37 protein-coding genes are annotated in these 48,082 nt (G+C 59.3%); 27 read left to right on the forward strand and 10 right to left on the reverse strand.

Annotated elements, in window-relative coordinates; genetic code table 11:
- Positions 1-494: 494 nt before the first annotated feature.
- The 18 genes from mraZ (at position 495) to mutT (ending at position 21,673) form a co-directional block, all read left to right on the forward strand.
- Positions 495-953: a division/cell wall cluster transcriptional repressor MraZ gene (gene mraZ, locus ACW5W8_RS15405; RefSeq protein ID WP_013723406.1), complete on the forward strand. Its 459-nt coding sequence runs from the start codon at positions 495-497 to the stop codon at positions 951-953.
- Positions 954-1,892, forward strand: coding sequence for a 16S rRNA (cytosine(1402)-N(4))-methyltransferase RsmH (gene rsmH, locus ACW5W8_RS15410; protein ID WP_005336168.1), 939 nt, complete (start codon positions 954-956; stop codon positions 1,890-1,892).
- 3 nt (positions 1,893-1,895) lie between these two features.
- Entirely contained in the window at positions 1,896-2,210 is a 315-nt protein-coding gene (ftsL, locus tag ACW5W8_RS15415) for a cell division protein FtsL (RefSeq protein ID WP_005336166.1), read from the forward strand.
- Positions 2,207-3,961 (forward strand): penicillin-binding transpeptidase domain-containing protein, encoded by a 1,755-nt coding sequence (locus tag ACW5W8_RS15420; RefSeq protein WP_498628549.1) that lies wholly within the window; start codon positions 2,207-2,209, stop codon positions 3,959-3,961. The genes ftsL and ACW5W8_RS15420 overlap by 4 nt, the downstream gene beginning before the upstream one ends.
- Entirely contained in the window at positions 3,894-5,426 is a 1,533-nt protein-coding gene (gene murE / locus ACW5W8_RS15425) for a UDP-N-acetylmuramoyl-L-alanyl-D-glutamate--2,6-diaminopimelate ligase (RefSeq protein ID WP_498628550.1), read from the forward strand. Before ACW5W8_RS15420 ends, murE begins: the two co-directional genes overlap by 68 nt.
- Positions 5,423-6,778 carry a UDP-N-acetylmuramoyl-tripeptide--D-alanyl-D-alanine ligase gene (locus ACW5W8_RS15430; RefSeq protein ID WP_498628551.1) on the forward strand — a complete coding sequence of 452 codons (1,356 nt, stop codon included), beginning with the start codon at positions 5,423-5,425 and terminating at the stop codon, positions 6,776-6,778. The genes murE and ACW5W8_RS15430 overlap by 4 nt, the downstream gene beginning before the upstream one ends.
- Positions 6,772-7,854 (forward strand): phospho-N-acetylmuramoyl-pentapeptide-transferase, encoded by a 1,083-nt coding sequence (mraY, locus tag ACW5W8_RS15435; RefSeq protein WP_498628552.1) that lies wholly within the window; start codon positions 6,772-6,774, stop codon positions 7,852-7,854. Before ACW5W8_RS15430 ends, mraY begins: the two co-directional genes overlap by 7 nt.
- A gap of 4 nt (positions 7,855-7,858) precedes the next feature.
- Positions 7,859-9,142 (forward strand): UDP-N-acetylmuramoyl-L-alanine--D-glutamate ligase, encoded by a 1,284-nt coding sequence (murD, locus tag ACW5W8_RS15440; RefSeq protein ID WP_498628553.1) that lies wholly within the window; start codon positions 7,859-7,861, stop codon positions 9,140-9,142.
- Positions 9,143-9,233: 91 nt separating this feature from the next.
- Positions 9,234-10,415: a cell division protein FtsW gene (gene ftsW, locus ACW5W8_RS15445; protein WP_005336154.1), complete on the forward strand. Its 1,182-nt coding sequence runs from the start codon at positions 9,234-9,236 to the stop codon at positions 10,413-10,415.
- Complete coding sequence (murG, locus tag ACW5W8_RS15450) at positions 10,415-11,497, forward strand: undecaprenyldiphospho-muramoylpentapeptide beta-N-acetylglucosaminyltransferase (RefSeq protein ID WP_498628554.1); 1,083 nt, start codon at positions 10,415-10,417, stop codon at positions 11,495-11,497. Before ftsW ends, murG begins: the two co-directional genes overlap by 1 nt.
- Before the next feature lie 111 nt (positions 11,498-11,608).
- A complete protein-coding gene (gene murC / locus ACW5W8_RS15455) occupies positions 11,609-13,063 on the forward strand; it encodes a UDP-N-acetylmuramate--L-alanine ligase (protein WP_498628555.1) in 1,455 nt (484 codons plus the stop codon).
- A 98-nt stretch (positions 13,064-13,161) separates the two neighbouring features.
- On the forward strand, positions 13,162-13,914 hold the full coding sequence (locus tag ACW5W8_RS15460; protein ID WP_498628556.1) for a cell division protein FtsQ/DivIB: 753 nt from the start codon (positions 13,162-13,164) through the stop codon (positions 13,912-13,914).
- A complete protein-coding gene (gene ftsA, locus ACW5W8_RS15465) occupies positions 13,895-15,154 on the forward strand; it encodes a cell division protein FtsA (RefSeq protein WP_005336148.1) in 1,260 nt (419 codons plus the stop codon). Before ACW5W8_RS15460 ends, ftsA begins: the two co-directional genes overlap by 20 nt.
- Before the next feature lie 39 nt (positions 15,155-15,193).
- Positions 15,194-16,345 (forward strand): cell division protein FtsZ, encoded by a 1,152-nt coding sequence (gene ftsZ / locus ACW5W8_RS15470; protein WP_005336147.1) that lies wholly within the window; start codon positions 15,194-15,196, stop codon positions 16,343-16,345.
- A gap of 99 nt (positions 16,346-16,444) precedes the next feature.
- Complete coding sequence (gene lpxC / locus ACW5W8_RS15475) at positions 16,445-17,368, forward strand: UDP-3-O-acyl-N-acetylglucosamine deacetylase (RefSeq protein WP_201908666.1); 924 nt, start codon at positions 16,445-16,447, stop codon at positions 17,366-17,368.
- Between the two features lie 140 nt (positions 17,369-17,508).
- On the forward strand, positions 17,509-18,414 hold the full coding sequence (locus ACW5W8_RS15480) for a M23 family metallopeptidase (RefSeq protein ID WP_307896089.1): 906 nt from the start codon (positions 17,509-17,511) through the stop codon (positions 18,412-18,414).
- Between the two features lie 59 nt (positions 18,415-18,473).
- Positions 18,474-21,194 (forward strand): preprotein translocase subunit SecA, encoded by a 2,721-nt coding sequence (gene secA, locus ACW5W8_RS15485; RefSeq protein WP_498628557.1) that lies wholly within the window; start codon positions 18,474-18,476, stop codon positions 21,192-21,194.
- Positions 21,195-21,268: 74 nt separating this feature from the next.
- The gene (gene mutT, locus ACW5W8_RS15490; RefSeq protein ID WP_042655679.1) at positions 21,269-21,673 is read left to right on the forward strand and encodes an 8-oxo-dGTP diphosphatase MutT; all 405 of its coding nucleotides are present in this window, start codon (positions 21,269-21,271) and stop codon (positions 21,671-21,673) included.
- Between the two features lie 77 nt (positions 21,674-21,750).
- Here the strand turns inward: mutT and yacG are convergent, their stop codons facing one another.
- From yacG to ACW5W8_RS15535, 9 genes are all read right to left on the reverse strand, one after another.
- Positions 21,751-21,945, reverse strand: a complete 195-nt coding sequence (yacG, locus tag ACW5W8_RS15495) for a DNA gyrase inhibitor YacG (protein WP_498628558.1) — start codon at positions 21,943-21,945, stop codon at positions 21,751-21,753.
- 9 nt (positions 21,946-21,954) lie between these two features.
- Positions 21,955-22,677 carry a cell division protein ZapD gene (zapD, locus tag ACW5W8_RS15500; protein ID WP_498628559.1) on the reverse strand — a complete coding sequence of 241 codons (723 nt, stop codon included), beginning with the start codon at positions 22,675-22,677 and terminating at the stop codon, positions 21,955-21,957.
- 37 nt (positions 22,678-22,714) lie between these two features.
- Positions 22,715-23,329: a dephospho-CoA kinase gene (gene coaE / locus ACW5W8_RS15505; protein ID WP_498628560.1), complete on the reverse strand. Its 615-nt coding sequence runs from the start codon at positions 23,327-23,329 to the stop codon at positions 22,715-22,717.
- 13 nt (positions 23,330-23,342) lie between these two features.
- Positions 23,343-24,215 (reverse strand): prepilin peptidase, encoded by an 873-nt coding sequence (locus tag ACW5W8_RS15510; protein WP_498628561.1) that lies wholly within the window; start codon positions 24,213-24,215, stop codon positions 23,343-23,345.
- A gap of 61 nt (positions 24,216-24,276) precedes the next feature.
- A complete protein-coding gene (locus ACW5W8_RS15515; RefSeq protein WP_498628562.1) occupies positions 24,277-25,518 on the reverse strand; it encodes a type II secretion system F family protein in 1,242 nt (413 codons plus the stop codon).
- Between the two features lie 232 nt (positions 25,519-25,750).
- Positions 25,751-27,457, reverse strand: coding sequence for a PilB family type IVa pilus assembly ATPase TapB (gene tapB, locus ACW5W8_RS15520; protein ID WP_005336134.1), 1,707 nt, complete (start codon positions 27,455-27,457; stop codon positions 25,751-25,753).
- Between the two features lie 6 nt (positions 27,458-27,463).
- The gene (locus ACW5W8_RS15525) at positions 27,464-27,895 is read right to left on the reverse strand and encodes a pilin (RefSeq protein ID WP_498628575.1); all 432 of its coding nucleotides are present in this window, start codon (positions 27,893-27,895) and stop codon (positions 27,464-27,466) included.
- 327 nt (positions 27,896-28,222) lie between these two features.
- Positions 28,223-29,086, reverse strand: a complete 864-nt coding sequence (gene nadC / locus ACW5W8_RS15530; RefSeq protein ID WP_498628563.1) for a carboxylating nicotinate-nucleotide diphosphorylase — start codon at positions 29,084-29,086, stop codon at positions 28,223-28,225.
- A gap of 3 nt (positions 29,087-29,089) precedes the next feature.
- On the reverse strand, positions 29,090-29,560 hold the full coding sequence (locus ACW5W8_RS15535; protein WP_498628564.1) for a retropepsin-like aspartic protease family protein: 471 nt from the start codon (positions 29,558-29,560) through the stop codon (positions 29,090-29,092).
- Between the two features lie 130 nt (positions 29,561-29,690).
- Here ACW5W8_RS15535 and ampD point away from each other — a divergent pair, with 130 nt between their 5' ends.
- The 6 genes from ampD to ACW5W8_RS15565 all read left to right on the forward strand — a co-directional run bounded on the left by ampD (position 29,691) and on the right by ACW5W8_RS15565 (position 38,721).
- Positions 29,691-30,266 (forward strand): 1,6-anhydro-N-acetylmuramyl-L-alanine amidase AmpD, encoded by a 576-nt coding sequence (ampD, locus tag ACW5W8_RS15540; RefSeq protein ID WP_498628565.1) that lies wholly within the window; start codon positions 29,691-29,693, stop codon positions 30,264-30,266.
- A 278-nt stretch (positions 30,267-30,544) separates the two neighbouring features.
- Positions 30,545-31,309, forward strand: coding sequence for a pyruvate dehydrogenase complex transcriptional repressor PdhR (gene pdhR / locus ACW5W8_RS15545; RefSeq protein WP_043821981.1), 765 nt, complete (start codon positions 30,545-30,547; stop codon positions 31,307-31,309).
- 79 nt (positions 31,310-31,388) lie between these two features.
- A complete protein-coding gene (gene aceE, locus ACW5W8_RS15550; protein WP_498628566.1) occupies positions 31,389-34,049 on the forward strand; it encodes a pyruvate dehydrogenase (acetyl-transferring), homodimeric type in 2,661 nt (886 codons plus the stop codon).
- Between the two features lie 119 nt (positions 34,050-34,168).
- Positions 34,169-36,058 (forward strand): pyruvate dehydrogenase complex dihydrolipoyllysine-residue acetyltransferase, encoded by a 1,890-nt coding sequence (aceF, locus tag ACW5W8_RS15555; protein WP_498628568.1) that lies wholly within the window; start codon positions 34,169-34,171, stop codon positions 36,056-36,058.
- Positions 36,059-36,206: 148 nt separating this feature from the next.
- The gene (gene lpdA, locus ACW5W8_RS15560; RefSeq protein ID WP_005336123.1) at positions 36,207-37,634 is read left to right on the forward strand and encodes a dihydrolipoyl dehydrogenase; all 1,428 of its coding nucleotides are present in this window, start codon (positions 36,207-36,209) and stop codon (positions 37,632-37,634) included.
- A 124-nt stretch (positions 37,635-37,758) separates the two neighbouring features.
- On the forward strand, positions 37,759-38,721 hold the full coding sequence (locus tag ACW5W8_RS15565) for a sensor domain-containing diguanylate cyclase (protein WP_498628570.1): 963 nt from the start codon (positions 37,759-37,761) through the stop codon (positions 38,719-38,721).
- A gap of 84 nt (positions 38,722-38,805) precedes the next feature.
- Here ACW5W8_RS15565 and ACW5W8_RS15570 read toward each other — a convergent pair whose 3' ends face one another.
- Entirely contained in the window at positions 38,806-40,716 is a 1,911-nt protein-coding gene (locus ACW5W8_RS15570; RefSeq protein WP_498628578.1) for a methyl-accepting chemotaxis protein, read from the reverse strand.
- 235 nt (positions 40,717-40,951) lie between these two features.
- Here ACW5W8_RS15570 and ACW5W8_RS15575 point away from each other — a divergent pair, with 235 nt between their 5' ends.
- The 3 genes from ACW5W8_RS15575 to ACW5W8_RS15585 all read left to right on the forward strand — a co-directional run bounded on the left by ACW5W8_RS15575 (position 40,952) and on the right by ACW5W8_RS15585 (position 47,907).
- Complete coding sequence (locus tag ACW5W8_RS15575; RefSeq protein ID WP_498628580.1) at positions 40,952-43,213, forward strand: patatin-like phospholipase family protein; 2,262 nt, start codon at positions 40,952-40,954, stop codon at positions 43,211-43,213.
- Positions 43,214-43,442: 229 nt separating this feature from the next.
- The gene (gene acnB / locus ACW5W8_RS15580) at positions 43,443-46,040 is read left to right on the forward strand and encodes a bifunctional aconitate hydratase 2/2-methylisocitrate dehydratase (RefSeq protein WP_498628571.1); all 2,598 of its coding nucleotides are present in this window, start codon (positions 43,443-43,445) and stop codon (positions 46,038-46,040) included.
- A 280-nt stretch (positions 46,041-46,320) separates the two neighbouring features.
- Positions 46,321-47,907 (forward strand): EAL domain-containing protein, encoded by a 1,587-nt coding sequence (locus tag ACW5W8_RS15585; RefSeq protein ID WP_498628573.1) that lies wholly within the window; start codon positions 46,321-46,323, stop codon positions 47,905-47,907.
- Positions 47,908-48,082 lie beyond the last annotated feature (175 nt).

Below are 48,082 nucleotides of genomic sequence, written 5' to 3' on the forward strand. Positions count from 1 at the left end.
GGAGCGTTACGGGAAGGAGGTGAATATCAAAGCGTGTATGCATGAGGCGCTGGGACACCCCATGCAACACGTAATTGGGACATAGCCTTTTTTTATGCATGAGAAAATATGGCTGCGTTGTTCTGATATTTTTGGTCTCGCCATGTTGAATGTGATTATATGTTTTAAATCAATCGAATAGTCTCGTATTTAGCGCAATGGCAGCGATAGATGGTGATAGGACACCGGATGGCTGTTCGCATCCGCATATTGTGTCTGTTCTCAGTTAATTCACTTATTTCAATTAATCACCAGAGTTTAACGCCAAATAACTTGTGGAAAATCAACCCACTCAATCCGCGGTATGCAAATGCTGCGTCAATATGTTCCCCCTGTCCCATCTCCTTGCTTGAAAAGCCCCCTGCACGTCCTTAAACTTCAATGTGGGGAAAAGTGGATCAAAGTGGTTTTTAGAGGGGCAATCTGCCTGCTCACTCACCTTCAGGGACTGCAATTTGTTGCGTGGCGCTCATGCCATCAGCCTGGACAGTAAAGGGCGGTTGGCGATTCCGACCAAATTCCGTGATTGGCTGCGCGACGAAAGCGACGGCCAGCTGGTCTGCACCATCGATATTGCCCATCCCTGTTTGCTGCTTTATCCCCTGAATGAATGGGAAGAGGTCGAGCGCAAGCTCAAGACTCTCTCCAGCATGAATCCGCAAGAGCGCCGTTTGCAGCGTCTGCTGCTGGGACATGCAACCGAATGCGAGCTGGATGGCAATGGCCGTCTGCTGCTCAGTCAGCCACTGCGCAACCATGCCGGGCTGGACAAGAAAATCATGCTGGTGGGCCAGCTCAACAAGTTTGAGTTGTGGGATGAAGCCCGCTGGCAACAACAGGTCAATGACGACATCTTGGGTCTGCCCGGGGACGATTGGGCAAGCTCACCACGACTACAGGATTTCTCTTTATAAATGACCCAAGCCGCTGAACACATCACAGTGCTGCTGCACGAAGCCGTTGAAGGTCTGGCCATCAAGCCGGACGGTGTCTACGTCGACGGTACTTTTGGCCGTGGTGGTCATTCTCGTCTGATCCTGCAGCACCTTGGCCCCAATGGCCGCCTGATCGCCATCGACCGCGATCCCCAGGCGATCGCCGAAGCGGCCAAGATCCAGGATCCCCGTTTTGAAATCGTGCATGGCCCCTTCTCCGGCATCGCCTCCTATCTGGATGAGCGTGGTTTGCTGGGCAAGGTGGATGGCTTCCTGCTGGATCTGGGGGTCTCTTCACCCCAGCTGGATGATGCCGAGCGTGGCTTCAGTTTTATGAAAGATGGTCCGCTCGATATGCGGATGGACCCCACCTCCGGCCAAAGTGCCGCCGAGTGGCTGGCAAAGGCCGATGTGGATGACATCGCCTGGGTGCTGAAGACCTTCGGTGAGGAGCGTTTTGCCAAGAAGATCGCCCGCGCTATCGTCCACGACCGGGTGACCGAGCCTTACGTACGTACCCGTCAGCTGGCGGAGATGATTGCCCGGGTCAATCCGAGCAAGGAGAAGGGCAAGCACGCGGCAACCCGCAGCTTCCAGGCCATCCGCATCTATATCAACAGCGAGCTGGACGAGATCGAAACCGCGCTCAACGGTGCGCTGGAAGTGCTGGCACCACACGGCCGTCTGTCGGTGATCAGCTTCCATTCGCTGGAAGACAGATTGGTGAAGCATTTTATCCGCAAGCACGAGAAGGGGCCGGAAGTGCCTTACGGCATTCCGCTGACCGAGGCCCAGCTGGCAGGCGGTCGCAAATTGAAGTCGGTCGGCAAGGCGCTCAAGCCTTCTGATCATGAAGTATCTGAAAACAGCCGGTCACGCAGCTCGGTGCTGCGGGTTGCCGAGCGGCTGGCGGAGTAAGCGATGAGCGAAGTGCGTGTTCATCTGGCCAAGGAGATCGTTGCCGATCTCTGGCGGCACAAGCTGCAGATTTTTCTGTCGGTCGCCGTGCTGGTGACCGCATTTGCCGTCATTCTGGTGACCAACATGACCCGTGGTCTGACGGCCAAGCAGAACGATCTGATGGCAGAAGAGGATCGCCTCAATATCGAATGGCGCCATCTACTGCTGGAGCAGGGCACCCTGGCTGAACACTCCCGGGTGGCGAGTCTGGCGATGGACAAGTTGCAGATGGGTCGTCCGCTGGTGACAACCGAGAAGGTAATTACCCAACCATGAAACGCAAGGCTACAGCCAAGGCTGCCAAAGCGACTGTCAAAGCGCCATCGATCTATCCGTGGCGCTTTCGCACGCTTGCGGTGTTTATCGGCATCGCGTTTGTGGGTCTGATCCTGCGTCTGGCCTGGATTCAGGTGATCAATCCGGATCGTCTGCGTCAGGAAGGGGACATGCGCTCCCTGCGTACCACCTCTACCCAGGCGGTGCGCGGCATGATCACCGATCGCAACGGTGAGCAGCTGGCGGTTTCGGTACCGGTCGAGGCGGTCTGGGCCGATCCCAAGACAGTACATGAATCTGGCGCCATCAATAATGAGCGAGCCTGGCTGGCGCTCTCCGCCGTGCTCAAGCTTGACATCAATACCCTCAAACACCGCATCGCCAACCCCAGCAAGCGTTTCGTCTATTTGCAGCGTCAGGTGACTCCTGCTGTGGCGGAATATATCAAGGGCCTCAAGCTGGGTGGCATCTACCTGCGTCCCGAAGCGCGCCGCTTCTACCCGACCGGCGAGATAAGTGCCCATCTGGTGGGGGTGACCAACATCGATGGCAGCGGCATTGAAGGGATTGAGCGCAGTTACAACGAGTGGCTGACGGCCACACCCGGCGAGATGCGGGTGCGCAAGGATCGTCAGGGCCGGGTCATCGAGCGGCTTGGCATCGTCAAAGAGGGCAAGAACGCCAACGATCTGCAGCTCAGTATCGATCAGCGGGTTCAGGCACTGGCCTATCGTGCCCTAAAACGCGCAACCGACGAGAACAAGGCGACCTCCGGCTCCATGGTGATGCTGGATATCAAGACCGGTGAAGTGCTCGCCATGGTCAACACCCCCTCCTACAACCCGAATAACCGCGGCCAGTACCAGAGCTTCCGGGTGCGCAACCGGGTGGTGACCGATACCTACGAGCCGGGTTCGACCGTCAAGCCATTGATTTTGCTCAGTGCCTTGCAGGCAGGTGTCACCAGCTGGAAAGATTTCATTCCCGGTGGTCCGCTCTTTATCGGTGCCAAGCAGATCAAGGACGTCAGTATCCACAAGGCGACCAACCTCTACGATATCCTGCGCTACTCCTCCAACATCGGTATGTCGCGCATCGCGCTGCGAATGCCGGCGCAGGAGATGATCAACACCCTCAGCATGTTCGGGTTCGGCATGGATACGGGCAGCGGGCTGATGGGCGAGAGCAGCGGCATGCTGCCCCAGCGTCGTCGCTGGTCTGATATCGAACGGGCGACCCTCTCGTTCGGTTATGGTCTGCGGGTTACCCCGCTGCAACTGGCTTCCGCCTACGCCACCCTGGCCAACAAGGGCAAGCGGGTGCCGCTCTCCATCGTCAAGGTGACTACGCCGCCCAAGGGTGAGCAAGTGATCGACCACAACAACGCCTCTGCCATGTTGCAGGCGCTGGAGTACGTGGTCGACAACGCCATTCCAAAAGCCAAGATCCCGGGCTATCGGGTCGGCGGCAAGAGTGGTACCGCCAAGGTCGCCGTCGCCGGTGGCTACGGCAAGGATTACATGGCCTGGTTTGCCGGTTTCGCGCCAGCCAGTGACCCCCGTTTCGTCATGGTGGTGGTGATCAACGAGCCAAAAGGCAGTGCCTATTATGGCGGCGCCGTTGCGACCCCGCCGTTTGCAGAGGCCATGGGCGGGGTGCTGCAGCTCTTCAATATTCGTCCCGATGCGGTGCCGCCTGCGGTGCCCACCAAACTTGCCCGTACGGAGGCTCCTCTTGTCCCGCGCACTTGATGCATTACTGCGCCCCTTCGGCATCCAGGCGCCGGCGCTCACCCTGACCGATATCCAGCTGGATAGTCGGCGGGCTGGCCCCGGCTCGCTCTTCGTGGCCATTCGTGGTCATCAGATGGATGGCAGACGGTTTATCGAACAGGCGGTGGCTCAGGGAGCGACCGCTGTTGTGTTTGAGGAGGATGGTGAATTCGTCCCGCCATCGAATTCGGTTCCCTGTATCGGGATGCGGGATTTGCCTGTCCACCTCTCTGCGCTCTCCGGCTATTTCTACGACCAGCCAGCTACAAAACTTGAACTGGTTGGCATCACCGGCACCAACGGCAAGAGCACTACGGCACTGCTGGTTGCCAACTGGCGTACCCTGCTGGGTGGCAAGGCCGGCGTGATGGGCACCATCGGCAACGGCCTGTTTGGCCATCTGATCGAAGCGGAAAATACCACCGGCAGCGCCGTGCAGGTGCAAGCCAATCTGGCTGCGCTGCAAGCGCAGGGGGCGGATCTGGTGGCGATGGAGGTCTCCAGCCATGGTCTGGTGCAGCATCGGGTTGCAGCCTTGCCGTTTGCTGCCGCGGTCTTCACCAACCTGAGTCGGGATCACCTCGACTATCACGGCACCATGGAAGCTTATGGCGCGGCCAAGGAGCAGCTGCTGCAGTTGGTCGATGAGTCGAATGCGGTGATCAACCGCGATGACGAGTTGGGTGCCAAGTGGCTCGAAAAATACCCAGCAGCGGTGGCCTTCAGTGTGGATGGCCCGATTGAACACCATTCTGGCCGTCAATTAACGGCGCAGCAGCTTGATTTTCACCAGCAAGGTTTTCGCGCGCAGATTAACTCCAGCTGGGGGAATGGTGTATTATCCGCCCCCTTGCTCGGGCGCTTCAACGTCAGCAATGTGCTGGCGGCGATGGGCGTGATGCTGGTGCTTGGTTACGACTTCCACGAGCTGCTGGCGACAGCGCCTCAATTGCAGCCGGTCACCGGTCGCATGGAGTGTTTTGGCGGTGGCGATACGCCGCTGGCGGTGGTCGATTACGCCCACACCCCAGATGCGCTGGAAAAGGCATTGCAGGCCCTGCGGGTGCACTGCACTGGCCAGCTCTGGTGTCTGGTCGGTTGTGGTGGCGACCGCGATCGCGGCAAGCGCCCCATGATGGCTGCCATGGCTGAACAGTATGCGGATCGCGTGATCCTGACCGACGACAATCCCCGTACCGAGGAGCCGGCCCGGATCATGGCCGACATGGTGGCGGGTCTTCGCGATCCTGCTGCGGTGCAGGTGGAGCACGACCGGGTCAAGGCGATTGCGCTGGCCATCGGTCAGGCGAGCAAACAGGACATCATCCTGGTGGCCGGTAAGGGTCACGAGGATTATCAGATCATTGGAACCGACAAGCGGCACTATAGCGACCGGGAAACCGTCGCTGCTGCTTTGCACACATTAATGGAGTCATTCAAATGATGACCCTCAGGCTTGCCGAGCTGGCGCTGGTGCTTGATGCCCGTCTGATTGGTGAAGATGGCGAGATTACTGCAGTCAGCACCGATACCCGTACTCTGGGTTCTGGCGCTCTGTTTGTTGCACTGCGTGGCGAGCGCTTCGATGCCCACGATTTTTGCGATCAGGCGCTAGCCGCAGGAGCCTCAGCCCTGCTGGTCGAGCGCGAACTGCCGCTGGCCATTCCCCAACTGGTGGTAGCCGATACCCTCAAGGGGCTGGGCCGTCTCGGCAAACTGGTGCGTGAGCGCATCAACCCGAAAGTGCTGGCTATCACCGGCAGCTGCGGCAAGACCACAGTGAAGGAGATGGCTACCGCCATCCTGCGTCATGAAGGAGAGGTGCTGGCCACCGCCGGCAACTTCAACAATGAGGTGGGGGTGCCGCTCACTCTGCTGCGCCTCGAGCCGCAACACAAGTTTGCGGTGATGGAGCTGGGAGCAAACCACAAGGGCGAGATCGCTTGGACTACCTCGCTGGCCAAGCCCGATGCCGCCATCATCAACAACGTGGCGGCGGCCCATCTTGAGGGCTTCGGCTCTCTTGAGGGGATCTACCACGCCAAGAGCGAAATTTTTGAGGGCTTGAGCGAAGGCGGCACCGCCATCGTCAATGCCGACAACGAATTCTGGCCGAAATGGCGCGAGCGTGGCATTCGCTGCGCCTTCTCCATCGAAGATCAGAGCCAGCCGTTCCATGCTCGCGATGTGGTTCTCAACGCTAAGGGTTGTGCCGAGTTCGTGATGGTGACCCCGCAGGGCGAGGTGAGCCTGACTCTGGCGATCCCCGGCCGCCATAACGTGGCCAATGCGCTGGCTGCTGCTGCCGGTACGCTGGCACTTGGTGCTTCTCTGGCCTCGGTCAAAGCCGGTCTGGAGCAGATGGCTCCGGTCAAGGGACGCTTCTGTGTCCAGCACTGGGGCGGTCTGACCCTGGTGGACGATACCTACAACGCCAGCGTGGAGTCCGTGCTGGCGGGCATCGATGCCCTGACCGCCATGAGCGGCTTCAAGGTGCTGGTGTTCGGTGACATGCGGGAACTGGGTGAGGAGTCTGCCGAGCAACATGCCCGGGTTGGCCATCATGCCCGCGAGTGCGGTCTGGATGCCGTGCTGACAGTAGGGGAAGAGAGTCGCCATACCGCAGATGCCGCGGCTGGCCGACATTTCGATAACAAGGCGTCGTTGTTTGAAGTGCTTGCGCAAATGATTAATACACATCAGGAAATTTCGATTCTGGTCAAAGGGGCTCGTGGCTCCCGTATGGAAGATATCGTCAAGATGGTCGTCGACCATCAGGAGTCAGCTGCATGCTAGTCTGGCTGGCTGAACTGCTCACCCCGCACTTCACCTTCTTCAACGTCTTCTCCTACCTGACGTTTCGCGCCATCCTGTCGATCATCACCGGACTGGGGGTTGCCCTCTGGATGGGGCCGCGGCTGATCCGTCGCCTGCAGATCCTGAAATTCGGTCAGGTGATCCGCAACGACGGTCCCGAGTCCCACCTCAGCAAGCGGGGCACCCCGACTATGGGTGGCCTGATGATCATTGCTGCGATTTTCACGTCTGTGCTGCTCTGGTGCCGCCTCGACAACCCCTATGTCTGGCTGGTGCTGTTTGTGCTGGGTGCCTACGGCGCCATCGGCTTTGCCGATGACTACCTCAAGGTGGTGCGCAAGAATACCGACGGCCTGATCGCGCGCTGGAAGTACTTCTGGCAGTCTGCGGTAGCGCTGGCGGTGGCGGTGTTCCTCTATGCGACCGTGACCCATGAGGGTCAGACCCAGCTGGTGGTGCCTTTCCTCAAGGATGTAATGCCGCAGCTTGGCCTGATGTTTATCGTGCTGACCTACTTTGTCATCGTCGGCACCTCCAATGCGGTCAACCTGACCGATGGTCTCGACGGCCTGGCCATCATGCCGACCGTGATGGTGGCGGGGGGCTTTGCCCTGATTGCCTGGGCCACCGGTAACGTCAACTTTGCCAACTACCTGCACATTCCCTACGTGCCCTATACCTCCGAGCTGGTGATCGTCTGTACCGCTATTGTCGGGGCGGGTCTGGGTTTCCTCTGGTTCAACACCTATCCGGCGCAGGTCTTCATGGGGGATGTCGGTTCCCTGGCACTGGGCGGCGCGCTCGGCACCATCGCCGTGCTGGTCCGTCAGGAGTTCCTGCTGGTAATCATGGGTGGCGTCTTCGTGATGGAGACCGTCTCGGTGATCCTGCAGGTGGGATCATACAAACTGCGCGGCGTGCGGATCTTCCGCATGGCGCCGATCCATCACCACTACGAGAAGAAGGGCTGGCCGGAGCCGCGCGTTATCGTGCGCTTCTGGATCATCACCCTCGTGCTGGTACTGCTGGGTCTTGCCACCCTGAAGGTGAGGTAAGGCCATGATCATCATCATCGGATTGGGCAAAACCGGGCTCTCTTGTGTCGATTACTTCCTCGGCCGTGGCGTGACGCCACTGGTGATGGATACTCGCGCCAACCCGCCCGGCAAGGATCAACTGCCGCCTGAGGTAGAGCTCATTCACGGTCTCGACGAGGCACTGCTCAAGCAGGCGCACATGATCGTCGCGAGCCCGGGTATCGCGCTGGCGACCCCCGAATTGAAAGCGGCTGCCGAGTGTGGCGTACAGATCGTCGGTGATATCGAGCTGTTTGTTCGTGAGACCCAGACCCCGGTCATCGCCATTACCGGCTCCAACGGCAAGAGCACCGTCACTACCCTGGTGGGCGAGATGATTGCCGAAGCCGGACTCAATGTCGGCGTGGGCGGCAATATCGGCACGCCTGCGCTGGAGCTGCTCAAGCAGCCGATGGATCTCTGCGTGCTGGAGCTCTCCAGCTTCCAGCTGGAAACTACTCACAGTTTGCGTGCTGCCGCCTCCGTGGTGCTGAACCTCTCAGAAGATCACATGGATCGTTATCAGGGCATGGCCGATTACCGCGCCGCTAAGATGGAGATCCATCAGAACTCCAAACACATTTTGGTCAACCGCGACGATACCCAGACCCTGCCCGACGTGGGTCAGGTGTGGCAGAGCTTTGGTCTCGACTGCAATGGCTATGGCCGTTGCCTGCTGGATGGCCGCTACTGGCTGACCCTGCACGGTGAACCACTGCTGGCGGTAGACGAGATGAAGATCGTCGGTGCCCACAATCAGGCCAACGCCCTTGCCGCCATGGCGCTGTGCGATGCAGTCGGCATTCCCCGCGCTGCGCAACTCACCGTGCTGCGCCGCTTCGAGGGCTTGCCCCATCGCGCCCGCTTCGTGCGCGAAGTGAACGGGGTGCGCTGGATCAACGACTCCAAGGCCACCAACGTGGGAGCCACGCTGGCTGCCGTTGCCGGTGTGCGCGAGTCGGTCAAGGGGCGCCTGCTGCTGCTGGCCGGTGGTCAGGGCAAGGGGCAGGATTTTGGCCCGATCCAGGCGCTGCTGGGCAACCAGATCGATCACATGTACTGCTTCGGTCAGGATGCCGAGGTGCTGCTGGCGCTGGGCGAGCAGACCGAACGGGTGGCCGACCTGGCCGCTGCGGTTGCCAAAGCGGCGGCCGATGCCAAGCCCGGTGACTGGGTGCTGCTGGCGCCAGCCTGTGCCAGCCTCGATCAGTTCAAGTCGTTCGAGGTGCGCGGTGATCGCTTCACCGAGATGGTACAGATGCTATGAACGCCTACCTTGCCAGCCTGAACGGGCTTAACCTCTTCACATCCTTCGACGTTCGCGGTGATCGCCTTACCGCTGAACTGGTGCTGGCACTATGAACGCCCTTCGCGCAGCAGCAGGTTTGTTCCAGCGCTGGTTGTTACCGGCGCGTCCTGCCGGTCTCTACGATCGACAGCTGGTACTGCTGGCGCTCTCCCTGATGGCGGTCGGGGTTGTCATCGTGGCCTCGGCGTCGATCCCCGAAGGGATTGCGCTGGGAGATGACCCCTTCATGTTTGTGAAGCGTCACGCCCTGTTTCTGGTGATGGCGCTCGGTATCTCCTGGTTTGTGTTGCAGGTGCCGATGGCGCGCTGGCAACAGCACAACGGCCCCATGCTGCTGCTGGCGATCTTGATGTTGGTGCTGGTGCTGCTGGTGGGGCGGAACGTCAACGGTGCGGTGCGCTGGTTGCCGCTTGGCCCCTTTAACCTGCAGCCTGCCGAGTTTGGCAAGCTGGCGCTGTTTGTCTATCTGGCCGGTTATCTGGTGCGGCGCCAGAGCGAAGTGCGCGAAGCCTGGATCGGCTTCCTGAAACCGCTGGCGGTGTTCGGGGTGCTGGCGGTCTTGCTGCTGTTGCAACCTGACCTGGGTTCTACCGTGGTGATGTTCGTTACCTCGTTCGGCATGTTGTTTCTGGCCGGTGCCCGACTGGGGCAGTTTTTGACCCTGATCGGCGCGGGTCTCGGCTCTGTGGTGATGCTGATCATCGTCGAGCCCTACCGGATGCGGCGGGTGACCTCCTTTATGGACCCTTGGGCCGATCCGTTTGGCAGCGGCTACCAGTTGACCCAGTCGCTGATGGCGTTTGGTCGTGGCAGCTGGTTTGGCGAAGGGCTTGGCAACTCCATCCAGAAGATGGAGTACCTGCCGGAAGCGCACACCGACTTCGTGTTTGCGATCCTCGGTGAAGAGCTGGGTTACGTCGGGGTGCTGGGCGCCCTGTTCCTGATTTTTGCGTTGGCGGTCAAGGCGCTCAAGCTGGGGCATCGCGCGCTGGTGGCAGAGCGGCTCTATGACGGTTATCTGGCCATTGGCATCGGCATCTGGTTCAGCTTCCAGACCTTCGTTAACGTCGGCGCGGCCAGCGGCATGATGCCAACCAAGGGCTTGACCCTGCCGCTGGTGAGTTACGGTGGTTCCAGTCTCATCATCATGTCGGTGGCGGTGAGCATGTTGATTCGAATCGATTTTGAGTTGCGTCAGGCGACAGCCCAGGCGCGCGTGCGGGAGGTTTAGTGAGCAAGACTCTGTTGGTGATGGCAGGTGGTACCGGTGGGCATGTGTTCCCCGGTCTGGCCGTGGCCGATCGCCTGAAGGCCCAGGGCTGGACTGTCCACTGGCTCGGCACTGCCGACCGGATGGAGGCGGAACTGGTGCCCGCCCACGGTTACCCCATCTCCTTCATCGATATTCAGGGGGTGCGTGGCAACGGCATCAAGCGACTGCTGGTTGCGCCCTATCGCATCGTCAAATCGATCTTGCAGGCGCGTCAGGTGCTCAAAACTGTTCGCCCTGATGTGGTGCTCGGCATGGGCGGTTTTGCTTCCGGCCCGGGTGGCGTGGCGGCCTGGTTCGCCGGCATCCCGCTGCTGCTCCATGAGCAGAATGCTGCTGCAGGCATGACCAACAAGTTACTGGCCCGTATCGCCAGGCGGGTGTTGATGGCATTTCCGGGCGCCTTCGCGCCGAGCCGTCGCACCGCAGTGGTGGGCAATCCGGTGCGTCCCGAAGTGGTCGCCCTGCCGGATCCGCAACTGCGCAGCGGAGCCGAGCCGCTGCATCTGTTGATCGTGGGCGGCAGTCTGGGGGCGCGGGTGCTCAACGAGCAGGTACCTGCTGCGGTGGCGGCATCCGGCGTGCCCATCGAAGTGCGTCACCAGTGTGGCAAGGGCAATGCCGAGACAGTGTCTGCTGCCTATGCCCAACACGGCATCAATGCTGAGGTGAGCGAATTTATCAAGGATATGGCCAGCGCCTACGCCTGGGCCGACCTGGTGGTCTGCCGTGCCGGTGCGCTGACTGTTTCCGAGGTAGCTGCCGCCGGTGTGGCTGCCATTTTCGTGCCACTGCCCCATGCGGTGGATGATCACCAGACCCGTAACGCCCTGACACTGGTCGACGGCGGTGCTGCCGAGTTTCTGCCCCAGTCCGAGCTGAATACCGCGTCACTTGCGGCACGTCTGACCTGGCTGGCTGGTCGTAGGGAGACCCTGTTTAACATGGCGAAAGCGGCTCGCCGCGTCGCCATCACAGATGCGGCCGAGCGGGTTGCGGATGAGTGCAAACAGCTCGCAACCGGGCAGCGTGGTAAAGATTGATGAGCAAGGTTGCAGCGGTGACACCGTGCAGCCTTGTACCTGACTATATTGATGCCGCCGTGCAGCCGCGCTTTGATGGCACATGGCCTGCGGCAGACTAAAGAGACGATTATGACCAAGGTTGAACTGGCAAAACTGCGTACTGTGATTCCCGAAATGCGCCGCGTGCGTCGCATCCACTTTATCGGCATCGGTGGTGCTGGTATGGGCGGGATCGCCGAAGTGCTTGCCAACGAAGGGTATCAGGTAACGGGTTCTGATCTGGCTCGCAACGCTGTGACCGAGCGGTTGGCCGGACTGGGCGCCCACATCTTCGTTGGCCACAGTGCCGAACACGTCGAGGGTGCCAGTGTGGTGGTGGTCTCTACCGCCATCAAGCAGGACAACCCGGAGCTGCTGGCTGCCCGCGAACTGCGGATCCCGGTGGTGCGCCGCGCCGAGATGCTGGCCGAGCTGATGCGTTTCCGTCACGGTATCGCCATCGCCGGTACTCACGGCAAGACAACCACCACCAGTCTGGTGGCGAGCATCTATGCCGAAGCCGACCGCGATCCGACTTTCGTTATCGGTGGCCTGCTCAACAGTGCCGGTACCAATGCCCGCCTGGGCAGCAGCCGTTACCTGATTGCCGAAGCGGACGAGAGCGACGCCTCTTTCCTGCATCTGCAGCCGATGGTCTCTATCGTGACAAACATCGAAGCGGATCACATGGACACCTACGGCGGTGATTTCTCCAAGCTGAAGGCTACCTTTATCGAGTTTCTGCACAACCTGCCTTTCTACGGACTGGCGGTGGTCTGCATCGATGATCCGGTGATCCGTGGCATGTTGCCCGAGATTGCCCGCCCGACCCTGACCTACGGTCTCTCTGACGATGCCGACGTGCAGGTGCTGGATTTTGTCCAGACCACCAACCACAGCTGCTTCCGGGTGCGCCGCAAAGATGCGGGTGAGCTGCAGGTAACCCTCAACTTGCCGGGGATCCACAACGCCTTGAACGCTGCCGCGGCGATTGCTGTCGCGACAGAGGACGGGGTTAGCGATGAGGCCATCATCTCTGCTCTGGCCAAATTTGAAGGGGTCGGTCGTCGCTTCCAGCAGTATGGCGAGTTTGAAACCGGTCGCGGCAAGGCGATGCTGGTGGACGATTACGGTCACCACCCGAGCGAAGTGAAGGTCACCATCAACGCCGCCCGTGCCGGTTGGCCCGAGAAGCGTCTGGTGATGGTGTTCCAGCCGCACCGTTATACCCGCACCCGCGACCTCTACGAGGACTTCGCCGATGTGCTCTCCAAGGTAGACGTGCTGGTGATGCTGGAGGTTTATGCTGCCGGTGAGGAGCCGATCCCGGGCGCTGATGGACGGGCTCTGTGTCGCTCCATTCGCTCCCGTGGCAATCTTGAACCCGTCTTTGTGGCGACGCCGGACGATGTACCAGCCGTGCTGGCCGACCTGATCGGCGAGGGGGATTTGGTGCTGACTCAGGGTGCCGGGAACGTCGGGGCACTTGCCCGCCGTCTCGGAGAGATGAAATTGAGCATAGATAGCATGAAATCTGGTGCCTGAGGGCCCAATGAGTATTTTGACCGCCAAGCCGGGGCCTATATAATGGCGAACCGGTCTGTCCAAAGGCCGGTTTAGCGCGTTACACGGGGATCGATCGGGTGGAGGCAAGGGCACAGGGGCGCACCAAGGGTGGCTTCATCGCAGGGGTAGTGTTTTTCCTGCTGGTGATATGGGGCTGCTACCGGACGGCGCTGGATGTTAAAGGTTGGCTGACAGATGCCAACCGGTTGCCCATGAGCGAGCTGTTGCTGCAGGGGCAACACCAGTATTTGCAAACCGAAGAGCTGCGGATGGCCGTTCTGGATGGCGCGGAACTGCGCAACTTCTTCGAATTGGACGTTAACGAATTGCAGGCACGGCTCAATGCCTTGCCATGGGTAGCTCAGGTCTCGGTACGAAAGAAGTGGCCGAACAAGATCAAGATCTACCTCACGGAACAAGATGTGGCGGCGCGCTGGAATGGCAACCGCTTCGTCAACACCAAGGGCAAGGTATTCAGTGCCCCGGATCGGGTCAAGACGCCGCTGTTGCAGCTGTCAGGGCCGGATGACCAGGCCGCCCGGGTGTTGAAAGAGAGTCGGCAGTACGAGTCGCAACTGGCTGCCAAGGGATACAAGTTGCTGGGGGTGAATCTGACCCCCCGCCATGCCTGGGAACTGACCCTGGATGGCAATATCAAGCTGTTCCTGGGACGCAATGACATTGCGCTCCGGTTGCAGCGGTTTATCGATGCCTTCCCGGTTATCGAACCCCGTGCGCAAGTCGCTTACGTGGATCTTCGATACGACACCGGAATGGCAGTTGGCTGGAAGAAGAGCGAAGAGAAAGTGCATGACCAACACCGCAGATAGGAATTTGATTGTCGGACTGGATATCGGCACAACCAAGGTGGCGGTTCTGGTCGGGGAAGTATTGCCGGACGGTGAACTGAACGTCATCGGTATGGGCAGTCACGCTTCTCGCGGAATGGAGAAGGGCGGGGTCAATGACCTCGACTCCGTGGTCAAGTCACTGCGCCGCGCGGTGGAAGAGGCCGAGATGATGGCAGATTGCCAGATCAGCTCTGTCTATCTGGGGTTGTCCGGCAAGCATATTGATTGCCGCAACGAGACCGGCATGGTGCCCATCTCCGATGAAGAGGTGACCCAGGAGGATGTGGACAACGTGATCCACACTGCCAAGTCGGTTCGCCTCTCCGATGAGCTGCGGGTGCTGCATGTACTGCCTCAGGAGTTTGCCATCGATTATCAGGAAGGGATCAAGAATCCCGTTGGCCTCTCCGGTGTGCGGATGGCAGCCAAGGTTCACCTGATCACCTGCCACAACGACATGGCACGCAACATTGAGAAATGTGTGGAGAAGGTCGGCTTGCGCGTGGATCAACTGATCTTCTCCGCGCTGGCCTCCAGCTATGCCGTGTTGACCGAAGATGAGAAAGAGCTGGGTGTCTGCGTGGTGGACATCGGTGGCGGAACCATGGACATGTCGCTGTTTACCGGCGGTGCCCTGCGCCACACCAAGGTGATCCCGTACGCTGGCAGCACTGTGACCAGCGACATCGCCTACGCCTTCGGCACGCCGCCGCTCGACGCGGAAGCGATCAAGGTGCGCTACGGCTGTGCCCTCGGTCGTCTGGTCAGCAAGGAAGACAATATTGAAGTACCCAGTGTCGGCGGTCGCCCGGCGCGCAGCCTGCAACGGCAGACACTGGCTGAAGTGATTGAGCCCCGTTACACCGAGTTGCTCTCCATGGTGAATGATGAGCTGGTGCGGGTACAAAGCGAGTTGAAAGCGCAGGGGGTCAAGCATCAGCTGGCAGCCGGTGTGGTCTTGACCGGCGGCGCTGCCCAGATTGAAGGCATTGTGGAGTGTGCAGAGCAGATCTTCCAGAGCCAGGTCCGGGTGGGAGAGCCCATGAACATACGTGGTTTGAGTGATTACGTGCAGGCACCGGTGTACTCGACTGCGGTCGGGTTGCTGCAATATGGCCGCACCCATCAAGCCACAGGTAGCAACAAAGAATATGCCGCCAAGGCAAGCGTCGGTGGCCTGGTCAAACGGGTTAGCAACTGGCTGCGTGGCGAGTTCTAAGAATTTTGCTGAGTCAGGCAAATAAAGCGGAGAGACAACATGTTTGAATTTATGGATAGCCACACTGACGAAGCCGTCATTAAAGTGATCGGTGTAGGTGGCGGCGGCGGTAACGCTGTCGAGCACATGGTTCGTCAAAATATTGAGGGTGTTGAGTTTATTACCGTCAACACCGACGCCCAGGCTCTGCGTAACTCCAGCGCCAACACTACCCTGCAGATCGGCGGTGGCATCACCAAGGGTCTGGGTGCCGGCGCCAATCCGGAAGTGGGTCGTGATGCGGCCATGGAAGATCGCGAAGCACTGCGTGAGCTGCTGACCGGTTCCGACATGGTGTTCATCGCCGCCGGTATGGGTGGTGGTACCGGTACCGGTGCTGCGCCGATCGTGGCCGAAGTGGCACGCGAGATGGGCATCCTGACCGTTGCTGTGGTGACCAAGCCGTTCTCCTTCGAAGGGAAGAAGCGGATGGGCTTTGCCGCCCACGGTATCGAAGAGCTTTCCAAGAACGTCGACTCCCTGATCACCATCCCCAACGACAAGTTGCTGAAGGTGCTGGGTCGCGGTATCTCCCTGCTGGATGCCTTCAAGGCGGCCAACGATGTACTGCTGGGTGCGGTACAGGGCATTGCCGAGCTGATCACCCGTCCGGGCTTGATCAACGTCGACTTCGCGGACGTGCGTACCGTGATGCGTGAAATGGGTACCGCCATGATGGGTACCGGTTCCGCCTCCGGTGATGACCGTGCCGAAGAAGCGGCCGAGAAAGCCATCTCCAGCCCGCTGCTGGAAGATGTGGATCTAGCCGGCGCCCGTGGCATCCTGGTTAACATCACCGCCGGTATGGACATGACCATCGAAGAGTTCGAAACCGTGGGTAACGCGGTCAAGGCCTTCGCTTCCGAGAACGCCACTGTAGTTGTGGGTACCGTAATCGATCCAGAAATGCACGACGAACTGCGTGTGACCGTGGTTGCTACCGGTATCGGTGCCGAGCGCAAGCCGGACATCACGCTGGTCAAGAGCAGCCAGGTGCAAGAGCGCCCGGTGCGTCAGCCGCTGGTTAGCGACATGATGCAAGGCCGCGTGATGGACGAAGCCCCGGCCAAGGTGGTCAACGCCGAGCCGCAAGCTCGTCGTGAACCGGATTACCTGGATATTCCGGCGTTCCTGCGCAAGCAAGCTGATTAAGCCTCTTATGGCTCTCGTTTGTTTGTTGTTCAAGGAATGTGCTAAGATGGCCTGCCAACGACCATCTGGTCCGGATTTTAAGCTGTTTAGGGTACACCCATGATTAGACAAAGAACCTTGAAAACGAGTGTACAGGCGACCGGTGTCGGCCTGCATTCGGGCCGGAAAGTCACCATGACGTTCCGTCCGGCGCCTGTGAACACAGGAATCGTTTACTTGCGTACCGACCTGAATCCTGTGGTGGAGCTGCCAGCCAATGCCGATCAGGTGCGCGATACCGTGCTCTGTACCGCTCTGGTCAACGAAGCCGGTGTCCGTGTCTCTACCATTGAGCACCTTTCTGCCGCGCTGGCCGGGATGGGGATCGACAACCTCTATGTCGAGGTTGACGCGCCCGAGATCCCGGTGATGGACGGCAGTGCGCATCCCTTTATCTACCTGCTGCAGGAAGTCGGGATCCGTGAGCAAAATGCGGCCAAGCAGTTTGTGCGGATCAAGCAGAGCATCCGGGTTGAAGATGGCGACAAGTGGGCGGAATTCCACCCCTATCGCAACGGCTTCAAGATGGATCTCGAGATCGATTTCCAGCATCCGGTCTTTGAAGGGCGCAATCAGCGTTGCGTACTGGACTTCTCCGGTGCCTCCTTCGTGAAAGAGATCAGCCGTGCCCGTACCTTCGGGTTCATGCGTGATATCGAGTACCTGCGTTCCCAGAACCTGGCGCTGGGCGGAAGCCTGGAAAACGCCGTGGTACTGGACGACTATCGGGTGCTGAACGAAGACGGTTTGCGTTATGAGGACGAGTTCGTCAAGCACAAGATGCTGGACGCGATCGGTGACCTCTATATGTGTAACCGCAGCATCATCGGTGAATTCCGTGCCTACAAGACCGGACATGCCCTGAACAACAAGCTGCTGCGTGCCTTGCTGGCCGAGCAGGAGGCTTGGGAACTGGTGACCTTCGAGGGTGAGGGCGACAAAGCGCCTATCGCTTACTACGATAACGGTCTGGTTCTGGCCTGATAGCTGTGCAACGGAACGTCGGTCCTCTCTCCGCACCGACGTTCCGTCATTTGTTTACTCCATCCTTTAATACCGATTATCTCCCGGTTTTATTTCCCGTGCAGGCTCCTGGCCGCACCTGACCGAGCAGACTGATTTCTATGAGCATTACCCTGATCCTCCACGGCAAGCAGCGACGCAAGTTGCACCTGCCCAAACAACGTCTGGCCTGGGTCGGCGGTATTCTCTTCTCCCTGTTGGCCCTTGGTAGTGGTTGGCTCTGGCAGAGTTGGCACCAGAAAATGGAGGCGCTGGAAGTGGCGCTTGCCGTTGCCGAGCAACAGTCCGTCGACCAGAGTGGCGACGAAGCCCGTGAACAGTTGGCAATGCTGGCTGCTCAGGTGGGCACCATGCAAGGCCAGCTTGGCCGTCTCAATGCCCTCGGCGAACGATTGACCGAGCAGGCCGATCTCGATCCCGACGAGTTCAATTTCAAAGAGCTGCCCCCCATGGGCGGCCCTTCTTATGATGAAGAGCTGGAAGTGAGCCTCAACGAGCTGCAAGCCTCGATGAAACACCTCAGCCAGCAGCTCAGCAGCCGTGAAGAGCAGCTGTCGGTACTTGAATCTTTCATCATGAATCACCATATCACCGATGCCGGTTTTATTTCCGGCACGCCAGTCAAGCAGGAGCGAGTTTGGGTCTCGTCCGGGTTTGGTGGACGGGTCGATCCGTTCAACGGGCGTGCCAAGATGCACAAAGGGGTCGATTTCCGTGGCAAACCCGGAACCCCGATTCTGGCCACCGGGCCCGGCATTGTCAGCTGGGCGGGCCGTCATCCGGAATTTGGCAATATGGTGGAGATTAATCACGGCAATGGCCTGGTCACCCGCTATGCCCACAACTCCAAGTTGCTGGTCGAGGTGGGCACCTTGGTTGATCAGGGTCAGAAGATTGCCTTGATGGGACGCACCGGTCGCGCGACCGGGGTCCATTTGCATTACGAAGTGTTGAAAGATGGTCGTCAGGTCAACCCCGCACGCTTTCTCAGTGCCAGACGGGGTTAGGTTTTTTTCTTCAGGTTCCAGTGACGGAACGCTTTTATAACCAGAAATAGTTGGTACCCATGATTAGCACACTGCTTACCAAGATTATCGGCAGCCGGAACGACAGAACGCTCAAGGCTTTGCGCAAAATTGTAAAACAGATCAATGCCATGGAGCCGCAGTTCGAGGCTCTGTCCGATGCCGAGTTGCAGGCCAAAACGGCTGAATATCGTCAGCGTATCGAGCAGGGTGAGACCCTGGAGCAGTTGCTGCCGGAAGCGTTCGCGACCGTGCGTGAAGCCTCCAAGCGGGTGTTTGGCATGCGCCACTTCGACGTGCAGCTGATCGGCGGCATGGTGCTGAACTCCAACCGCATCGCGGAAATGAAAACCGGTGAAGGTAAGACTCTTACGGCGACTCTGCCAGCTTACCTGAACGCCCTGAGTGGTCGCGGTGTGCACGTGGTAACGGTGAACGACTACCTGGCCAAGCGTGATGCGGAAGCTAACCGTCCACTGTTCGCCTTCCTCGGCATGACCGTCGATTGCAACGTGCCCGGTATGGATGCGTCCCAGAAGCGTGACGCCTACGCCGCCGACATCACCTACGGTACCAACAACGAATTCGGTTTCGACTACCTGCGCGACAACATGGCGTTCTCGCCGGAGCAGCGGGTACAGCGTCCGCTCAACTACGCGCTGGTGGATGAGGTGGACTCGGTGCTTATCGATGAAGCCCGTACTCCGCTGATCATCTCCGGCCCGGCTGAAGACAGCTCAGAGCTCTATATCCGCGTCAACAAGCTGATCCCGCTGCTGGTCAAACAGGATAAGGAAGACACAGAAGAGTACACCGGTGACGGTCACTACACAGTAGATGAGAAGAACCGTCAGGCCCTGCTGACCGAAAACGGCCAGATCTTCGTGGAAGAGCTGCTCAAGAAAGAGGGGCTGCTGGACGAGAACGACTCCCTGTTCTCCGCCTCCAACATCAGCCTGCTGCATCACGTCAATGCGGGTTTGCGTGCTCACACCCTGTTCGAGCGCAACGTGGACTATATCGTCCAGAAAGACGAGATCGTCATCGTCGACGAGCACACTGGCCGTACCATGCCGGGTCGTCGCTGGTCCGATGGTCTGCATCAGGCCGTTGAAGCGAAGGAAGGGGTGAAGATCCAGAACGAGAACCAGACGCTGGCATCCATCACCTTCCAGAACTACTTCCGTCTTTACAACAAGCTGGCGGGGATGACAGGTACTGCGGATACAGAAGCCTTTGAATTCCAGCAGATTTATGGCCTGGATACCGTAGTTATCCCGACCAACAAGCCAATGGTGCGCAAGGACATGGGCGATCTGGTCTACCTGACTGCCAATGAGAAGTATGCCGCCATCATCGAAGATATCCGTCAGTGCGTGGCCAAGGGCCAGCCTGTACTGGTTGGTACTGTCTCTATCGAGAACTCCGAGCTGCTCTCCAGCATTCTGACCAAGGAGAAGATCCCGCACAAGGTGCTGAACGCCAAGTTCCACGCCATGGAAGCGGAGATCGTCGCCCAGGCCGGTCAGACTGGCGCGGTCACCATCGCCACCAACATGGCCGGTCGTGGTACCGACATCGTGTTGGGCGGCAATTGGCAGGCAGAGATTGCCAAGCTGGAGAACCCGACCAGCGAGCAGATTACCGAGCTGAAAGCCGCCTGGCAGGTGCGTCACGATGCCGTGCTGGCCGCCGGCGGCCTGCACATTATCGGCACCGAGCGTCACGAATCCCGTCGTATCGACAACCAGCTGCGCGGCCGTTCCGGTCGTCAGGGTGACCCGGGTTCCTCCCGTTTCTACCTCTCCATGGAAGATACCCTGATGCGGATCTTCGCCTCCGATCGCGTGACCGGCATGATGAAGAAGCTGGGCATGGAAGAGGGCGAAGCCATCGAGCACCCGTGGGTCACCAAGGCGATCGAAAACGCCCAGCGCAAGGTGGAAGGTCGCAACTTCGACATCCGCAAGAGCTTGCTGGAGTTTGATGACGTTGCCAACGACCAGCGCAAGGTGGTCTACGAGCAGCGTAACGAGCTGCTGGATACCAACGACATCTCCGAGACCATCCACGTTATCCGTGACGACGTCTACGGCGCGGTGATCGACGAGTACATCCCGCCCCAGTCTCTGGAAGAGATGTGGGACGTGCCGGGTCTGGAAGCGCGCCTGAAGGCCGACTTCGCGCTGGATCTGCCGCTGCAGCAGTGGCTGGCGGAAGACGACAAGCTGTACGAAGAGAAGCTGCGCGAGCGCATTCTGGACGAAGCCACCAAGCTCTATGCCCACAAGGAAGAGCTGGTCGGCAAAGAGGTGCTGCGCAACTTCGAGAAGGCGGTGATGCTGCAAACCCTGGATGGCCTCTGGAAAGAACATCTGGCGGCCATGGATCACCTGCGTCAGGGCATCCATCTGCGCGGTTACGCCCAGAAGAACCCCAAGCAGGAGTACAAGCGCGAATCCTTCGATCTGTTCACCCAGATGCTGGAAACCCTCAAGCGCGACGTGGTCAGCATCCTGAGCCGTGTTCAGGTGCAGGAGCGCGATGTGGAGGCGATGGAAGAGCAGCAGCGCCAGCAGGCGGAAGCAGCTCCCCGCACTTACACCCACGCTGCTGCAGAGAGCCAGTTGGCCGATGAACAGGCCGCAGGCGAAGAGGGGCACACCACCTTCGTACGTGACGAGCAGAAGGTCGGTCGCAACGATCCCTGCCCGTGCGGCTCCGGCAAGAAGTACAAGCACTGCCACGGTCAGTTGACCTGATCGACGCAATGCCATAACAGGCGGGCCAAGTGCCCGCCTTGTTATTGGTGGCAACAAGCGAACAGAGGTAATTGATGGAACAGAAAAAACGGATCTGGGTGGCGGTTGGCGTCATCGAGAATGAACGGGGCGATATCTTCATCGCCAGACGCTCCTCCGATCGCCATCAGGGGGATCGCTGGGAGTTTCCCGGTGGCAAGGTAGAGTCGGGCGAGGATCTGCTCACCGCGCTGGATCGGGAGCTGTGGGAAGAGATCGGCATCCGGGTACAGGATTGCACACCCTTCATGGAGCTGCAGCACGACTACCCGGAGAAGCAGGTGTTGCTGGATATCTGGAAGGTGACCCGTTTCAGCGGCGAACCGTTCGGCAAGGAGGGGCAGGAGTGTCTGTGGGTACCGGTGGCCGAGCTGCACAACTACCACTTCCCCGATGCCAATGGCCCGATTGTAGCGCGGCTACAAGGTCTGCTGGCTTGAGCCGGTAGTAATCAACAAGCATCAAAAAAGGGCCAATAGGCCCTTTTTTGATATTGCAGAGGTGAGTGACCGGAGGCTTATAGCCACTGATCGCCCTCTTCCGGCTCCGGCAGCAGATCCGGGTTGCTCTCCCCCGGGATCCGCTTCTCTTCATCGGCCCATTCGCCGAGATCGATCAGCTGGCAGCGCTTGCTGCAGAAGGGGCGGAACGGGCTCTGCGGGCCCCATTCCACTTCGCTCTGACAGGTCGGACACTTTACCTTGGTGACCATAAGCCCTCCTTAGCAGCAGGCGAGCTGGAACGGCACGTCGCCAATCGGCTGTTCTGCGGTGGGCAGAAAGCGCAAGGCGAAGCGGTTCTTGTGGCCGCTCAGGGTCGGGTAGCAGAACAGATTGCCCGGCAGCTTGATGCGGATAAGCTCAGCGCTCTCGGCGGTGTCCTGGAAGAAACCGTTGCTGGCAACCTGCTCACTGAAACTGCCTGACTCGCGCCACAGGCGCAGCAGCAGGGTGATGGCATTCATCAGCAGGTTGATGTCGCTCAGCCACAGCTGCATTTGCTGATGGCGGGTAATGGCTGGCGTACCTAGCCAGTGGTGCAACTGCGGTACATCGAAGGCACACAGACCGCCGGGGATGGAGAAGCGCTGGCGGATGGAGCCGAGCAGACGATCCTCTTTCAGGCGGGCTCCCGGGCGTGGCGAGTTGAGCAGGTTGCGAGAGAGCTGGCTGCTCTCTTGCTGCATCAGTTTGATCTGCTCCAGATCGACATCGGGCAGGCTGGCCCAGTGGCTCAGACGCTGGCCGAGACGCTCCAGATCCTTGATGAGGTCTGCGCGCAGGTCACCACGCTCCAGCAACTCCTGCAGATCGAACAGCCCCTTGAAGAAGGCGATATGTGCCCAGGATTGTTCACTCTCCAGATTGTCGCGGATCTGGGAAAACAGGGACTCCAGACGAAGATAGGTCCGGCTTTTTTCATTGAGGGGGAAATCGTAAATCATGCCTAATCCTGGCCAGCCATAAACCGGCCTAGTGTACTCACACTTGGCGGGCTTGTTGAGAGGCAATTGCCAGATATGTCTCGTGCAGTGCCAAAATCCGCGTTTTAATCGCTATTTCGCTGCCATTGTGGTTTTCGATGACATCATCCGCCGCGGCGAGGCGTTCCGACCGGCTCGCCTGGGCGGCGATGATGGCCTTGGCCTGCTCGGCCGATACCCCATCCCGGCGACAGGTGCGCTCAATCTGGGTGGCTTCATCCACATCGATCGCCAGCACCCGGTTGGCGAGGCCGGTGAGTTTGTTCTCCACCAGCAGCGGCACCACCAGCAGGCAGTAAGGAGAACTGGCCGCGGCACATTGGCGCTGCATTTCGCTGCGAATAAGCGGATGAAGCAGGGCATTGAGCCACTCCTTGGCCTGTGGGTCGCTGAAGACCCGCTCGCGCAGGGCGCGACGGTCGAGTTGACCGCTCGGATCAATCACATCCGGGCCAAAATGGTCGGCGATGGCGGCAAGGGCCGGGGTGCCCGGCTCGACCACTTCACGGGCGATCACATCGGCATCCACCACCTCGATACCCAGCGCGGCAAACTGATTGGCGATAGTGGTCTTGCCGCTGCCGATACCACCTGTGATAGCAACTACATACATGGGGGCCTCTTGCTCAAAGCAGGGTAGAGAGATACCAGCGGGTGATGGTATCGCCCCATAGCAGCGCAATCCAGCCCGCGATGGCGAGGTAGGGGCCGAAGGGAATGGGCTTGCCCTGATGGTGTTTGTGCAAGGCGATCAGACTGATGCCGATCACTGCGCCGACCAGGGATGAGAGCAGCAGAATTATGGGCAGCGCCTGCCAGCCGAGCCAGGCGCCCAGTGCCGCCAGCAGCTTGAAGTCGCCATAGCCCATCCCCTCCTTGCCAGTGAGCAGCTTGAAGGCCCAGTAGAGGCTCCAGAGCACCAGATAGCCCGCCATGGCACCGATCACTGCATCCGCCAGCGGCACGAAGCCGCCTGCCAGGTTGAACAGCAGCCCACCCCACAGCAGGGGCAGGGTGAGCTGATCGGGCAGCAACATCTTGTCGAGATCGATAAAGGTAAGGGTGACCAGTACCCAGGTCAGCAGCAGGGCGGCCAGTGTGCCCCAGCCTGGCGTTATGACCATGGCAACGGCCACCGAGAGCAGAGCGGTCAGCAATTCCACCAGCGGATAGCGGGCTGAGATGGGCGCCTGACAGTCGCGGCAACGCCCCTTGAGCCAGAGCCAGCTCAACAGCGGGATGTTCTCCAGCGCAGTAATGGCATGGCCACAGTGAGGGCATGCGGAGCGCGGCACCATCAGGTTGTAGCGCTCTGGCGCAGTGCTTTCCTCATCGGGGGAAAAGTAGCCGCGATACTCGGCCTGCCACTCCCGTTCCAGCATGATGGGCAGGCGGTGGATCACTACGTTAAGGAAGCTGCCGATCATCAGAGAGAAGAGAAAAACCAGCGAGAAGTAGAGCCAGGGCAAGCTGTGAGCCAGCTCGAGAAGAAGTGTCATAACCAACCGTCAGTTATTGGATGAGGGGGAGGGCATGGTTGTGGTGCCATGCCCTGATAAATCAGCCTACCACGTCGCCAAGCTTGAAGATGGGCAGGTACATGGCGATAACCATGCCGCCGACCAGCACCCCGAGCACAACCATGATGAGGGGTTCCAGCAGGCTGGTGAGGCCATCGACCAGATCATCCACCTCCTGCTCGAAGATGGTGGCGACCTTGGAGAGCATATCATCGATGGCGCCGGACTCCTCACCGATCATCACCATCTGGATCACCATGTCGGGGAAGAGATCGACGGTGCGCATCGCCACGTTGATCTGCATGCCCGCCACCACCTCGTTGCGAATGGCCATGACCGCGGTGCGATAGACATAGTTACCCGAGGCCCCTGCTGCCGAAATCAGCGCATCCACCAGCGGAATACCGGCGGAGAAGGTGGTCGACAGGGTGCGGGCAAAGCGTGCCATCGCCGCCTTGTGCAGGATCATCCCGACCACCGGAATGGTGAGGACGAACTTGTCGGTATTGTCTTTCACCTTCTGGGAGGCCCGCCAGGCCCGCACATAGAGGAAGATGCCAAGGGCCGTGCCACCAAAGAAGACATACCACCAGTTCTGCATAAAGCGGGAGATGCCGATAACAAACTGGGTGAACACAGGCAGCTCGGCACCAAAGCTCTTGAAGATATCCTCGAACTGCGGAATGACGAACAGCAGCAGGATGGAGGTCACCACGATGGCGACCAGAATGACCATGGTGGGGTAGAACATCGCCTTCTTGATCTTCGATTTGAGCGCCTCCGACTTTTCCCGATAGGTGGCGATACGGTCGTAGATGGTCTCCAGCGCACCGGATTGCTCACCGGCTTCCACCAGATCGCAGTAGAGATTGTCAAAGTAGAGGGGGTGGCGGCGCAGCGCCTCCGACATGGGGGTACCGGTCTCCACATCGGCGGCAATCTGCCCCATCAGCTCGCGCATCGAGGCTTTCTCGTGGCTGCGGGCGATGATCTGCAGGCTCTGCACCAGTGGTACGCCAGCGGAAAGCATGGTGGTGATCTGGCGGGAGACGATGGCGATATCCATCGGTTTGATCTTGGCGCCGCCCTTGGAGAAGAGCCCCTGGGGCTTCTTGGCCACCTTGGTGGCGTTGACCCCTTGCTTGCGCAGTTCGGCCTTGACGGTGTTAATGCTGTCTGCCTGCAGCTCGCCGGAGACCTTCTGCCCCTTGCGGTTTACCCCGTGCCAGCGGAAGGCGAAGACTTTCTTGGGGGCATTGTTCTTCTTGGTTAGGGTTGCCATCTTTGCATCCTGCAATTGGGTCGGGCGCCAGCCCTAATGATACAAACGCCCGGTTAGGTGGCGTACATCCTGTTTTCCTGCGCAAATGTCTGACTGCGCGACGTGAATGGAACCGGTGAACGATTCTGTTTATCTACGTGCATGTCCGATTACGCGCATGTCCGATTACGCTACGCTAATCGAACCTACGAACCTACCAACGAATTATCGGCGAGTCGTGCCGCCACACGGATCAGTTGGTGGTGACCCGGTTGACCTCGGCCAGACTGGTGACCCCGAGTCGGGCTTTCTCCAGCCCTGAGGTACGCAGGGTACGCATCCCCTCCTTCTGGGCAATTGCCGCGATTTGCAGGGAGTTTGCCCCCTGCATGATCAATTTGGCGATGTTCTCCGACATCAGCATGATTTCGTAGATGCCGACCCGCCCCTTGTAGCCGCCGGAACACTCCTTGCAGCCGACCGGTTTGAACAGTCGCAGTCCGGCTGCCAGCTGCTGCGGCGTAAAGCCCAGCTCCAGCAGTTCGGCTTCCGGCACCACTTCCGGCGCTTTGCAGTGGTCGCACAGTTTACGGGCCAGCCGCTGGGCCATGATCAGGGTGACCGAGGAGGCGATGTTGAAGGCCGGAACCCCCATGTTCATCATCCGGGTCAGGGTCTCGGCGGCGGAGTTGGTGTGCAGGGTCGAAAGCACCAGGTGACCGGTCTGCGCCGCCTTGATGGCAATCTCTGCGGTTTCAAGATCGCGAATTTCACCCACCATCACCACATCAGGGTCTTGCCGCAGGAAGGAGCGCAGGGCGCTGGCGAAGGTGAGCCCCGCCTTGGGGTTGACCTGCACCTGATTGACGCCGGGCAGGTTGATCTCCACCGGATCTTCGGCAGTGGAGATGTTTACCTCGGTGGTGTTGAGAATATTGAGGCCGGTATAGAGCGAGACCGTTTTGCCCGAGCCGGTGGGGCCAGTCACCAGGATCATCCCCTGGGGCTTGGAGAGGGCGCGCAGGTATTGCGCCTTCTGCCGGTCGTCAAAGCCGAGTTGCTCGATATTGAGCCGCGCAGCGGAAGAGTCGAGCAGACGGATAACGATCTTCTCTCCCCACATGGTGGGCAGGGTGTTGACCCGCATATCCATCGACTTGTTGCGCGACAGCTTCAACTTGATGCGGCCATCCTGCGGCAGCCGCCGTTCGGCGATATCGAGCCGCGCCATCACCTTGAGGCGGGCGGAGAAGCGGTTGGAGAGGTTGACCGGCGGTGTAGCGATTTCATGCAGAATGCCGTCGATGCGAAAGCGCACCCGATACTTGAACTCATAGGGTTCGAAGTGCAGGTCGGAGGCACCACGCTTGATGGCGTCCATCAGGATCTTGTTGATGTACTTGACGATGGGAGCATCGTCATCGGCGGTATTGACGCTTTCGTCCAGCCGGCTGTTCTCGTCGGAGACCTCGAGATCCGAAATCTCGGATTCGTCGATATCCTCCATGCCGAGGGCGTCGTTTTCGCTCTCCAGCAGCTTGCCGATGGCGGCGGTGAGCTTGTTCTCCTCCACCAGCAGCGCTTCGGTATGAAGGCCGAAGCTGAAGCCAAAGTCCTCCAACGCCGAGACATTGGTCGGGTCCGACATGGCGATATAGAGGGTGTGGCCCTGGGTGTAGATGGGCAGGACGTGGTGTTTCTCAATCAGCTTCTGATTGAGGTACTTCTGCGGGATCTCGGCCAAGTCGAAGGCGGCAAGATCCAGCAGAGGTACCCCATACTCCAGCTCGCAAAAGTCGGCGAGCGCCTTGCTGTCGAGGATCTCGTTCTCTATCAGAAATGTCACAAAGGGTTTGCGCTGGGCCTTGGCCTGGCTCAGATAGCGCTGGGAGTCCTCTTCACTGATCAGTGAAGAGGCGGCCAAGCTTAACGCCAGGCCGCTATTAGGACTAGAGGTCATTTGTAATCAGCAAATGCCGTCAGCAACACAACTACCAACGGCACCACTTGGGTTGGCCTCCCATTTGACTCGTCCATTTTCTTCTGTGCCCTTCAAGATATAATTTTTATTAACAGGATCTTTACCGGTTGCTTTGATTTCATACGTAGCAACACCTTGGTTCCCGCTAGTTGAGATCTCAACCTTATCAACGATAGCGGTTCCAACCGTGCCACTGACAGCAGTTTCGGCGGCGGTTTTACATGCTGATGGTGCACTACCAGATTGACTGCAAATTTCTATAGCGGTTTTAGCTGCACCAGTCGCAGTGATAACCTCTGTAAATTTCGCTTTTTTGGTATAAGTCTGATACGCCGGCAGTGCTACTGCCGCCAGAATGGCGACGATCGCGACCACGATCATCAGTTCAATAAGGGTAAAACCCGATTGTTTCTTCATTACGCTCTTCATGGAAAATATCCTTTTATCCTTGGTTCCTGGGAAGTGTCGGTAGAAAATCGTCCGAACGTCAGTATCTTATCCGAGCTGTCAGGGGTGGCAACAGAGATTGCTGTCTTTGTTAACCACTTTCATGTCATTTACCAAAAACTTGATGCGAGTCATAAAATAAGTGGCTTCTTATGACTCTTTATTACGGGTGAAAGCGGGTCCGTCATTACACTCCTTTGCTGAGGGATCCTGCATAAAGAAAAGGCGCCCATGGCGCCTTTTGCAAGTTGTTTATCCGGTTAGGTCGAGTATTTGCTCGGGCCTGCGGGGTGAATCTCACTGCTGGATAAAGCGCATGGAGAGATCGAGCGCCCGCACATGCTTGGTGAGCGCCCCGACCGAGATAAAGTCAACGCCGGTGGCGGCAAATTCGGCCAGGGTATCGAGGGTCACATTGCCGGAGACCTCCAGCTTGGCGCGGCCCTGATTGATGGCGACCGCTTCCCGCATCATGGTCACATCGAAGTTGTCGAGCATCACGATATCGGCCTTTGCCGCCAGCGCCTGCTCCAGCTCCGCCAGCGATTCGACCTCCACCTCCACCGGTTTGCCCGGATTGAGACGACGCGCCTCGCCAATCGCCTCGGCAATGCCGCCGCAGGCGAGGATATGGTTCTCTTTGATGAGATAGGCGTCGTAGAGGCCGATGCGGTGATTCTTGCCACCGCCGCAGGTGACCGCGTACTTCTGGGCCGTGCGCAGCCCCGGGATAGTCTTGCGGGTATCGAGCAGACGGCAGTCGGTACCTTCCAATTCTGTCACATAGCGGGCGGTGAGGGTGGCAACGCCGGAGAGGGTCTGGACAAAGTTCAGGGCATTGCGCTCGCCGGTCAGCAGCAGGCGGGCGGGGCCATGAAGGCGGAACAGCTCCTGATTGGGGGAGAGCACTTCCCCATCCTGCACCTTCCATTCCACCTTCACCTCGCCGCCAAGCTGGACAAACACCTCATCTACCCAGGGTTGGCCGCAGAACACTCCGGCCTCGCGGGTGATAACCCGGGCGCTGGCCATCCGCTCGGCCGGGATCAGCTGGGCAGTGATATCGGCGCTGGCGTCCGGTTGGTCCAGCGTGGTGAGGGCATCGCCCAGATCTTCGAGTAGTGCGGCGCGTACGGCGCGGCTGACATCCTGTTGAAACATGCCTTATTCCTGCAAGGGTCTGAGCAGCAGTTGCCGCTCCTTTTGAACCAGCTCCAGCCGACCGAGGGCGTTCATGCCAACCAGCACTTCGTCACCGTCTGCCGCCGGATTGATAAAGATGGCCAGATCGTACAAGGTCAATGGCCCCATCGCCAGCGTTTCGATGGTGCCGTTGCCGACCCGGATCTGCCCCGCGGCGGTATTGACCTGGCTGCTGCCATAAGCGGTCAGGCCGAGCCGCTCGGCAACCTGCTGCGGGATGGTGATACGGGTGGCGCCGGTATCGAGCAGCAGTTGCACCGGCTGGCCGTTGATGGCACCCTCCAGACGATAGTGGCCGCTCTGGTCGGCTCGCAGCAACAGCTCGCCGCTAGCGGTGACGCTTGGTTGGTTGCGGGAGTGAAAATAGAGGGTCAGCAGGCCCATCAAAGATAGCCAGGCCAGTAACCATATCCAGCGTGCCGTGTGCTGCATACCCCATCCATATCGAGCGGAAGATGACTCAGCCTAACATACCATTTCCCGTTGATTCAGTGAGTTGGTGCTGGGTTGCCTATCAGGTATCTTCGTTTTTTCGCCATTTATCAGCCAACTCGAGTAGCCGATGACTCAACTCGCTTCGCAACCTTGTTTCTCTATCGATGCCGCTGGCTGGTGCCAGCAGGCGCGCCGAGTGCCTTCTCCTCATCACAACGAGCGGGCCGTGCCGGACGATATCTCCCTGCTGGTGGTGCATGGCATCAGCCTGCCGCCGGGGGAGTTTGGCGGTCCCTTTATCGACGATCTCTTTATGGGACGACTCGACCCCGAGGCTCACCCCTATTTTGCCGGTATCCATCAGCTGCGAGTCTCGGCTCATTGCCTGATCCGCCGTGATGGCGAGCTGGTGCAGTATGTGCCGTTCGGCGCGCGCGCCTGGCATGCGGGAGTATCGAGCTGGCTGGGAAGGGAGGCATGCAATGACTTTTCCATTGGCATCGAGCTGGAAGGGACTGACGAAATCCCCTACACCGAGGCTCAATACCGGGCATTGGCAGGGCTTACTCGAGCTATCTCGGAGCGCTATCCGGCGATTACCCACGAAAAAATTGTCGGCCATTGCGACATCGCGCCAGGGCGCAAGACGGATCCCGGAGCCAGTTTCCAGTGGGATTACTACCGTCAGCTACTAAACATCTAAAGTAAATATTCAAATTTAGTTTGGATTTTAAAATCAATGGCTTGCCTATCTGGCAGGCCATTTTTGTCTCTGGTTGCGCAAATGTTATTTGTGAGCGAGGTCAAGAATATTGGTCAGACCATTTTCTATGAGCTAAATCATGTTTCCCCTGCTTTACCTCTTAAGTGGTGGGGCTGATTCTTGACTCAGATCATCTTTTGAGTGGACTTTTCAAAAGGCCTCTGCTAATTTTCGCCCCATCCATAAAATTGGTAATACCAATTTAACAAAGTAGCCTCATGCCCTATCGCAAGATTACGCAACCCAAGTTGGCCGACTCCATTGTCGCCGAGCTGGAACAGATGATTCTGGAAGGCAGCCTGCAGCCGGGGCAGAAATTGCCTCCCGAGCGGGAACTCGCCATCCAGTTTCAGGTATCGCGCCCCTCCTTGCGCGAAGCCATCCAGCGGCTGGAAGCGCGCGGATTGCTTTATCGCCGTCAGGGCGGCGGCACTTATGTGCAGAATGCCCTGAGCAAGGGGATCGCCGATCCTCTGTTCGAACTGCTCAGTACCCACCCGGAAGCCCAGTATGACCTGCTGGAGTTTCGCCACGCGCTGGAAGGCATCTGTGCCTACTACGCGGCCTTGCGGGGAACCGGGTCTGATTTCGAGCGCATTCGTCAGGTGCAAACCACCATCGAAGAGGCGGGCCAGCTGGGCTCGCTGGTGGCCGAATCGACAGCCGTGACCCAGTTCTATCTGGCGGTGGCCGAGGCGTCCCACAACGTGGTGCTGCTGCACCTGCTGCGGGCCATGAGCCCGATGCTCGAGCAGAACATTCTGCAGAATAACGAGATTTTGAATCGCCGCCCGGGAGTGGTAGCCAAGATACGTCGCCATCGCGCGAATCTGATCGAGGCTATTCTTTCGGGGGCTCCGGAGCGGGCCAGAACAGCTTGTCATGAGCATCTGGCCTTTATCGAGGACACCTTGTTGGATATGCAGAGGGAAGACAGCCGGATCCAGCGATCCATGCGTCGGATCCGTCAGCAGGAAAACTAATCCCACAAGGCTCTATTGTCGAATGCTTGCGCCCTTCGCCGTGCAATGCCGTGCAATCACAACAACATAGGAACCAGCCATGTCTGATATCCTGAAGAACGATGTGGACCCGATAGAAACGCTGGAGTGGCTTGCCTCTCTGGAATCCCTGCTGCGTGAAGAGGGTCCGCAACGCGCTCAGTTCATCCTTGAACAGTTGGCCGAGAAAGCCCGCGTAAGCGGTGTGGACGTGGCTGCCAAGGCAAATCGCGATTACATCAACACCATCCCGTCCAGCGACGAGCCGGATTACCCGGGTGACCTGGAGATGGAACGCCGCATTCGCGCCATCATCCGCTGGAACGCCATGATGATCGTGCTGCGCGCGTCCAAGAAAGACCTGGACCTGGGTGGTCACATGTCTTCCTTCGCTTCTTCTGCGACCATCTATGATGTCTGCTTCAACCACTTCTTCCGTGCTCGCAACGAGAAGGATGGTGGCGATCTGGTTTACTTCCAGGGTCACATCTCCCCGGGCATCTATGCTCGCGCCTTTGCTGAAGGTCGTCTGACCGAAGAGCAGCTGGACAACTTCCGTCAGGAAGTGGACGGCAAGGGTATCCCTTCCTATCCGCACCCGAAACTGATGCCGGACTTCTGGCAGTTCCCGACCGTTTCCATGGGTCTGGGCCCCATCGCCGCCATCTATCAGGCTCGCTTCCTGAAGTACCTGACCGACCGTGGCATCAAGGATTGCTCCGAGCAGACCGTTTACGCCTTCCTGGGTGACGGCGAGATGGACGAGCCGGAAGCCAAGGGTGCCCTGACCGTTGCCGTGCGTGAAAAGCTCGACAACCTGGTGTTTGTGGTTAACTGCAACCTGCAGCGTCTGGATGGTCCGGTTGTCGGTAACGGCAAGGTCATCAACGAGCTGGAAGGGCTGTTCGGTGGTGCCGGTTGGGACGTGACCAAGGTTATCTGGGGTCGCAAGTGGGATGAGCTGCTGCGCAAGGATACCTCTGGCAAGCTGATCCAGCTGATGAACGAGACCGTGGACGGTGACTACCAGACCATGAAGTCCCGCGACGGTGGCTACATCCGCGAGCACTTCTTCAACCGTTACCCGGAAACTGCCGCGCTGGTCAAAGACATGACCGACGAGGAGATCTTCGCCCTGAACCGCGGTGGTCACGATCCTCGCAAACTGTTCGCTGCATTCAACAAAGCGACTCAGACCAAGGGCAAGCCGACTGTTATCCTGGCCAAGACCATCAAGGGTTACGGCATGGGCGAAGCGGCCGAAGGCAAGAACATCGCTCACCAGGTCAAGAAGATGGAGCTGGACTCCGTGCGTCACCTGCGTGACCGCTTCAACCTGCCGGTGGCCGATGAGCAGCTGGCCGATCTGCCTTACCTGAAGATCGAAGCCGGTTCTGCCGAGCACAAATACCTGCACGACCGTCGCACCGCCCTGAAAGGCTATCTGCCGACCCGTCTGCGCGAAAGCACCACCCAGCTGGAAATCCCGGCGCTGGATGCCTTCGGTCCGTTGCTGGGCGAACAGGCGCGCGAAATCTCCACCACCATGGCGTTCGTGCGTTCCCTGAACGTGATGCTGAAAGACAAGTCCATCGGCAAGCGCATCGTGCCGATCCTCGCTGACGAAGCCCGTACCTTCGGTATGGAAGGTCTGTTCCGCCAGATCGGTATCTACAGCCCGCACGGTCAGCAATACACCCCGCAAGACCGCGACATCGTCTCCTACTACAAGGAAGACAAGCAGGGTCAGGTTCTGCAAGACGGTATCAACGAGCTGGGCGCCATGTCCTCCTGGCTGGCTGCTGCGACCTCTTACAGCACCAACGATTGCCCGATGATCCCGTTCTACATCTACTACTCCATGTTCGGCTTCCAGCGGATCGGCGACATGGCGTGGGCAGCCGGTGACCAGCAAGCCCGTGGCTTCCTGCTGGGTGCGACCTCCGGTCGTACGACCCTGAACGGCGAAGGTCTGCAGCACGAAGATGGTCACAGCCACATCCTGGCGAACACCATCCCGAACTGCATCTCCTACGACCCGTCCTACGCCTATGAAGTGGCGGTGATCGTACAGGACGGCCTGCGCCGCATGTACGGTGAGAACCCGGAGAACGTGTTCTACTACATCACCACTCTCAATGAAAATTATGCGATGCCGGCCATGCCGGAAGGCGCCGAGGAAGGCATCCGCAAGGGTATCTACAAGCTGGAATCCGTAGCCGGAGCCAAGGCGAAAGTGCAGCTGCTGGGTTGTGGTTCCATCCTGGGTCACGTGCGCACTGCTGCCCAGATCCTGGCAAGCGAATATGGCGTGGGCTCCGACGTGTTCAGCGTCACCTCCTTCAACGAGCTGGCTCGTGATGGTCAGGACGCGGATCGCTGGAACATGCTGCACCCGACCGCCGAAGCTCGCGTACCGTACATCGCTCAGGTACTGGGTTCCGAAGCCACCATCGCTGCGACCGACTACATGAAGTCCTTCGCCGATCAGGTTCGCGCCTTCGTTCCGACCGAGAATTACCGCGTGCTGGGGACCGACGGTTACGGCCGTTCCGACAGCCGTGCCAACCTGCGTCGTCACTTCGAAGTGAACGAGTTCTACGTGGTGGTTGCTGCTCTGACCGAACTGGCCAAGCGCGGCGAGGTAGACAAGCAGGTTGTGGCCGACGCCATCGCCAAGTACGGCATCGATGCCGACAAGGTCAACCCGCTGTACGCGTAAGTGGATCAAGGGTCGCGCCGTCATGTGGCGCGACCTTGCCAGGGTTTAAAACGGTTAACGCGAGATGTGCGTGGCGGCATCAGCCAGCCACGCGGATCGACGCAAGAGGATAAAGCACAATGTCCAAACAGATTATGGTGCCGGATATCGGCGCCGATGAAGTTGAAGTCACCGAGATCATGGTGGCCGTGGGTGACAAGGTCGAGCTGGACCAGTCCATCATCGCGGTAGAAGGCGACAAGGCCTCCATGGAAGTTCCGGCCCCGTCCGCCGGTATCGTCAAAGAGATCCTGATCAAGGTGGGCGACAAGGTTGCCACCGGTTCCCAGATCATGATCTTCGAAGCCGAAGGCGCTGCCGCCCCTGCTGAAGTGGCTGCACCGGTTGCTGCTGCTCCGGCCGCCGCACCTGCCGCTGCCGTGTGCAAAGATGTGCACGTACCGGACATCGGCGACGACGAAGTGGACGTGACTGAAATCATGGTTGCCGTGGGCGACATGGTAGAAGCTGACCAGTCCATCATTGCCGTGGAAGGTGACAAGGCCTCCATGGAAGTACCGGCACCGTTCGCAGGCCGCGTAGTCGAGATCAAGGTTGCCGCTGGCGCCAAGGTCTCTACCGGTTCTCTGGTGATGGTATTTGAAGTGGCTGGCGCTGCGCCTGCTGCCGTTGCTGCTGCACCGGCCCAGGCTGCCGCTCCCGTGGCTGCTGCCCCGGTTGCCGCTGCTGCCAAAGAGGTCAACGTACCGGATATCGGTGGCGACGAAGTGGAAGTCACCGAGATCATGGTTGCGGTGGGTGACAAGGTTGAAGCCGACCAGTCCCTGATCGCCGTGGAAGGTGACAAGGCCTCCATGGAAGTGCCTGCGCCGTTCGCCGGTGTGGTCAAAGAGATCAAGGTGAAGGCAGGTGACAAGGTCTCCACCGGTTCCCTGATCATGGTCTTCGAAGTAGCTGGCGCAGCGCCTGCTGCCGCGCCGGTTGCACAAGCTGCCGCTCCGGTCGCTGCTGCACCTGTTGCCGCTGCTCCGGCTCCGGTTGCTCAGGCTGCTGCCGCTGCGACCGATTTCGTTGCCAACGACGCTTACGTGCACGCTTCCCCGGCAGTACGCCGTCTGGCGCGCGAGTTCGGTGTCAACCTGGCCAAGGTGAAAGCCTCCGGTCGCAAGGGCCGCATCGTCAAAGAAGACGTGCAAGCTTATGTGAAGGATGCCATCAAGCGCGCCGAGTCCGCTCCGGCTGCTGGCACCGGTACTGGCAACGGCATGAGCGTGCTGGCGTGGCCGAAGGTCGATTTCAGCAAGTTCGGTGATGTGGAAGAGGTCGATCTGACCCGCATCCAGAAGATCTCCGGTCCGAACCTGCACCGCAACTGGGTCATGATCCCTCATGTCACCCAGTTCGACGAAGCCGATACCACCGAGCTGGAAGCGTTCCGCAAAGAGCAGAACGCGATGCTCGAGAAGCAGAAGTCGGACGTGAAGATCACCCCGCTGGTGTTCATCCTGAAAGCCGCCGCCAAGGCGCTGGAAGCGCACCCGCGCTTCTGCAGTTCCCTGTCTGAAGATGGCAGCAAGCTGATCATGAAGAAGTACATCCACATCGGTGTGGCGGTGGATACCCCCAACGGTCTGGTTGTGCCCGTGGTGCGCGATGTTAACAAGAAGGGCATCATGGAGCTGTCTCGCGATCTGGCCGAGATCTCCAAGAAGGCCCGTGCCGGCAAGCTGACTGCGGCTGACATGCAGGGCGGTTGCTTCACTATCTCCAGCCTGGGTGGCATCGGCGGTACCAGCTTTACCCCGATCGTCAACGCGCCGGAAGTGGCCATCCTCGGTGTTTCCAAGTCCGAGATGAAGCCGAAGTGGAACGGCAAAGAGTTTGCGCCGCGCCTGATGCTGCCGCTGGCGCTGAGTTACGACCACCGCGTGATCGATGGTGCTGATGGCGCTCGCTTCATCACCACCATGAATGGCGTATTGTCTGACATTCGTCGACTGGTCCTGTAAGTGAGAGGGCGGGCCCAGAGCCTGCCCTTTTTACTTCTCATTTCATTAACATGATCGTAAACTTGCCCCGTTTTTTTCGCGGCTGCAGCCACCCTTTTCGGTATAAGACTGCGCTGTCCGGGGATATAAGAACGACAAAGAGGTCATGATGAGTAAAGAAATCAAAACCCAGGTCGTAGTACTGGGTGCTGGCCCTGCCGGTTATTCTGCTGCTTTCCGTGCAGCCGACCTGGGTCTGGATACTATTATCGTCGAGCGTTACTCCACCCTGGGTGGCGTCTGCCTGAACGTGGGCTGCATCCCCTCCAAGGCGCTGCTGCACGTTGCCAAAGTGATTGAAGAAGCCAAGGCGCTGGCCGAGCACGGCATCGTCTTCGGTGCACCGCAGACCGACATCGACAAGATTCGTCTGTGGAAAGAGAAGGTTATCAACCAGCTGACCGGCGGTCTGGCTGGCATGGCCAAGATGCGTAAAGTACAGGTTGTTAACGGCTTGGGTAAATTTACCGGCCCGAATACCCTGGAAGTGGAAGGTGCCGACGGCAAGACTACCGTGACCTTCGACAACGCCATCATCGCGGCCGGTTCCCGTCCGGTGAAGCTGCCGTTCATCCCCCACGATGACCCGCGCGTATGGGACTCTACCGATGCGCTGGAGCTGAAAACCGTTCCCGGCAAACTGCTGGTTATCGGTGGCGGCATCATCGGTCTGGAGATGGGTACCGTGTACTCCTCCCTGGGTTCCGAGATCGATGTGGTGGAATTTGCCGACCAGCTGGTTCCGGCTGCCGACAAAGACATCGTCAAGATCTACACCAAGCGTGTGGCCAAGAAATTCAACATCATGCTGGAGACCAAGGTCACCGCAGTTGAAGCTCGCGAAGACGGCCTATACGTCTCCTATGAAGGCAAGCACGCCCCGGCCGAGCCGGTTCGTTACGACAACGTGCTGGTTGCCGTAGGCCGTGTGCCGAATGGCAAGATGCTGGATGCCGAGAAGGCAGGCGTTGCCGTGACCGAGCGCGGTTTCATCGAGGTGGACAAGCAGCTGCGTACCAACGTGGCGCACATCCACGCCATCGGTGACATCGTGGGTCAGCCGATGTTGGCACACAAAGGTGTTCACGAAGGTCATGTTGCCGCCGAAGTCATCGCCGGCAAGAAGCACTACTTCGACCCGAAAGTGATCCCGTCCATCGCCTACACCGAGCCAGAGATGGCATGGGTTGGTCTGACCGAGAAAGAGGCCAAGCAACAGGGCCTGAACTTCGAAGTCGCCACCTTCCCGTGGGCGGCTTCCGGCCGCGCCATCGCGTCCGACTGCTCCGACGGTATGACCAAGCTGATCTTCGACAAGGAGAGTGGCCGCGTCATCGGTGGTGCCATCGTCGGTACCAACGGTGGTGAACTGCTGGGTGAAATCGGTCTGGCCATCGAGATGGGCGCTGACGCCGAAGATATCGCGCTGACCATCCACGCTCACCCGACTCTGCACGAGTCCGTGGGTCTGGCTGCCGAAGTGTTCGAAGGCTCCATCACCGACCTGCCGAACGCCAAGGCCAAGAAGAAAAAATAATTTTCTTCTCCGCTTGTCTAAAAAGCCGCTCGAATGAGCGGCTTTTTGTTTTCTCTGTGCAAACCCTACTTCGACAAAGCCCAATATGCTAAAGATAGGTTTTGGCACTGATGAGAGAGGCACGATGCTAGAAGCACCCATTCCACCCGATGAGGCATTGCGGTTGGAGACCCTGCGGCGGCTCTCTTTGCTGGATTCCGAGGCCGAGGAGCGGTTTGACCGGCTGACCCGCATGGCCCGACGGGTGTTCAATGTTCCCATCGCGCTGGTAAGTCTGGTGGATGAAGATCGCCAGTGGTTCAAATCCTGTATCGGACTGGAGGTCCGTGAGACAGCCCGGGATATTTCGTTTTGCGGCCACGCCATCATGGGCAATGAGACCTTCATCGTGCCGGATGCTTCACAGGATCCCCGCTTTGCCGACAATCCGCTGGTGGTGGGCGGGCCCGGCATCCGCTTCTATGCCGGACAGCCACTGCGGATCGCCAACGGCTGCAAACTGGGGACGCTCTGCATCATCGATACGGTGCCGCGGGAATTGAGTGAGGAGGATGTGGGGCTGCTCAAGGATCTGGCGGCGATGGTGGTGCGGGAGCTCGAGGCGGTGCAGCTGGCCACCATTGATGAGTTGACCCGGATCTCCAATCGGCGCGGGTTCGTGATGCTGGCGGAGAAGAGTCTCTCGCTGGCCAGTCGCTTGCAGATGCCGCTGGCGCTGCTCTATCTGGATCTCAATGGCTTCAAGGGGATTAACGATCGGTGGGGGCATGCAGAAGGGGATCGGGCCCTGATCGCCTTTGCTACTCTGCTCAAGCAGGCTTTTCGTGGCGCCGACGTGTTCGCCCGCATGGGCGGCGATGAGTTCGCCGTCCTGTTGCCCAATGTGGTAGAGGCGCAGGCGCAACTGGCTTATGAGCGTTTCAATGCCATGTTGGCCGAGCACAATCAGCACAGTGGTTGCGGTTATGCGCTGACCTGCAGCACCGGGATTGTCAGTTATGACGGGCGCGGCTGTGTCTCCCTTGCCGAGTTGCTCACCCGCGCAGATGAGCTGATGTATGAGCGTAAACGGGATGGCAAGGGCTGACTGCAATGCCGGATTAGCCGCCACCAAAACAACAGAGAGCGCCACGGCGCTCTCTGTTGTTGATGGCTCAGGTCAAGGCCGGGGTCAGAGTCGGAAGTTGCCAACCAGCTTGTCCAGCTGACCGGAGAGCTGCTGCAGGCTGCGGCTCGACTCGGTCAGCTGGTGGGCAATGTCGGCGGTCTCCATGGTGAGCTGGTTGATATCCTCCACGTTGCGGTTGATCTCGCCGACCACGCTGGACTGCTCCTCGGTGGCGGTGGCGACCTGGATATTCATGTCGTTGATCTGGGTGATGTGGGCGGTGATCTGGCCGAGGGCGGCGTTGGCCTCATCGGCCTGGCTCACCACCTCCAGACTCTGGTTGCGCCCCTGCGCCATGGCGCTGACTGCGCGGGCACTCTGCTCCTGCAAGCGGTTGATCATCCCCTGGATCTCGGCAGTCGAGGCGGCGGAGCGGTTGGCGAGGTTACGCACCTCATCTGCCACCACGGCGAAACCGCGACCCTGTTCACCGGCGCGAGCGGCCTCGATAGCTGCGTTCAATGCCAGCAGGTTGGTCTGTTCCGAGATGCTGCGGATGGTTTCGAGGATGCTGCCGATGGAGTCGGTCTGGCTGGCCAGCGACTCGATAACCCCTGCCACCTGCTCAATCTCGCCGGAGAGGTCGACGATGCCGTGGCGTGCCTGCGCCACCACTACCGCACCCGCATCGGCCTGATCGTTGGCCTGTCTGGCGACTTCGGCTGCCAGCGAGGCGTTACCGGCGATCTCGCTCACCGTGGCCCCCATTTCGTGGATGGCGGTGGCCACCTGCACAGTACGGTCACGCTGGGCAGTGCAGTTGTGCTGGGTAAGCTGCGCCTTGTTGGCCACCTCGTTGGCGGTGGCGGCGAGCTGGCGGGAGTTCTCTGCCACCTGCTCGATGGAGCCGTGGATCTTGGCGACGAAGTTGTTGAAGCCGGTGGCGACCTGGCTCAGCTCGTCACGCCCCTCCACCTTGAGGCGCTGGGTGAGATCCCCATCGCCGCTGCCCAGCTCCTTGAACAGGCGAGCCAGCTCGTTGAGCGGGCGGCTGACCGAGCCTGCCAGCAGCATCCCCATCAGCCCCATGGCCAGCGCAATCACCAGCGAGATCATCAGGATCTCGTTGCGGGTCTGATCCAGCTCGGCATAGATCTCGGCTTCTGGCACCTGAGCCACCAGATACCAGTCGAGCAGCGGGATATAGCTGCTGGCCAGTACCATGGGCTCGCCATTGACTTCGGCGTTGATGACGGCAAAGGGGCGCTTGGCCAGCAGGCTGCCGGTATCACCGCTGGCAATGTTGCCAAGGGTGTCACGCTCGATGCGATTCGCCTCGGGGTGCAGCTTCACCTTGCCGCTGCCATCGACCATAAAGACGATGCCGCTCTCTTCCAGCCGGAAGTTGGAGACCATGGTCACCATGGTGTCGAGGGATTTGGCAAAGCCGGCCAGCCCGCGCCCGTTGAGTTGCTGGAAGTTGACGAACAGCTTCACCTCGCCGTTGCTCTCGCGGAAGATGCTGAGGGTCATCTCCTTCTGGCTCTTGGTGTAGTCATAGAACCAGGCGTCTTGCGTGGGGGTCAGGTTGCGCAGAAAGCCATCCTGGTTGTAGTAGGCGGCACTCTGGCGGTCGGCGAAGGAGGCGGTCACCAGACCATACTGGTTGGCCACATCCTTGAGCTGGTTGATGAGGATCGGCTCCTGCTCTTTGGGCATGCCCCGATCCACCCAGTCGAGGATGAAGCGGTCGGTGGCCAGTTGACGGGCGGCCTGGGCGATGCCGTAGAGATCCTGTTCAATCTCCTTGCTGATCCGCTGGGTCAGGTTGGGCAGCTCCTGCTCGAACATCCGGTTTTCGATCAGCTGTTGAGCCGAGCGTTGACTGAAGTAGCCCACCAGTAGGCAGGAGACGACCACGGCCAGGGTGACCGTAGCCAGTATTTTCTGTTTAAGAGTGAGGGTTGCCAGCATAAAGGTGCTCGAAGGTTGCAGATGGATGACCGTCATATTAGCGGCCATAACGGGCTGCACATTAGCCAGCCATTTCATTAATTTGCAGATTACGTTTGCGCTCACAGGGGCGGCGGCTTGCCCCGTCGGCATGCTGCACAGGCGGGATGCGGATTGACGGTTGCGCTAACTGCCTGGCCCCTTATAGTAGAGGCCATCCTTGGTGACTGACCCTCTGAATAATATGGAAAATATGATGCGCAGCTTAGGTGCGGGATGGACCCGTCTGCTTTTGGTGATGCTGGTGGCCTGCCCGTTGCTGGCTGTGGCGGCACAGGGGGATCGCCCGAAAATTGCGGTGGTGCTCAGCGGTGGCGGCGCCAAGGGGGCGGCTCATATCGGCATCCTCAAGGTGCTGGAACAGAAACGGATCCCGGTCGACATCATCGTCGGTACCAGCATGGGCTCCTATGTGGCAGGCATGTACGCCATGGGGCTCAGTGCCGAGGAGGTGGAGCGTACCACTTTGGCTATCGACTGGAACAAGGGTTATCAGGACAAGGTTGGGCGCGACGAGCTCTCGCTGCGCAAGAAGCAGCAGAACGAGCAGTATCAGCTGCGCACCGATATCGGGGTGAATGGCGACACCACCCAGCTGCCGGACGGTTTCTTCCAGGGGCAGTCCATGGCCAGCCTGCTGCGGGGCGCTACCTCCAACCTGCCGGTGCAGGCGAGTTTCGATGATCTCCCCATTCCCTACCGCGCCATGGCGACCGACATGGAGACGGTCACCCCCTTTGTGCTGGATCACGGCAGCCTGGCAAAGGCGATGCAGGCCTCCATGTCCATTCCCGGCGCCCTCAAGCCGGTGGAGTGGGAGGGGCACATCCTGGCGGACGGCGGCAGCGTCAACAACATGCCGGTGGATGTCGCCAAGGCGATGGGGGCCGATGTGGTGATTGCGGTGGATATCGGTGCCAAGCTGCGTACGCGGGAGTCCCTCAAGTCAGGGTTGGCCATGATTGACCAGCTCACCACCTACATGACCCAGGTGGGCACCGACAAGCAGAAGGCGCTGATGGGGCCGAAGGATATTCTGATCGCCCCCGAGTTTGGCGATATGGGGATCGCCGACTTTGCCCGGATGCCGGAGGGGATCAAGATCGGTGAGACGGCGGCTGACAAGGTGTCGCTGCAACTCGATAAGCTGTCGCTCACCAAGGCGCAGTACAACGTCTATCGCAACCAGAAGCTGAGCCGCCGTGCCGAGCGTAGCGGTCAGCCCGCCTACTTCATCGACAAGGTGGAGATTATCAACAAGTCGCGCCTCTCCGACGAGACGGTGCGCGCCATGCTGAAAGTGCGGCCTGACAAGGTGCAGACCAACGAGAGCCTGGAGGCAGGGATTCGCCGTCTCTATGCGTTGGAGTCCTTTGACCGCATCACTTACGAGGTGGAGGAGCGCGATGGGGAGAACGTGCTGGTGGTGGATGCCAGCGAGAAGAACTGGGGGCCGGGTTACCTCAACTTCCAGTTCGGCTTCACCGATGATTTCGAGAACACCTCCAACTACAACGTGGGCATGTCCTATACCCTCACCAACGTCAATGAGTGGGGGGCTGAATGGCTGACAGAGGCATCGCTGGGCACGGCCAAGCATCTCAAGACCGATTTCTATACCCCGCTGGAGCCTTCCCAGACCTTCTTTGGCGAGGCGAGTTTTGGCTATGACCAGACACTGCGCCGTCTCTATTTCCCCAATCTGGAGCAGGATACGGGCTCCCTCAGCTATCTCGACTCCGATTATGCCTTCTTTAGTGGTCAACTGGCGGTGGGATGGAATCGCCAGCCATGGAGCCGCTTGTCGATGGGGCTGGAGGGGCAGACGGGCAATATAGATGTCAAAAACATCAAGGATCTCGAGGTCGATGCCAATGCATGGGGACCCTATGTTCGCTTTGAGCACGATACCCTGGACAGCCTCTATTTCCCCTATCAGGGGGAGCGATGGGATGTGAAGCTGGGCTATTCCCACGTCAACCTCGATAGCGATGGGGTCGAGAACTCAAACAGTGAAGGGTTGAACTATCACTTCTCCATGATCAAGCCCTGGTCCTGGGAGAGGCATAGTCTCAACTTGATCCTGGAGGGGGGGGGCTCTGCCAGTGAAGAGGTGGTGCCGCTGCATATTCAGGATCTGGGCGGGCTGTTCCGCCTCTCCGGTTTCCAGCGCTACCAGCTGAGCGGTCGCTACAGCCTGTTTGGTGGCCTGCGCTACATCTATCGGGTGGCAGACAATGACTTCGGTGCCCTCAAGATGCCGCTCTATCTGGGTGGATCTCTGGAGCAGGGTGGGGTCTGGAACAAGGGTGAGGATATCAGCCTGGAGAGCTCGTTTACCGCCGGATCCGTCTATGTCGGGGTGGAGAGCTTCCTCGGCCCGGTGTTCCTCGGCTACGGCATGGCGGAGGGGGGCAATGACGTCTTCTATCTGCAATTGGGCAGTACGTTCGAATAATGCTGAAATGATGCCAATTTGTTAACTCTGGTTGAGGGCGCTCAATTAATTTTCAAAAAATACCAGCCTGTTTAATTGGTTACGATTTTGCGGTGAGTAAGTGAACAGGGTTTGGATTTTAATTAGTCGTTAAAACTTATATAGTGGGGAGCACCCTACGGGGTGTCCCGCAAGGACGATCGCCGCGAGCGTGGGCGAACCCCAAAAAAAGACCAAAGAGGAATTAGTCGTGCTTGAAACATACCGTAAACACGTCGCAGAACGTGCCGCCGAGGGCGTGGTTGCCAAACCTCTGGATGCAGAGCAGGTCGCCGCCCTGGTCGAACTGCTCAAGAACCCGCCCGCTGGCGAAGAAGACTTTCTGAAAGAGCTGTTGTCCTCCCGTATTCCTCCCGGTGTTGATGAAGCGGCCTATGTCAAAGCCGGTTTCCTCACCGCCGTCGCCAAGGGCGAAGCCCACTCTCCCATCCTGACTGCCGCCGAAGCCGTCGAGCTGCTGGGCACCATGCAGGGTGGCTACAACATTCAACCGCTGATCGACTTGCTGGACCACGCGACCTTGGCCCCGCTTGCCGCCAAGGGGCTCTCCCACACCCTGCTGATGTTTGACTCCTTCCACGACGTGGAAGAGAAGGCCAAGGCGGGCAATGTCCACGCCAAACAGGTGATGCAATCCTGGGCTGATGCCGAGTGGTTCCTCTCCCGCCCGGAGCTGGCCGAGAAGATCACTGTCACTGTGTTTAAGGTGACCGGCGAAACCAACACTGACGACCTCTCTCCAGCACCGGACGCCTGGTCCCGCCCGGATATTCCGCTGCACGCGCTGGCGATGCTGAAGAACGCCCGTCCCGGCATTACCCCGGACAAGGATGGCGCCGTCGGCCCCATCAAGACCATCGATGCCCTGAAAGAGAAAGGCTTCCCGCTGGCCTATGTGGGTGACGTGGTCGGTACCGGCTCTTCCCGTAAATCCGCCACCAACTCGGTGCTCTGGTTTATGGGCGACGACATTCCGTTCGTGCCGAACAAGCGCGCTGGCGGTGTCTGTCTGGGTGGCAAGATTGCCCCGATCTTCTTCAACACCATGGAAGATGCCGGCGCCCTGCCCATCGAAGTGGACGTCTCCAAGCTGGAAATGGGTGATGTGATCGACATCTACCCGTTTGCCGGCAAGATCTGCAAGCACGGCACCGAGCAGGTGCTGGCGCAGTTTGAACTGAAAACCGACGTGCTGATCGACGAAGTGCGCGCTGGTGGCCGTATTCCGCTGATCATCGGTCGCGGCCTGACCGACAAGGCCCGCGAAGCGCTGGGTCTGCCGTTCTCCACCGTGTTCCGTCGCCCGCAGCCGGTGGCCGATACCGGCAAAGGATTCACTCTGGCCCAGAAGATGGTGGGCAAGGCGTGCGGCGTGAAGGGCATTCGCCCCGGCACCTACTGCGAGCCCAAGATGACCACGGTCGGCTCCCAGGATACTACGGGCCCGATGACCCGTGACGAGCTCAAAGATCTGGCCTGTCTCGGCTTCTCCGCCGATCTGACCATGCAGTCCTTCTGCCACACCGCAGCCTATCCCAAGCCCATCGACGTACAGACTCACCACACCCTGCCGGACTTCATCATGAACCGCGGCGGTGTGAGCTTGCGTCCGGGTGACGGCGTCATCCACTCCTGGCTGAACCGCATGCTGCTGCCGGATACAGTGGGTACCGGTGGTGACTCCCACACCCGTTTCCCCATCGGTATCTCCTTCCCGGCGGGCTCCGGTCTGGTGGCCTTCGCCGCTGCTACCGGCGTGATGCCACTGGATATGCCGGAATCCGTGCTGGTGCGCTTCAAGGGCGAATTGCAACCGGGCATCACCTTGCGTGATCTGGTCCATGCCATCCCCTACGCAGCCATCCAGAAAGGGCTGCTGACCGTCGAGAAAGCGGGCAAGAAGAACATCTTCTCCGGCCGCATCCTCGAGATCGAAGGTCTGCCGACCCTGAAGGTAGAACAAGCATTCGAGCTGGCGGACGCCAGCGCCGAGCGCTCCGCTGCCGGTTGCACCATCAAGCTGGATAAAGAGCCGATCATCGAGTATCTGAAGTCCAACATCGTGATGCTGAAATGGATGCTCTCTGAAGGCTACGGCGACGTGCGCACCATCACCCGCCGCATCAAGGGGATGGAAGAGTGGCTGGCCAACCCGACCCTGATGGAAGCGGACCAGGATGCCGAGTACGCCGAGATCATCGAGATCGATCTGGCCACCATCAAGGAGCCGATCCTGTGTGCGCCGAACGATCCGGACGATGCCCGTCTGCTGAGCAACGTGGCTGGCGACAAGATCGACGAGGTGTTCATCGGTTCCTGCATGACCAACATCGGCCACTTCCGCGCTGCCGGCAAACTGCTCGAGAAGTATCAGGGCGAGCTGCCGACCCGCATGTGGATCGCACCGCCCACCAAGATGGACAAGGATCAGCTGACTGAAGAGGGCTACTACGGCATTTTTGGTCGCGTCGGTGCCCGCATCGAGATCCCGGGTTGTTCCCTCTGCATGGGCAACCAGGCACGGGTAGCGGAAGGGGCCTCCGTTGTCTCCACCTCCACCCGCAACTTCCCGAACCGTCTGGGTAAAGGTGCCAACGTCTATCTGGCCTCTGCGGAGCTGGCAGCCGTTGCCGCCATCCTTGGCAAGATCCCGACCGTGGCCGAGTATCTGCAATACGCCAAGACCCTGGACGCCACTGCGGCCGACACCTACCGCTACCTCAACTTCAACGAGATCGCCTCCTACACCAAGAAGGCCGATGCGGTGATCCTGCAGCAAGCCGTTTAACGGAGTTCTTGCGCGATTTGTGCGATAAGAAGCCAATAATGCCGCGTATTTACGCGGCATTATTTATTTGTGTGTTATTCACCGTCTTTTTTGAAGATTGTTTGCACGATCCTTGCTAGAGAGATCCAACCACCTGTTAGGTGGTTCGTTTTATAAGTGCTTTGGGTTATGTTGTTCGGTTATGTGCGGTAATGATGAGGCATCGTTATCGAGGGAAAGTGGATATCTGTTCACTGAGTGCTTGCGTTGGCAGGCCTGACGAATTGCGGCGTGGTTCTTTATGTTTCTGTTCAGGATCGATCTCTCACGAACCGGGTTACGCTTCGGCGTGGCCTTGCTGGTCTTTACCCTGCCGCTGCTGGTGGGAGGTTGGCTCATCCACAGCAATTATGTGCAGGAGCTGAAAGCGGAATCCAACGCCTCGGCCCACAAGGCCAGAACCCTGATGGAGTCGATGCTGGATCATGCGGAGCAGGCCAATAGCTCTGTGCTGCCTCTGGTGAATGCTCCCTGTCGCGACAACCTGCTGGTGCTGCGCAAGAAGGTCGCCATCGAGCCCTTCCTGCGTTCGGTCAATCTGGTGCGAAACGGCATCATCAATTGCACCTCGCTGTTTGGTGAGGTCAATGATGCTGATGACGGCTCCATCTACACCGATCGCAAGCTGTTGCTGATGAGTGGCAACCGGGTGCGGCAAAATCACCCGCTGCTGGTGGTGCGCACCGAGCGGGGCAAGGATGCCGCCTTGAGCGCCATCGACAGTACCCAGCTCAGCTTTATGCTCTCCCTGAGTGGAAAATCCTGCGCACTCTATCTGCAGGTGGGGTCGGCCTGGCTCGATGAGTCGGGCCGCTATCGGAGCAAAATGCCCACCTTCCATCGTGGGTTCAGCTTTGCCCTCAGCTCCTCCCGTTACCCTTTCACCGTTCATGCCGGTTATGCCATGCCGATCTACTGGACGTCACTGTGGGTTGCGCGGCAAGTGGCGCTGGTGTGGCTGGCAGTATCTTCCCTGCTGCTGGCCTGGTTGGTGTGGTGGGTGCTTGGTCGTCCCGCCTCGCCAACGGATGAGCTGCGACGCGCTTTGCGAGCCAGGGAGTTTGTCCCCTATCTGCAGCCGCTGATTGCCAGCCACAATGGCAAGATGATGGGCGCCGAAGTGCTGATGCGCTGGCAACATGCCAAAGAGGGGGTGATCCGGCCCGATCTCTTTATCCCGCAAGCGGAGGAGTCAGGGCTGATCGTCCCCATGACCACCCATATCATGAAGCAGGTGGCGACACGGTTGAACCGCTCTCAGGAGCAGTTGCCCGATGGGTTTCACATCAGCTTCAACATCAGCGCCGCTCATTGCCACGATTTTGCCCTGCTGGCCGAGTGTCGTGCCTTCCTCGGTCACTTCGTCCCCGGCAAGGTGGTACTGGTGCTGGAGCTGACCGAACGTGAGCTGCTGGTGTCGGATCCCCAGACTATCTCCCTGTTCCGCCAGCTGGACGAGATGGGGGTCAAGCTGGCCATCGATGATTTCGGGACTGGCCACTCCAGCCTGGCTTACCTGCAGCAGTTCCATGTGGATTACCTCAAGATCGACCAGTCCTTTATCGCCCGTATCGGTACCGAGTCGCTCTCTGAGCATATCGTGGACAACGTGATCGATCTGGCGACCCGGCTCGGTCTGGCGCTGGTGGCGGAAGGGGTGGAGAGCGAGCATCAGGCTGACTACCTCAGGGCCAAAGGGGTCGATTATCTGCAGGGGTACCTGTTTGCCCGCCCTATGCCGCTGCGCCAGTTCTGTGAGGAGCTGCTGCCGGAAGAGGCGCAGACCCGGCAGCCAGATGGGGTGCGAGGCATCCCGAACGCCACCTGATCTATCGGTGACAGACGGGCGGCCAAGCTCCCGTCAGGACGGTTGGGGGAGTGCTCTCTCCCTATCCCCCCTCGAGTGCAGGGGCTTGTTTTTGGCTATGTCCCAATTACGTGTTGAAAGGCTAAGCTTGAAGTAGGCCATCACCTTGAGGTCTACCATCATGGATACCCCAGCC

Source organism: Aeromonas aquatilis (assembly GCF_054052405.1).

What these genes read in the sequence shown, in the direction of transcription:
- rsmH (WP_005336168.1), top strand. Translation starts at nt 954, where the DNA reads ATGACCCAAGCCGCTGAACACATCACAGTGCTGCTGCACGAAGCCGTT.
- ftsL (WP_005336166.1), top strand. Translation starts at nt 1,896, where the DNA reads ATGAGCGAAGTGCGTGTTCATCTGGCCAAGGAGATCGTTGCCGATCTC.
- ACW5W8_RS15420 (WP_498628549.1), top strand. Translation starts at nt 2,207, where the DNA reads ATGAAACGCAAGGCTACAGCCAAGGCTGCCAAAGCGACTGTCAAAGCG.
- murE (WP_498628550.1), top strand. Translation starts at nt 3,894, where the DNA reads ATGCGGTGCCGCCTGCGGTGCCCACCAAACTTGCCCGTACGGAGGCTC.
- ACW5W8_RS15430 (WP_498628551.1), top strand. Translation starts at nt 5,423, where the DNA reads ATGATGACCCTCAGGCTTGCCGAGCTGGCGCTGGTGCTTGATGCCCGT.
- mraY (WP_498628552.1), top strand. Translation starts at nt 6,772, where the DNA reads ATGCTAGTCTGGCTGGCTGAACTGCTCACCCCGCACTTCACCTTCTTC.
- murD (WP_498628553.1), top strand. Translation starts at nt 7,859, where the DNA reads ATGATCATCATCATCGGATTGGGCAAAACCGGGCTCTCTTGTGTCGAT.
- ftsW (WP_005336154.1), top strand. Translation starts at nt 9,234, where the DNA reads ATGAACGCCCTTCGCGCAGCAGCAGGTTTGTTCCAGCGCTGGTTGTTA.
- murC (WP_498628555.1), top strand. Translation starts at nt 11,609, where the DNA reads ATGACCAAGGTTGAACTGGCAAAACTGCGTACTGTGATTCCCGAAATG.
- ftsA (WP_005336148.1), top strand. Translation starts at nt 13,895, where the DNA reads ATGACCAACACCGCAGATAGGAATTTGATTGTCGGACTGGATATCGGC.
- ftsZ (WP_005336147.1), top strand. Translation starts at nt 15,194, where the DNA reads ATGTTTGAATTTATGGATAGCCACACTGACGAAGCCGTCATTAAAGTG.
- lpxC (WP_201908666.1), top strand. Translation starts at nt 16,445, where the DNA reads ATGATTAGACAAAGAACCTTGAAAACGAGTGTACAGGCGACCGGTGTC.
- ACW5W8_RS15480 (WP_307896089.1), top strand. Translation starts at nt 17,509, where the DNA reads ATGAGCATTACCCTGATCCTCCACGGCAAGCAGCGACGCAAGTTGCAC.
- secA (WP_498628557.1), top strand. Translation starts at nt 18,474, where the DNA reads ATGATTAGCACACTGCTTACCAAGATTATCGGCAGCCGGAACGACAGA.
- mutT (WP_042655679.1), top strand. Translation starts at nt 21,269, where the DNA reads ATGGAACAGAAAAAACGGATCTGGGTGGCGGTTGGCGTCATCGAGAAT.
- yacG (WP_498628558.1), bottom strand. Translation starts at nt 21,945, where the DNA reads ATGGTCACCAAGGTAAAGTGTCCGACCTGTCAGAGCGAAGTGGAATGG.
- zapD (WP_498628559.1), bottom strand. Translation starts at nt 22,677, where the DNA reads ATGATTTACGATTTCCCCCTCAATGAAAAAAGCCGGACCTATCTTCGT.
- coaE (WP_498628560.1), bottom strand. Translation starts at nt 23,329, where the DNA reads ATGTATGTAGTTGCTATCACAGGTGGTATCGGCAGCGGCAAGACCACT.
- ACW5W8_RS15510 (WP_498628561.1), bottom strand. Translation starts at nt 24,215, where the DNA reads ATGACACTTCTTCTCGAGCTGGCTCACAGCTTGCCCTGGCTCTACTTC.
- ACW5W8_RS15515 (WP_498628562.1), bottom strand. Translation starts at nt 25,518, where the DNA reads ATGGCAACCCTAACCAAGAAGAACAATGCCCCCAAGAAAGTCTTCGCC.
- tapB (WP_005336134.1), bottom strand. Translation starts at nt 27,457, where the DNA reads ATGACCTCTAGTCCTAATAGCGGCCTGGCGTTAAGCTTGGCCGCCTCT.
- ACW5W8_RS15525 (WP_498628575.1), bottom strand. Translation starts at nt 27,895, where the DNA reads ATGAAGAAACAATCGGGTTTTACCCTTATTGAACTGATGATCGTGGTC.
- nadC (WP_498628563.1), bottom strand. Translation starts at nt 29,086, where the DNA reads ATGTTTCAACAGGATGTCAGCCGCGCCGTACGCGCCGCACTACTCGAA.
- ACW5W8_RS15535 (WP_498628564.1), bottom strand. Translation starts at nt 29,560, where the DNA reads ATGCAGCACACGGCACGCTGGATATGGTTACTGGCCTGGCTATCTTTG.
- ampD (WP_498628565.1), top strand. Translation starts at nt 29,691, where the DNA reads ATGACTCAACTCGCTTCGCAACCTTGTTTCTCTATCGATGCCGCTGGC.
- pdhR (WP_043821981.1), top strand. Translation starts at nt 30,545, where the DNA reads ATGCCCTATCGCAAGATTACGCAACCCAAGTTGGCCGACTCCATTGTC.
- aceE (WP_498628566.1), top strand. Translation starts at nt 31,389, where the DNA reads ATGTCTGATATCCTGAAGAACGATGTGGACCCGATAGAAACGCTGGAG.
- aceF (WP_498628568.1), top strand. Translation starts at nt 34,169, where the DNA reads ATGTCCAAACAGATTATGGTGCCGGATATCGGCGCCGATGAAGTTGAA.
- lpdA (WP_005336123.1), top strand. Translation starts at nt 36,207, where the DNA reads ATGAGTAAAGAAATCAAAACCCAGGTCGTAGTACTGGGTGCTGGCCCT.
- ACW5W8_RS15565 (WP_498628570.1), top strand. Translation starts at nt 37,759, where the DNA reads ATGCTAGAAGCACCCATTCCACCCGATGAGGCATTGCGGTTGGAGACC.
- ACW5W8_RS15570 (WP_498628578.1), bottom strand. Translation starts at nt 40,716, where the DNA reads ATGCTGGCAACCCTCACTCTTAAACAGAAAATACTGGCTACGGTCACC.
- ACW5W8_RS15575 (WP_498628580.1), top strand. Translation starts at nt 40,952, where the DNA reads ATGCGCAGCTTAGGTGCGGGATGGACCCGTCTGCTTTTGGTGATGCTG.
- ACW5W8_RS15585 (WP_498628573.1), top strand. Translation starts at nt 46,321, where the DNA reads ATGTTTCTGTTCAGGATCGATCTCTCACGAACCGGGTTACGCTTCGGC.